Annotated in this window: 31 protein-coding genes; 5 read left to right on the forward strand and 26 right to left on the reverse strand. The window is 61.0% G+C overall.

Annotated elements, in window-relative coordinates:
* Positions 1–25: 25 nt before the first annotated feature.
* On the forward strand, positions 26–265 hold the full coding sequence (locus tag GX444_16235; protein NLH50128.1) for a hypothetical protein: 240 nt from the start codon (positions 26–28) through the stop codon (positions 263–265).
* A 190-nt stretch (positions 266–455) separates the two neighbouring features.
* Here GX444_16235 and GX444_16240 read toward each other — a convergent pair whose 3' ends face one another.
* The 7 genes from GX444_16240 to GX444_16270 form a co-directional block, all read right to left on the reverse strand.
* Positions 456–1346 carry an alpha/beta hydrolase gene (locus tag GX444_16240; GenBank protein NLH50129.1) on the reverse strand — a complete coding sequence of 297 codons (891 nt, stop codon included), beginning with the start codon at positions 1344–1346 and terminating at the stop codon, positions 456–458.
* A 55-nt stretch (positions 1347–1401) separates the two neighbouring features.
* Positions 1402–2337, reverse strand: coding sequence for an AAA family ATPase (locus GX444_16245; protein NLH50130.1), 936 nt, complete (start codon positions 2335–2337; stop codon positions 1402–1404).
* A complete protein-coding gene (locus GX444_16250; protein ID NLH50131.1) occupies positions 2337–10445 on the reverse strand; it encodes a tetratricopeptide repeat protein in 8109 nt (2702 codons plus the stop codon). The genes GX444_16245 and GX444_16250 overlap by 1 nt, the downstream gene beginning before the upstream one ends.
* 185 nt (positions 10446–10630) lie before the next feature.
* Positions 10631–11707, reverse strand: a complete 1077-nt coding sequence (locus GX444_16255; GenBank protein NLH50132.1) for an aminopeptidase P family protein — start codon at positions 11705–11707, stop codon at positions 10631–10633.
* Positions 11697–12143: a type II 3-dehydroquinate dehydratase gene (gene aroQ / locus GX444_16260; GenBank protein ID NLH50133.1), complete on the reverse strand. Its 447-nt coding sequence runs from the start codon at positions 12141–12143 to the stop codon at positions 11697–11699. Before aroQ ends, GX444_16255 begins: the two co-directional genes overlap by 11 nt.
* The gene (locus GX444_16265; protein NLH50134.1) at positions 12143–13195 is read right to left on the reverse strand and encodes a hypothetical protein; all 1053 of its coding nucleotides are present in this window, start codon (positions 13193–13195) and stop codon (positions 12143–12145) included. The genes aroQ and GX444_16265 overlap by 1 nt, the downstream gene beginning before the upstream one ends.
* A 186-nt stretch (positions 13196–13381) precedes the next feature.
* Entirely contained in the window at positions 13382–14770 is a 1389-nt protein-coding gene (locus tag GX444_16270) for a hypothetical protein (GenBank protein NLH50135.1), read from the reverse strand.
* A 64-nt stretch (positions 14771–14834) separates the two neighbouring features.
* Here GX444_16270 and GX444_16275 point away from each other — a divergent pair, with 64 nt between their 5' ends.
* A complete protein-coding gene (locus tag GX444_16275; GenBank protein NLH50136.1) occupies positions 14835–16304 on the forward strand; it encodes a radical SAM protein in 1470 nt (489 codons plus the stop codon).
* Here the strand turns inward: GX444_16275 and GX444_16280 are convergent.
* The 17 genes from GX444_16280 to GX444_16360 all read right to left on the reverse strand — a co-directional run bounded on the left by GX444_16280 (position 16279) and on the right by GX444_16360 (position 37561).
* Positions 16279–16815, reverse strand: coding sequence for a hypothetical protein (locus GX444_16280; protein NLH50137.1), 537 nt, complete (start codon positions 16813–16815; stop codon positions 16279–16281). The genes GX444_16275 and GX444_16280 overlap by 26 nt on opposite strands.
* Positions 16812–17480 carry a hypothetical protein gene (locus GX444_16285; GenBank protein NLH50138.1) on the reverse strand — a complete coding sequence of 223 codons (669 nt, stop codon included), beginning with the start codon at positions 17478–17480 and terminating at the stop codon, positions 16812–16814. The genes GX444_16280 and GX444_16285 overlap by 4 nt, the downstream gene beginning before the upstream one ends.
* A complete protein-coding gene (locus GX444_16290) occupies positions 17477–18523 on the reverse strand; it encodes a PQQ-binding-like beta-propeller repeat protein (GenBank protein NLH50139.1) in 1047 nt (348 codons plus the stop codon). The genes GX444_16285 and GX444_16290 overlap by 4 nt, the downstream gene beginning before the upstream one ends.
* 85 nt (positions 18524–18608) lie before the next feature.
* On the reverse strand, positions 18609–19439 hold the full coding sequence (locus tag GX444_16295) for a hypothetical protein (protein ID NLH50140.1): 831 nt from the start codon (positions 19437–19439) through the stop codon (positions 18609–18611).
* Positions 19440–19499: 60 nt separating this feature from the next.
* Positions 19500–20903, reverse strand: a complete 1404-nt coding sequence (gene pilQ / locus GX444_16300; GenBank protein NLH50141.1) for a type IV pilus secretin PilQ — start codon at positions 20901–20903, stop codon at positions 19500–19502.
* A 111-nt stretch (positions 20904–21014) separates the two neighbouring features.
* Positions 21015–21560, reverse strand: coding sequence for a pilus assembly protein PilP (locus GX444_16305; protein ID NLH50142.1), 546 nt, complete (start codon positions 21558–21560; stop codon positions 21015–21017).
* A gap of 58 nt (positions 21561–21618) precedes the next feature.
* On the reverse strand, positions 21619–22272 hold the full coding sequence (gene pilO, locus GX444_16310) for a type 4a pilus biogenesis protein PilO (GenBank protein ID NLH50143.1): 654 nt from the start codon (positions 22270–22272) through the stop codon (positions 21619–21621).
* A gap of 58 nt (positions 22273–22330) precedes the next feature.
* Positions 22331–22924, reverse strand: coding sequence for a PilN domain-containing protein (locus tag GX444_16315; protein NLH50144.1), 594 nt, complete (start codon positions 22922–22924; stop codon positions 22331–22333).
* Positions 22921–23973: a type IV pilus assembly protein PilM gene (gene pilM / locus GX444_16320; GenBank protein ID NLH50145.1), complete on the reverse strand. Its 1053-nt coding sequence runs from the start codon at positions 23971–23973 to the stop codon at positions 22921–22923. The genes GX444_16315 and pilM overlap by 4 nt, the downstream gene beginning before the upstream one ends.
* Before the next feature lie 342 nt (positions 23974–24315).
* Complete coding sequence (locus GX444_16325; GenBank protein ID NLH50146.1) at positions 24316–28026, reverse strand: hypothetical protein; 3711 nt, start codon at positions 28024–28026, stop codon at positions 24316–24318.
* Positions 28027–28035: 9 nt separating this feature from the next.
* A complete protein-coding gene (locus tag GX444_16330) occupies positions 28036–30579 on the reverse strand; it encodes a hypothetical protein (protein ID NLH50147.1) in 2544 nt (847 codons plus the stop codon).
* Positions 30580–30588: 9 nt separating this feature from the next.
* Positions 30589–31206, reverse strand: a complete 618-nt coding sequence (locus tag GX444_16335; GenBank protein NLH50148.1) for a prepilin-type N-terminal cleavage/methylation domain-containing protein — start codon at positions 31204–31206, stop codon at positions 30589–30591.
* 81 nt (positions 31207–31287) lie between these two features.
* Positions 31288–31914: a prepilin-type N-terminal cleavage/methylation domain-containing protein gene (locus GX444_16340; GenBank protein NLH50149.1), complete on the reverse strand. Its 627-nt coding sequence runs from the start codon at positions 31912–31914 to the stop codon at positions 31288–31290.
* Positions 31915–32086: 172 nt separating this feature from the next.
* Entirely contained in the window at positions 32087–33472 is a 1386-nt protein-coding gene (locus GX444_16345; GenBank protein NLH50150.1) for a sigma-54-dependent Fis family transcriptional regulator, read from the reverse strand.
* Positions 33465–35138, reverse strand: a complete 1674-nt coding sequence (locus tag GX444_16350) for a HAMP domain-containing protein (GenBank protein NLH50151.1) — start codon at positions 35136–35138, stop codon at positions 33465–33467. The genes GX444_16345 and GX444_16350 overlap by 8 nt, the downstream gene beginning before the upstream one ends.
* Positions 35128–35889, reverse strand: coding sequence for a prepilin peptidase (locus GX444_16355; protein ID NLH50152.1), 762 nt, complete (start codon positions 35887–35889; stop codon positions 35128–35130). Before GX444_16355 ends, GX444_16350 begins: the two co-directional genes overlap by 11 nt.
* A gap of 55 nt (positions 35890–35944) precedes the next feature.
* A complete protein-coding gene (locus GX444_16360) occupies positions 35945–37561 on the reverse strand; it encodes a hypothetical protein (protein NLH50153.1) in 1617 nt (538 codons plus the stop codon).
* Between the two features lie 56 nt (positions 37562–37617).
* Between GX444_16360 and GX444_16365 the strand changes: the two genes are divergently transcribed.
* Positions 37618–39375 (forward strand): tetratricopeptide repeat protein, encoded by a 1758-nt coding sequence (locus tag GX444_16365; protein NLH50154.1) that lies wholly within the window; start codon positions 37618–37620, stop codon positions 39373–39375.
* A 114-nt stretch (positions 39376–39489) separates the two neighbouring features.
* Complete coding sequence (locus GX444_16370; protein ID NLH50155.1) at positions 39490–40689, forward strand: hypothetical protein; 1200 nt, start codon at positions 39490–39492, stop codon at positions 40687–40689.
* 22 nt (positions 40690–40711) lie between these two features.
* Here the strand turns inward: GX444_16370 and GX444_16375 are convergent, their stop codons facing one another.
* Both GX444_16375 and GX444_16380 read right to left on the reverse strand, forming a co-directional pair.
* Positions 40712–41116 carry a hypothetical protein gene (locus tag GX444_16375; protein ID NLH50156.1) on the reverse strand — a complete coding sequence of 135 codons (405 nt, stop codon included), beginning with the start codon at positions 41114–41116 and terminating at the stop codon, positions 40712–40714.
* Complete coding sequence (locus GX444_16380) at positions 41113–41553, reverse strand: MaoC family dehydratase (protein NLH50157.1); 441 nt, start codon at positions 41551–41553, stop codon at positions 41113–41115. Before GX444_16380 ends, GX444_16375 begins: the two co-directional genes overlap by 4 nt.
* Positions 41554–41749: 196 nt before the next feature.
* Here GX444_16380 and GX444_16385 point away from each other — a divergent pair, with 196 nt between their 5' ends.
* The gene (locus GX444_16385; protein ID NLH50158.1) at positions 41750–42232 is read left to right on the forward strand and encodes a DUF2505 family protein; all 483 of its coding nucleotides are present in this window, start codon (positions 41750–41752) and stop codon (positions 42230–42232) included.
* The last annotated feature ends 294 nt before the right edge of the window (positions 42233–42526 follow it).

Below are 42526 nucleotides of genomic sequence, written 5' to 3' on the forward strand. Positions count from 1 at the left end.
CGGAGGGCGGGCCGGAAGAAGTGGCTTGGTGATCTACTCCGACGAATACGGCCCCAATCCCGAACTTACCGGAACAAGCCCAATCGACGGCAGTTTCTGGATTCTCGGCTATCCCGTATCAAGTTCTCCGACCAGCGCCACTGTCACCCTGACGGACGGCATCACTTCTCCGTGGAGAGGAATGACCGTTTACGCCAACGCGGTCAATATCCTCTATACAGAGCCGTTCGGAGGCCCGACAAACCCCGGCTGTTCCGAGGAATAATTTATACCGGCTGAACCGAATCGAGCGGCCGGGGGGCCAGCGCCTCTCGGCCGCTTTGATAGCGCTTGAATAGCCTCATTCAGCCGGCAATCGTTAAAATTGGGAAATGACGAATGATGACCATGCGTCAAGAAGCATTATCTCTTCGGAAGACCTTGCCATTATCGGCATAAAAACCAGTGAACGCCGCTCAATCCAGTTTGAATTTGGGTAGGTGGTCGCGGAAGAAGCGCTCCAGGCGGAGGTTGATGATTTCGGGATACTCGACCACGGTGTAGTGCGTGCCGTTGGGAACCACGAACAATTCGGCGTCCTTGATGCGATCCGTCATGAGTTGGGCGGTAGCCAGTGGCGTCATCAGATCCTTGGTGCCGGCCGTGATCAGCGTCGGCACGGCGACCTCCGGCAGATAGGGCGTGGCGTCGTGCTCGTTGACCAGCAGCATCATCCGCCAGTAAACCGGGAAATCCAGCGAGGCGAACCCCGCCACCATCTCGCCGAAGAAGTCGTCGTTGGCGGTAAAGATCTGCATTTTACGCATGACCGGAAGCGTCCAGGATTGTTGGAGGAGCCAGGCGAAAAGTTCCGCCGGCGCCTGCCCCAGCAGCGAAGCGAACTTCAACACCGAAACCGCCAGCTTTTCGAAGCCCGGGACGCCGTAGGCGGTCGACAGCAGGTGCCCCGGCGCGCCGTTGATGAGGACTAGCAATTTCACGCGGTCGGGACGTTGGTGATAGGCTTCGAGCGAAATCTGTACGCCCATCGACCAGCCGCCCAGCACGAAACGTTTCATGCCGAAGTGATCGGCCAGCGCGAACAGGTCGGCGGCGTGGTCCTCGATCCGCAGCTTGTCCCAATCGGCCGGCGTCCCCGAGGAATAATTGCCGCGCGCTTCCCAGGTCAAAATCCGGCAGGCCCGGCCGAAGCGTTCGGCGACGTATTTCCAGGTGATCAGCGGCGTGCCCAGGCCCGGCGCGATGATCCAGTCGACGGGTCCGTCGCCGTAAAGGCAGGCGGTCAGCGGCGTGCCGTCGTGTCCCGGCACGACGACTTTTTGCACGGGGGCGTATATCTCGGCCATGTGTCACTCGCGTTCGCTGGTCGCCGGGGACGCCGCGCGGCCGTCCCGCGGCGCCTCATTTTTTATCGAGAAAGCCCAGCAGTTTGTTCAGATCGACTTCCTGCCACTCGTCCTTGCTCTTCCGGCCGGGCTTGACCGGCCGGTGGCCGAGGATGTCGGCGAGCGGATCGGGCTGGCTTTCCTGAAGATTCAGCTCCGCGGCGACCTTGTCGAGCATCGCCACGGTCAGAGTCCGGGTCTTTTGCAGAAAGCCCTCGAGCAGGAGGTTGTCGGCCAGCGCGTTGAGCACCCGCGGCGATCCCTGGCCGTGAAAATGCAGCCGCGCCGCCACGTCGGGCGGGATGAGGCCTTTCTTGCCGCCGGCGACGTTGACGCGGTGAGCCAGGTAAGCCAGGGTATCGGCCTCGTCGTACCGTTGCAGGTTGACCCGCAAGGCGACGCGCTGGCGCAGCGGTTCGTCCAGTTGCAGATTTTCCTCGACCTCGGGCAGGCCGAAGAACACGAAATTGATCAGCTTGCGGCCCTGCGCCTCGATGTTGAGCAGGCCGCGGAATTCCTCCATCAACTCGCGCGTGCCGAACATTTGCGCTTCGTCGATGAGCAGCGCGACGATCTGCCCCTTTTCGTCGATGATCCGCAGGCGGTCGTAGATCTGGCCGAGGACCTCCAGCTTGTTGTGCTTGGGGTGTTCGACGCCGAGCAGTTGGGCAAAGCGATGCAGCAGCCAGTCGGCGGTCACCTCGGAATGGATGACGATCAGCAGCGCTTTGTGGAAGCGCGTTTCGTCGAGGCTTTCGAACAGGCGGCGGGAGAGCGTCGTTTTGCCCGCGCCGATTTCGCCGATGACCAGACTCAGGCCCCGGCGCTGTTCGAGGGCGAAGCGCAGCTTGTTCAGGGCGGTTTCGTGCGAACGGCCGTTCCAGAAGAAGATCGGGTCCGGCACGTTGGAAAACGGCTCGCGCTGCAAGCCGTAGAAATCAAGATAGCTCATCAAACATACCCGATATTGTCGTCGCCGCCCTTTTTGCCGCGGCCTTTCGAGCACTCGGCGATTTCCGCCTTGGCGCCGCGGTAATTGCTGGATTTCTTGTCGACCTCGACGAACAGCGCCTTGGCTTCCTTGAAGTTCCCTTGCTTCTTGAGCGCCACCGCCAATTCGAAGGTCAAATCCAGTTGCACTTGCTCGTCCTCGCCGCCGGATTGCCTGGCGGTTTCGAGGTATTCGACGGCCATGTCGTATTTGCCCAGGCTGGAATAGCACTGGCCGAGTTCGTAATTGACCTCGAAGGTCAACGAGCCGTCGTCCTTGGTCAGCGCCTTTTCGAATTCGGCGATGGCCTCCTCGATTTGGTCCATTTCGCGGAACGCGATGCCCAATTCGTAATGCGTCTGCGCCGAGCTGGAGGACCGCATGTCGTCCGGCAGGCTGGACACGAAGGATTTGAACACGTCGCCGTTGGTGTCCGCCGCGGCGGCTTCCTTTTCGCCCGTGCCCAGGTCGTCGATCAGGTCGGCGAGCATGTCGCCGCCGGCCGGCGCTTCCTTCGCCTTGCCGGTTTCGGCAAAGCCGAAAATTTCATCGAGCAGATCGGGCGCCGCGGCCGATTTCACCGCCGGCTCCGCCGGCATCGCGCCGCCTTCGAGTTCGTTGATCAGCTCGGCCATCAAATCGTCGCCGGTTTCGGCGAACACTTCGCGCACGGGTTCGGCCTTGGCTTCGGCCAACCGGTCCGCGGCGCTCTCCGCCGCCACGCTCTCGCCTTCCACCTCGGCGATCGCCTCGGCCCTGGCCTCGGCGAGCGGCAAGGTTTCGTCCGGCGTGCTTTCGGTGAACGGCCGGAACTCTTCCAGAATGCGGCTGGGCGTCTCCGCGGCTTTCGCCTGGCTCGCGCTGGTGGTCATGAACTCGTCAGGCGAAATTTCCGCGGTGGTGAACAGCGTTTCCTTGGCGGCCTTTTCCTGCGCCGCTTTTTTCTCGGCGAAGATGTCGGAGGTGCCGTAGACGATCCCTTCGACCAGATCAACCTTTTCCCGTTGGGCCGGTTCCGCTTTCTCCACCGGTTCGGCGACGCCGGTGCTGCTCAACAAGCCATCGAGCGCCTCGACGAATTCTTCCTCGGCCGGCTTGCTCTCGAACAGTTCGGCTTCGAGATCCGCCGCCTCGGCGGCCAGGGCGGCGTCGACTTCCTTGGCGCCTTCCTCGGGGAACAAATCTTCTTCCGCCGGGACGGGTTCGGTCGCTTCTTCCAGCAGGGCTTCCACCTTTTCCTCGGGAGCGACCACCACCGGTTCGGCCGGCGGTTCGGGAATCCGGAACTCCTCTTTGGCGGAGGGTGCGCCGGTTTCGCCGACATCGCCGAAGACATCGATATCGTCGACCTCGGCAGCGGGGGCTTCGGCGAAGACGTCCTCTTCGACCGCATCGGCGACGTCGGCGGTTTTTTCCGCCTCGGACTGGATTTGTTCGGCTTCGCCCCAATTGATGTCGATCTCTTCGTCGCTGGCCACGGAGGTTTCATCCAACTGCTGCAGCGTGAAGACATCGTCGGCGATCGGTTCTTCCATGCCTTCGGCCGGCGCCACGGCGGGCGCGGTCTCGACGTGCAGGGACGCGAGGCGGGATTTCGCTTCCGGATCGTCGGGCCGGATGACCAGGATCTGCTTGAGCGATTGAACGGCGCCGTTGTGATCGCCCATCGCCAGCGCTTCCTCGGAGCGGGCCAACAGGTCGGCGACTTTTTCCTCGTCGGTGACGCCGGCCTTGAAGAGGTCGAAGACCTTTTCCTTGGCGACGGCGTTGGTCGGATCCAACTCGAGGATTTCGCGCAGATGCTTTTCCGCGGCGCGGCGCTTTTTCGCGGCGAGTTCGATGCTATACAGGGTGAAGAGCGTTTCGATGGCGCGGTCGCGTTGTCCGACCTCGAGGTATGCGTCCTTCAGGCGGCGCTGCACCGGTTCGTTGTCGGCCTGGAGCCCGGCGGCTTCGCGGAGGATATCGATCGCCTCGGCGGTCCGACCTTCGGCGATGCCTTGATCGGCCAATTCGAGCAGTTGAATGATCGCCTTGCCCGGTTGGCCGGAGGCTTCGTAAAGCGTGATCAGTTCCCGCCGCAGGGCGCCGTCTTCCGGCTGCAACTGCAGCATTTCGTTGAGCGCGTCTTCCACGTCGTCGGTTCCGCCGGCGGCCTTGGCGGCCTCGGCCAGGAAGCGCAACTGTTCGACGGCTTCGGCGGGCCGGTTCGCCTCGATATAGAGGTTCTTCAGACGGCGGCGCGCCTTGGCGTTTTGCGCGTCGAAGGACAACACTTGCCCGTAACGCCGGATTGCCTCGTCGACCTCGCCGTCCTTGCGGGCCGCGTCGGCCAGAATCATCGCCTGCGTGGCGGCGTCGCCGGTCCGCTCATGGGCGGCAAACAGGTCGATCAAGGCATCGCGAGTTTCGCGATCCTCGGCGTTCGCGGCCAGGATATCGTTGTAATACCCGATCGCCCGGTTCAGATCGCCGCGCTCGGCGGCCAGTTGCGCCTGTTCGAGTTGCACCGCCCGGCGCGGTTCGCTGCGGCCGAACGCCGCATAAAGCGACAGCAATTCGTCGAGGGCTTTTTCGCGGTATTTTTCGAGCCCGGCGGCCTGGCGCAGAATCCGTTCGGCTTCGCCCTCCTGACCGGCGGTCTGGAGCAATTTGCCGATGGCGAACAATTCGGCCGCATAGGCCTCGTTGTCACCGCGCCGCTGATGAATATCGGCGATCCGCTGGTGCACCGCGAGACTGGCCGGATTGAGCGACAACGCTTCCTGCAAGGTCTTCTGGGCTGGTTCCCACTCGGCGGCATCGATCGCCAGGTCCGCCAACCGCAGCAACACTTCTTCGGCGCGCTCCGGCTGCCGGCTTTCTTTGTACAGATCGGCGGTGCGGCGCAGCGCCTGGCGGTTGGTCGGATCGATCTCCACGATCTCCGCCAGATTCGCCAACCGGCGCGGGCCGTCCCACGCGGTCATTTTCTGATCGGCGACGAACAGCAGCGCGATGGCCTGTTCCGCCTGACCGGCCGCCAGGTAGCGTTCCTTCAGATCGCGCCTAGCCTCTTCGTTGATCTCGTCCAGATCGAGGATTTCCACGAGCGCGGCGATCGCCTTCTGCGGCTCTTCGCGCTGGTCGGCGGCGACCACCATCCGGAACAGCACTTCCACCGCCTCGGCCAGATCGGCGGTGAAGAGGTAGGAATCCTTCAGCTTCCGCAACGCGTCCGGGTGGCCGTCCCGCAGTTCCAGCACGCGTTCGTAACTGTCGCGCGCCACTTCCACGTTGCCGGCGTCGCCCTGGGCGTCGCCGAAGGACAGCAGCGTGCGGATCGCCTCTTCGGACCGGTTGGAATCCAGGTAGAGGCGGGTGATTTCGTCGACCGCCAGTTCGTTGGTCTGGTCGAGCGCCAGGATTTCCCGGAGCAGGGTTTCGGCTTCGCCGACGCGTTGCCCGGCCATCGCCAGATCGACCAGTGCGAACAGTTCGCCGACGGCTTGCTGCGAATCGCCCGCCGCCTTGTACGCGTCGACCAGCATGCGGTGAGCCGTTTCGTGGCTCGGATCGAGTTCGAGAATCCGCTGCGCCACGCTGAGGACGACTTCGTGATCGCCGGCCGCGATGGCCGCGGCGTGGAAGCGCAAGAGTTCCTCGATCAGCGGCTGGGTTTCGCCGGTCCGCGCCAGCAGATCGACGAGTCGGTCGTGAATGGTTTCGGAGAACGGCGCGAGTTTCTGCGCCTGCCGCAAGGACCGCAGGGCGTCGCTGAGCAATTCGCGGGCGACTTGGACGCCGGCCAACTGCTCCAACGTGATCACCGCGGCCTCGGGCTGTTCGAGCATTTCCTCCAGGACGGCCCGGCTGGACAAGGCCGAAAGGTTTTCGCCGTCGAGTTCGAGGATTTGCTGGATCGACGACAGGGCGGCGGCGTAATCGTCTTTCTTCTCGGCGGCTTCGGCCAGTTGGAACAGTTCGCGGATCGCCTGGCCGGTATCGCCGGAGGAGATGTGCACCTGGCTGAGCAGTTCGAGCGCCCGACCGTTCTCGCTTTCCAGGTCGAGGATCTGGCGCAGGTATTTTTCGGCGCGCGGGTAATCGTTTTTGCCCTGCGCCATTTCGGCCAACTGGAACATTTCGTCGATCGCCGCGGCGCCTTCGCCACCGGCGACCAACAAATCGACCAGTTGTTCCAGCGCCTGTTCGTTGCGCGAATCGATCGCCAGCACTTCCCGGCAAAACGCCTTGGCGTCCTCGGTATCGCCCTGCCGGGTCGCGATTTCCACCAGCGCGAACAGTTGTTGAACGGCGCCGCTCTTTTCGCCGCCGGCCAGCAACAAGGCCTTCAGATCGGACCGCGCCTCGCGATGATCCGGATTCAGCCCGATGACCTTGCGCAGGTAGTTCTCGGCCAGATCGCCGCGGTTTTCATCCTGAGACAAGGTCGCCAGATACAGGTAACGGACCACGGCGGCGTCGGTATCGCCCGCTTGCACGGCCATTTCGGCCAGGGCCAGCAAGGCGCGCCGATCTTCCGCGGCGAGCGACAACATTTCCTCGGCGTACTTCGCCGACTCGGCCAGATCGCCGGCCTGGCGGAAACGGACGACGAGGCCGTAAAGCAGATCCAGCGCCGGCTCGAGGCGGCCCAAGTCGAGGTAATAATCTTTGAGCGCCAGCACGGCCGGCAGGTGGTCGGGAGAAAGCTGGAGAATCTGGCGGTACGCTTCCTCGACCCGCCCGACTTCCTCGGCTTGCCGGTACAGACCGGCGAGGGCCGTCAATTCGTCGATCGCGAATTCCGGCCGGTTCAATTCGAGGTACAGGTCGCGCAGCCGTTCATGGGCGACCACGTGAGCGGCGTTCACCTCGACGATCCGGCGATAATATTCGAGCGCCTTCATGAAGCGATTGGCTTCGCGCGCCTGATCGCCGACCAGCAACAGCGATTGCACGGCGCGTTCCGGCTGCTTGGTCTCGAAATACAATTCGATCAGCCGCAACGCCGCGACTTCGTTCTCCGGATCACTGGCCAAAGCCTGATTGAGCGTGTCGATGGCGCCCGTGCGGTCGCCGCGGCGCTCCTGCAATTCGGCAACCGCCAGCAGTTCGGCGACGGCCTTGCCGACATCGCCGCGCGCCACGTAGACCCGGGCGATGCCCTGGCGCGATTCGAGGTTTTCGGGATCCAACCCGGCGATTTCGCCCCAATAGGTCAGCGATTCGTCGAGCCGATCGGCGGCCTCGGCGGCCGCGGCCAACGCGCCGAGTTCGGCGACGGCTTTTTGCGATTGTCCCGCGTCGAGATACAAATCCTTGAGCGCGACATGCGCCTGGCGGGCTTCCGGATCGAAGGTCAGCACCTCGCGCAGGGCGTTTTCGGCTTTATCCATTTCGCCGGCGCGCCGCATGTCGTCGGCGATGTCGAAGAGGATGTCGATCGCTTCGGCCGTGCGGTCGAGGTCATGCAGAATGCTGATCTTGCGCCGCTTGGCCTGCTCGTAGCGCGGTTCCAAATCGAGCACACGGTCGAGTTGCGCCAGCGCCGCCGGCAGATCCTCCCGATCCAGCGAAGCCTTGGCGAGCAACATCATTTCGCTGATCGCCTGTTCGCGATCGCCGGTCACCAGGTAAAGCGCGCACAATTCCTCGTGCGTTTCCAGGCCGGCCGGTTCGAGGGCGAGGATTTCCTGCCAGGCCTCGATGGCCTTGGCGTGCAGGCCGCCGTCGGCCGCCTGGCGGGCGATGATCTGCAATTCCGCGATCGCCTTCTCGGTATCGCCGGCTTCGAGATACAAGTCTTTCAGATGATGATGCGCCGCCGCGTTTTCGGGCTCGAGATCCAACAGCCGCAGGAAATAAGCGATGGCCTGATCGCCCTTGCCGGCGGCCGCGAACCGATCGGCCAACCGCCGCAGCAAGTCGGCCTGCTTGTCGTTCTGATCGGTCAGGTCGTACAACTCGAGCAGGGATTCCTGGGCCTTGTCTTCGAGCGGACGCAATTCGAGGATGCGCCGCAGATAGCCTTCGGCGCTGGCCGTATCGTCGGCGGTCATGGCCCGGTCGTAGAGGAAATACAATTTTTCGACCGCGCGATCGATCTGCTCGGTCTGCTCGTACAACCCGAGCAATTCCTGGTGCGCCCCTTCGTTTTCCGGATCGAGCTCCAGGATGCGGGCGAATACTTTTTCGGCTTCGTCGAATTGTTCCAGATCGCGGTAGCGGCCGGCCAATTCGAACAGATGAATCACCGCCCGTTCGGGCTCGCGGTCGACGAAATAATCGGCCAGTTGGCGCGCCGCGTCGAGGTTGTCGGGCGCGTACTCGACCATCAGGGTCAGATATTGTTCCAGCTTGGCGGCCCGATCCTGCGCCCGGGCCAGCTCGATCAACCGCTCGAGAATTTCGGTCGCCTTCTCGTTGTTGCCGCCGTCCCGGTGAACGGCCATGACTTTTTCGAGAATCGGCAGCGATTCCGGATTGCGGGCCAACGCGAGATTCAGGTATTCGATGGCCTTGTCGCGCAAATTGTATTTGAGGTAAATGTCGATGGCTTCCTCGATCCGCGAGGTCGCCTCGTCTTCGCTCATGCCGCTCAGGTCGATCTGCTCGGGGCCTTCCTCTTCCGGTTCGGCCGCCGCTTCTTCCGGCGCCGCGACTTCCGCCGCCGGTTCTTCCACCTCGAAGGTCACGGCCTCTTCCTCGACGACGATGTCCTCGTCCAGGGCCGGTTCCTCGGGCAGTTCCTCGATGGCGATTTCCTCGATCGGCAGCTCTTCCATCCGCCGGTTCACTTCCGCCGCGATATCGTCGGCGACCGGCGTTTCCTCCTCGAGCGAGATTTCCTCGACCTCCGGCTCCAACTTCGTTTCCCGGACCGGCTCTTCCTCCTCGATCGGCAATTCCTCGATGACGATTTCTTCCTCGGCCGCCGGAGCCGCCGCGACGGGGATTTCTTCCTCGAGTTGAACTTCCTCGATGGCGACCTCTTCCTCGCCGGCGGTCTCGATCGGAATCTCTTCCTCGATCGGCAATTCCTCGATCGCCGCTTCCGTGGGCGCGGCTTCCTCGATTTCGATTTCCAGTTCGTCGAGCGCCGGTTCCGCGGCCGGTTCGGCGACGGCCTCGATGACCGGTTCTTCCTCGACGGGCGCGACCGGCTCGGGCTCGGGTTCCGGGCCGATTTCGTTCAATTTCTGTTGCGCGTATTCGTCGCCCGGCGCCAGGCGCAGAATGTGGTGACAAACCTCGCGCACTTTGTCGAGCCGGTTGATTTGCTGATAGAGCGCGCCGGCGCGTTCCAGCGCCTTGACGGCCACCGCCGGCTTGCCGAGTTCCTCGGCCAGTTCGGCGGTCAATTCGAGGGTGCTGCTGCTGCCGGCCAATTCGCCGGAAAGCTTGGCCAGCCGGGCCAATGCCAGGGCGGGCTTTCCCTGATGGCGATAAATTTCCACCAGGCGATACAGGATGTCGAAATTTTCCACACCGCGATCGAGAATGCCTTCGAGCAATTTCTGCAACTCGGCGTGCTTGCCCTGCTGTTCGAAAATATTCGCCGCCCGCAGGAATTCCGCCACCGCTTCGGCCGTGAATCCTTTTTCGAGGTAGCGCTGCCCCAGCTTGAGCCGGCCGATGACGTTGGTCGGGTCGAGATCGAGCATCATGCGGCGGATGTCGAGCGCTTCGCGTTCCTTGCCTTGTTCCTCGTAAATCGCCGCGGCCTTCTGGTATTGCTCGACGACCTCGGGCATGAGCCCGAGCTTGTGATAAAGGCTGGCCAGCTTGAGGTAGACCTCGATCATGCTGGGTTTGATTTGCAGCGCTTGTTTGTAAACGGCGATGGCTTTGGGATAAAAGCCCTTTTCCGCGTAGGTTTCGGCGACGGTCAGATATTGATCGAGTGCCCGAACGCTTTCGCCTTGCTTCAGATAGTAGTCGGCCACCTTGAGCCGAATGCGCATGTTGTTGGGATCCGCCTGCATTTCCTGGAGCAGCGATTGCAGCTCCGGATCGCTCTTCTGTTGTTTGGCGCCCCGCAGCTTCTGCAGCAAGCCATCTTTTTTCTTCCGCTCCTTGGCCAAGGCAACTCTCCCGTCGTGTCAGATAAGGACGCTATCCGCTCGTTAAATGAGTAAAAACCCCTCTCCTTTTCGGGGGAGGCGTAACGTGCCGCGCTGGATACTTTTATTCTATCTTATTACCCAGCAAAAAACTAATGGATTCCTCCCCGGCAATCAAGCCGTAAGCGAAGAAAAAAACCCGGAAATCAGACCATGGATCGCCACTCTTTGGGAAGGGTGGTCAACTTTTCCAGGCCCGTTTCGGTGACCAGAACGATATCCTCGAGGCGGACGCCGAAACGCCCCGGCAAATAGATGCCGGGCTCGATGGTAAAGACCATGCCGACTTCCGCCGCGCCGCTGCCGAGCGGGCTGACGCGCGGTTCCTCGTGAATTTCCAAGCCCAGGGCATGTCCGGTGCCGTGACCGAACATCGCGCCGAATCCCGCCTGCTCGATAATCTCCCGGGGCACGCGGTCCAGAGCCGGGAATTCGTAACCCGGCTTGCCCGCGGCCAGACAGGCCTGCTGGGCTTCATAGACCACCTGGTAGACTTTTTTCGCGTCCGGGTCGAGCGGCTCGCCGACGGCCAAGGTCACCGTCTGGTCGGAGCAGTAACCGTCCACGATGCAGCCCCAGTCGATCACGATCAATTCACCGGCGGCGATCACTTTATCGGAGGCCGTACCGTGCGGCATCGCGCCGCGCGGGCCGGAGGCGACGATCGTCGCGAAGCTAACGTCGGACGCGCCCAGCCGGCGCATTTCGGTGTCCAGCGCAAAGGCGATGCCCCGTTCCGTCACCCCGGGCTGGATCAGCGGTAGGATCGTTCTCAAGGCCGCTTCCTGAACCTGGACCGCCTTGCGAATCGCCGCGATCTCGCTCGCGTCCTTGATTTCCCGCAGGCGGGTGATCAGCCTTCCCAACGGCCGCAGGGTCACCGGCCCGGCGTCTTCCGCCAGTTGACGATGCTGTGAAACGGTCATCGTTTCGTCTTCGACGCCCAATTCGGCGACGCCCAATTCGCGCAGTTTTCCGGCGATTTCCTTGAATTTTTGCCGGAAAGTGACCACCGAAAAACCGTGCGGGGTCACCTGGTCTCCGGCCTGCTCGGTGTAGCGGGAGTCGGTAAGAAACCAGGCGTCCCGTTCGGTCACCAGGAGCGTGCCTTCCGTTCCCGTGAACCCGCTGAGATAGCGGACGTTCGCCGGATTCCAGACCAGTGCCGCTTGGCAAGCGGCTTCTTTCAAGGCGGCGCGCAGACGCGACAATCTAGATGTCATGACCGACCAACCTTTCCAGGCAGTAACGCAACGCCAAACGATAACCGTCCGGGCCGAGGCCCTCGATCCGGCCCACCACCACGCTGGAGATCGTGCTTTGCCGACGGAACGGTTCGCGCGAGGAGAGATTCGACAAGTGGACTTCGATGACCGGCACCTGGGAGAAAATCACCGCGTCGTACAGGGCGACGCTGGTGTGCGAATAGGCCGCCGGATTGATGATCAGGAAATTGTACTTGCCGCGGCAGTCGGCGATTTCCCGCACCAACTCGCCTTCCAGATCCGACTGAAAAGTATCGACCTCCACGCCGACGGAATTACCCATCGCCTGGAGCGAGGCGTCGATTTCGTCCAGCGGTTCGGTGCCGTAGAGGTCCGTTTCCCGCTCCCCGAGCCGGTTCAGCAAAGGGCCATGGATCACTTTGATGCGAGCCATCAGTTTTTCTCCTTTCGCGACCGCCAAGTTTTCCAGAATTTCTTGCGATTTTTCTCCCCGTTAGCTTCGGACTGTCGCTCCTCTTGTCCAAAACCGACCAGCGGTTCGGCTTCTTCCGGGGACGGCGGTTCGACCGCGGGAATCAATTTCTGATGGGGCTCTTTCTTTTCGGCCGGTTCGCGGGATTGCAGATCGCCGAAGACATCGATCTCGTTGATCACCAACTCTTCATCCATGCCGTCGGTCGGATCGTATTCGACGCCCTGATCAACCCCGTCTGCCTCCGGCCCCGTCGGGGCCTCTGTTTCTTCACTCTTTTCCGCCGGCTCGTCCGCGGCGGCTTCGCTTTCCGCCGGTTGCGCCGGCGGCTCGTAGATTTCTTCCTTGTCGTCCGCCTGCGGTGCGGCGACGGGCGCGCCGTTTCCGTTATCGCCGGCGACCAGCGGCGCCTCACCCGTCGTCAACAGCGGATCGAAGAAATCGCTGACCAGCCGATCGGCTTCCTTGGCCGCCAAGCCCGCCAGGGCCGCGTTATGGGCGGCGCTTTCGGTCCCTTCGCTTTGGGTCACGTCCGCCAACGATTCCCGCGGCAGTTCGGGTTCGACGGGCTTCTCCGGTTCGGGCGCGGCGGCGACCGGAACGACCGCTTCGGCCTCGGCCGTTTGCGAAGCGGCTTCGTCCGGCCATGGCCGGTCCGCGGTGATCGGATTCGGCAAGGCGTGCCGGCCCTCGGCCAGCAACCGGCGAAGCTCGGCGTGAAACGGATTTTGTTTCAGCAGTTCGTCGCCAAGCCGGCGGGCCTCGTCCTCCCGCGACACGCCGAACAACGCCTGGGTCAAATGCAATTTGGCTTCGAAGGAACCGACCCGCTTCACCACATCGGAAAGTACTTCGACGGCTTCCGGCCAGCGGCCGAGGGTGATGAGCACGACGCCTTTGATGTCCAGGTAGGACAAGTTTCCGGGATGAACGGTCAGTCCGGTTTCGAGAACTTCCAAGGCTTCATGCGGCCGCCCGGCGGCCGTCAGAACTTCCGCGATTCGATGATGCAACCGTTTATTGGGAAATCTCTGCAACTCTTGTCGCCAAGCGGTAATTTGTCGAAGTTGATTGTCTTGCATAGCCGTCACTTTCCACGACATCCGGTCAAAAATTTCTCACCGCGGAGAGCTATAAAGAAGCACGGCGGCGCGCGATCGTCAAGCGATGGCAGCGGAAAGCGCAAAGAATTAACGGGCTCATTCGCCCGCCGTCAGGTCGCGCCCGGCGATGGTCCGTACGCCGCAGCCGACGGCCACGAAAAGCCGGTCCCGCGGCTGATCGAAATACAGGCCGCGGAACAATTCGCCGACGAACAGGCGCTGGAGTCGCCGGCCGTCCGCCAGACTCACCACGTCGAGCGTGCCGTGGTAATAATTGCCGATCAGCAGCAGTCGCCGTCCCGGATCGAAATCCAGATCCCGCGGCCCGTAACCGGCGGCGATCGTGCGGACGATGTTCAACGTGCGCGGGTCGAGCACCTGGACGCGCCGATGAAACATCTGGGCGATGTAAAGCAGCCCGTCCGGGCCCAGCGCGATGCCGTAGGACGAAAAACCGACCCACTTTTTTCGCGCCACGGTGAAGCGATCGAGGTCGACCTCCATCACCCACGGCGCCGCCCAATCGGTGACGTAGGCCACCCGGCGCGCCGGGTCGACGGCCAGGTCGTAGGCGTCCAGGCTGGGCAGCTTCAGCGAGCGGCGCAAGGTAAAAGGCGGTTCGGCGTCGGATTCGTGCAGCGAGTGCGTTACCTCGCAAAGGGAATACATCTTGTCGCCCAGAAATTCGACCTCCAACAGATTCCGGCAGCCGGGGACGGAAGCTTCCGCAACGGTTTCATCGATTTTTTGGCCGGTTTCGGCATCGACGAAATAGACGCGGCCGTCCGGATCGTGCTGTTCCCACAGCGGCAGCGCCAGCCAGAGATGCGCCGGGTGCGGCGTGACGCGCTGAATGCCGCGCGTTAAAAGCGCCGTCTCGCGACCGGCAAGAGCCTCTTTATCCAGAAGGAAAAATTTTTCATTTTGACCGCAGGCCACGCCCAACTGGCGATCCGCCGGTTTGCCGCCGAAATCGTAAGGATGCAACGGCAGACCGGCGACCGGACGCACCGCGGCCGGCAACCGCGCCGCATCGCTCCGGCAACGTTCCTGGCGATCGAGAAACGAATACGTGCGCAGCACCAATAAAAGAATCACGCCGAGAAAAAGAGCGGCGTTCAATCCGTTGAGCGCCCGCCAGAGGCGATCGCGCCGGCGAAAAACCAAGTATACGGCGCCGGCCAGAGCGGCGAACGCCGGCAACGCCCACCAACCCCAATAGGCGTAACCGCCCAACGCCATATGAACATTGTAAAGGCTGAGAAAAAAAAGCAGGAAAGTGATTTCATGTCCGGCGCGCGGCCGGCGAATTCGATAAATCAGCGCGACCAGCACGGCAACGCCGAGCGCGAGATACCGTCCCCATTCGGGAAACAGATAAAGATTGACGGCCAGAACCCACTGAATGCCCACCAGCAACAATCCCAACAGGGCGCCGAGCACCGTCACCAGGCGCGAAGGGCGCTTCGCCGCCGGCTCCGGCAAGGCCGGTTTTTCCCTGCGATGATCCTTGCTTGCGTCATTCATACTGCGCCAATATATTGGCTCGATGCAAAAAACGCTAGTCGTGCTGGTTTATACGCGCACGGGTTGGGACATTAAAAATGTCACCGCTTTGCTGCCTTTGTCGGTGCTGTACCTGGCTCGGCCGCTCAGCCGCGCCGGTTTTCAGCCGGTGATCATCGATCAGCGCATCCAACCCGATTGGGCGGCCCGATTGGCGGAACTGGCGCCACAAGCCCTGCTGGTGGGCATCAGCGCGATGACCGGCACGCAAATCGCCTGGGGACTGAAAGCGGCCGCGGTGGCGCGCCAGGCCGCGCCCGCGACCCGAATCGTCTGGGGCGGCATTCACCCCTCGCTGCTGCCGGAACAGACCGCCCGCCATCCCCTGGTCGATTTCGTCGTCCGCGGCGAAGGCGAAATCACCCTGCCGGAACTGGCCGCCGCCCTGGCCGCGAACGAAGCGCCGCGCCACGTCGCCGGCCTGACCTGGTTCGACGGCGAAACGCTCGTGCAGACGCCCGACCGCCCGCGCCTCGCCGATCTGAGCGAAGCGTTGATCCCCGATTACGGCGCGCTGCGCGTCGAGGATTACCTCACCACGCAAACGCTCGGCCTGCGCGACCTGGCCATCACCACCAGCCGCGGCTGCCCGAACGGCTGCCGCTATTGCTACAACCTGCCGTACAACGGTCGCCGGTGGCGCGCCCAACCGGCCGAGCAGGTGGTCGAACACATCGCGCAAATAGTGCGGCGCTTCGGCGTGCAGGGCATCTTGATCAAGGACGACAACTTTTACGCCGACCGCCGCCGGGTCGAAGCGATCGCCGCCGGGCTGAAGAGCCGGAATCTGGCGGTGACGATCCGCGGCGAGTGCCGCGCCGATTACATTGCTCGGCATTGGGACGAACCGTTTCTGGACTACTTGCGAAACAACGGTTTTCGCGAAATGACCGTCGGCGCCGAAAGCGGCGACGACAAAACGCTGGCGCGGCTGGGCAAGGACATCACGGTAGCGGATATTCGCGAGGCCAATCGGCGCCTGGGCCGGGCCGGCATCCCGACCAAATTCACCTTCATGACCGGGTTCCCGGAAGAAAGCGAAGCCGCGCGGCGCCGCACCATCGACCTGATGCTGGAGTTGACCGACGCCAATCCGACGGCCCGCCTGACGCCGCTGCACCTCTATACCCCCTACCCGGGCACGCCGCTTTTCGCCGAGGCGGTCGCCGCCGGCTACCGGCCGCCCGCCGATCTCGCCGAGTGGGCCGCGGTCAGTTTTCACAATCTCGATCTGCCGTGGATCGATCGGCGGCTCAGCCGGAAGCTGGAAAAACTCAGCGTGGCGACGTATTTTCTCGACCGGCAGACGGTGGCGGAATACTTCACCGGCCGGCCGCTGATTCAGTGGGCGGCGCGGCTTTACAGTCGGATCATCCGCTGGCGCGCCCGCCGGATGTTTTTATCCTGCATGCCCGAAACCGCGCTGATCAATTTTTACCGGCAACGCCATTAACGCCGGCCGGCTTGGGCGTTTCGACCTTCGCCCGCCCGGCTTCGGCGCGGGCCCGCAAACGCAGCGTCCACCAGATCCAACCGAAAGCGGCGGCTAAAAGCAGAGCGGACAGCAGGTGCGAGGGCAACCCGTGCCATCCCGCCGCGGGGTAGATGACCACCTCGGTCGGATGCACGGGAAAGCCCTTCGGATCGAACAGGCTGTAAAAAATCTCGTTTTGAAAAATCAGCGAAGCGCTCCAGGCGACCACGGCCGTCGCGGCGAAACCGACCAGCGGCCCCCATTCCGCTTTCGCGTCGCCGATCCGCCCCAGGCGCGAGCCCGACAAGGCGCAACCGATCGAAGCGGCGACCAGGGCGAGGAAGCGGCAAAGCGGCACGGTCACTTCATGGTGCTGACCGTAATCGCCGGCGCTGCGGGCGAAGAAAATCGTCAGCCAAAGCGCCTCGCCGGCCAGGTAAATACCGGCCGCCACCAAAACGGCGCCGCCGATCAAACGCACCAGTTTCAACGCGACTCCTTGCCCCGGCGCCACCAGGCGGCCATCGCCGCCAGGATCGCCGCCACCAATAAAACCGCGCCGAAGGGATCGGCCTTCGGCAAGGTATCCCGCGCAAAAAAACGATCCAACTGTTCCGGCTGCACCAGCAGGCTGTAGAAAAGCAGTTTGATCGCTTCCAGGCCGACGGCGAAGGCGAGCAATCCGGCCAGTTTGCGAGCCAGATCCACGACATCGCGCACCGCCAGGCCGAACCGGTCCAACTGTTTCACCGGACCGAAGACGATTTGAAAGCCGCCGACCGCCAGCAAAAAGGCCGTCAGCGACAAGAGCAGCATTTGCAGCGGATAAATCAGGTGAACCACGACGTTGCCCGCCGTCTTCGGGAGGCTGTCGAGCAATTGAAACCACTCGCCGTGCAAGAGGGCGAATACGTACATCAACGCCACGCCGGCAACGAAAACCAGCAGTACCAGCAATAACAGAAACAAGGCGGCCCAAACGAAAAGCGGCACGGCCAACAACTTACTGAATCCGCCTTCGCTCCGCCGTACGTACTGTAACAATTCACTGCGAGCGACGGCGCGCGGCATCAGCATCACCCGCAGCGCCGCGATCGCGGCCGCGGCCGCGATCAAGGCGAGCAGGATCAGAATGACGATCATCAACCAATTCATCGCCCCTCCCCGTCGGACAAACGAATGCGGTTCGTTTCCCGCCATTGCGCATCCCAACCGACCAGGCAGTTCGCCGCCTCCAGACCGATCCAGAGCCGATCCCGGTCGGCCCACAAAACCCGCGGCGCGCCGCCCAGACCGGTTTCGCGGACGATTTTTCCTCCGGCCGGCTCCAGCGCCACGATGCGGTCGCCGGCCCAATCGGCCGCCACCACGAGGTCTTGAAACAACACCACATCGGTCAGGCCGCGGCCGACATCGGTTTGCCAGGCTTTGGCGCCATCGGCCAGCCTAAACCCCTCGATCACGCCGTCCTGCCCGCTGGCCACGATTACCAGATCGCCGTCTAACAAAGCGGCGACCGGCCGTTTGGCGGTGACGGACCGCCATTGCAACTCGCCGTCGGCTCGCCGCAAGCTGGCGACGCTTTCCGCCTGATCGTTCACCAGGATGAGCGAATCCCCGGCCGGAAGCAGCGACCAACCGCCGCCGGATTCCTCGTGCCAGGTTTCATTGCGAAACAACCGCACTTTGTCGTCGACCGCGAGACGCGCCGGCAGAGGTGGCTTTTCGTGCAATATAAACCACTCGAAGGTTCCGTATTCAGGCAGGTAAAAATGACGCTTTTTCTCGTCATCAACCCGGCCTTTTAAGAAACCGGCGATCCAGGCGCCGTCCGGCTCCACGGCCATTCCCTGCACATAGCAACTGGGAGAAAAGGCGATTTCACGCGTCGATAAATCAGCCGCCCGCAACCAGGTGACGACGCCGCGCAACAGACTCAGTACGTAGAAATCGTTCCGTCCGTCGGGGATCAACCGAAGGGGCCGGGGAACGGTGATCGGCTGCGAGCGCGAAGCAGTGATGGACCAGACTTGATTGCTCTGCATTCGGGCCAGAAAAAGCCGCCCGTCACCGCCGATCAAATCGTTCATGCCGCCGGTTTTCATCGCCCGCGACCAGACGGCGGAATCGGTGGCGGCAAAACGGAGCATTCCGCCGGCCAGCAACGCCACGGCGCCGATAAAAAGAAGGCGCCCCATCAAGGGGCGCCTTCCGGAATCGCTGACTGATTTGTTCATCGCGGTCGAAGTCCCGCGCACGACACCGTCGAGAATGCCAAACACCTTACTTCGTTGCGGTGTCGTCGTCGGCCGACTCGGTGTCGTCATCCGTGGAGGTGCTTTCACCGGCGGTGACGGTGAACTTGACGCCCGCAACCGCGGTGCCGACATCGGCGGACAGTTGGTAAGTCATCTCGGCGCCGCAGACATTCGGGTTCGGGATGCGATATTTCACTTCGCTGATGCCGCGATCGTCGGTCCGGTCGTAATAGGGATTGGCCAACGGGGCGACCGCGCCGGGCACGTCTTCCGGTTTGTACAAATCGCCGCCGGTGGTAACCCAACGGACCTCGATGTCGTTCATCGGCACGGAACCGCTGGAGGCCGACGAAGAGCCACCCGTCGCCGCCGAGGAAGTCGAAGTGGAAGTGGCCGCCTGGACCAAGGCGCTGACCAGCCAGTATTGATAGCCGCAACTGCCTTCCTTAGCCCGGAGGGTATTCTGCGCCTGAAGCTTGTTTTTCCGGATTTCACAATAGGTCAGCCAATAGCTGAGCGTGTCGCAGACATAGGCGGAGCAATCGCCCTCGGAACCGACCCCCGTGGTTTCCACGCAGGACTGGTAAGTAGAAAGAGCGATCTCGCTGCCTTCTCCATCTTGAAGCGAGAGCGCGCAGTTGTCGATGCAAGCCTCACGGAAGGAATTGTAGCAGGAGTTCGGCACATTCCAGGTATCGTCGCAGGCAAACGTGACCGTCTCTTCGGCATCGTAGCCGACCAAAGTGATCGTTGACCCGGCCGGCGCCATCGCCGGATCGGTTTCGCCACAGCCGAAAATATAGGCGCCAATTGACGCGAGCAAAACGCCAACTGTGACAACCAACAACCGTTTCATCAATGCCTCCTCATTAGCTCCGCTTGCGCGGATCCTTGACACCGGGTTCCGTTGGCCCGATCACACCGCCGGGCGATCGCGCACGATGCGCGGGGTGATAAAGATCAACAGCTCGCTACGCTTTTTAATCTGCTCCCGATCCCGGAAGAAAATGCCCAGCACGGGGATCCGGGCCAGCCATGGCACCGCCAATTCGGTGCGCGATTCCTCTTCCGAGAAAATGCCGCCGATCACCGAGGTTTCGCCGTTGCGAACCAGGACTTCGGTAACCGCTTCTTTTTTGTCGATCGCCGGGTCGCCGGTCGAGGTCGGAATGGAGGTGTTCGGAGCGTTCTTGGCGATTTCGATCTTCATGATGATGGATTCGTCAGCCGTGACGTGCGGCGTGACGGTCATGTTCAAGTTGGCTTCGATGAACGACAGCGCCGTTTCGCCCTGTTGCCGGATTTGGAACGGGATGCTCACGCCTTGGGTGATGCTGGCTTCTTTGTTGTCCAGGGTGGTCACTTCCGGACGCGAGATCACGCGGCCTTCGCCGCGGCTTTCCAAGGCGGAGAGCTGCAGGTCCAGGGCGATCGTATCGTTGACGCTGCCCAGGGTGATGCCGACGCCGCCGCCGCTGCCCAGGCCGATCGCGGCCGGCAGGTTAACCAGATAGTTGGCGTTGCTGATGCTGGTGATCGAACCGCCCGCGCCGCTAGTGCCGACGGCGGATTGCGACGAGGCGTTGGTTTGCTGGCCGGAGACTTCCGGACCGGTCACGCGCACGGAATTGGGGAAAGCCATGCCCGTCGGATTGCCGTGAGCCGCGTCAGCGGTGTACCGACCGCCCCATTTGATACCCATTTCGCGAGTGAAGTCGGTGCTGGCTTCCACGATACGCGATTGGATGTAGACCTGGGGGGTCTGGCTGTCGAGGCTGGCGATCAGTTGCTTGGCCTTTTTAATGTTCTTTTCGATATCCTGGATGACGATGATGTTCGTGCGCTTGTCCACGTTGGCGACGCCGCGGTTGGACAGAATCGAACGAATCTGAACCAACAGATCATCGGCGCTGGCGTAGCTCACCGGCACCAACGACATGACCAGCGGCTCCAACTGCAAACCGACCTGTTGGCGCGCCAGTTCTTCCTGCCGTTCGGAGGTCAACGTCGAAATCGGCGCCACGCGCAGAATGTTGCCCTCACGCTCGATCGCCAGTTTCTTCGTCCGCAGGATGATTTCCAACGCTTGGTCCCAGGGGACGTTGTGCAACTTGATGGTGAGTTTGCCCTGCACGTCGTCGCCCGCCACGATATTCAGGCCGCTGACTTCGCTGATAATGCGCAAAACGGACTTGATATCGGCGTCTTGGAAATCCAAGGTAATTTTTTTGCCGAAATATTGCTCTTCGGTGAAGGTGGTGTTTTCCGGGCTGATGAACCCACCTTGCTGCGCAAAGGCTGGAAGGGCGACCAGGAGCATAAAGAGGGACGCCGCAAACAGACCGGGCAACCGGTTTGCGCGCCCAATGCTTCCGCTTCGCGTCGTGGCCATATGGAGCCTCCTCAGAAGAATCGTTGTCTCTGATTCCATCTATTTCACGTTTTCGTCCGACCGAAGTCGGATTTTCATCTCGATCGTTTCCGTGCCGTCCGTCCGCCAGCTGATCCGGGTTTCGGTAACGACGACCGAATCGTCGAAAATGGCGCGGATGATGCCGCCGTTTTTACCGATCACGTCGCCGACGTGCACGGTATAGGACTTGCCGCTCGGATCTTCGAAGATCGCCAGCGGATTTTCGGTATCGCGCACAACCCCCACCAGTTTGAAGTAGCGCACTTCATACTTCAGCAAGGGGTTGTCCGACGCGCCGCTCATGATCGCCGAGGTCGGTTGATACGGACGGAAGGGATCGGGCTTGTTGATCGGATCGTATTGGTGAACCAGACCCACTTCATCCAGCACTTCCTGGGCGGTGGTCATTTTAATTTCCGTGGTCGCCGCCGGTGATTGCTGGGGAGTGGCGTTTTTCAACTGCGCCAGCTTCTCTTCCGCCGCTTTTTTGGCGTCTTCGGCGCCTTTCTTGCCGCCGCCGCCACCGAGCAGGCCGCATGCGGTCAAGGCAAACGCCAAGAGCACCAAAACAACTCCGAATTTTAATCCGCGCAAACGCATGGTGTTTTACTCCACCGCGCTGTTACAGTTTCTTCTTCTTCGCTTCTTGCTTCTCTAACATATCATCGCCCGGCGACGGCGTTTTCGGCTTCGCCGCCTGGGGCGGTGGCGCCGCCGGAGCGGCCACCGCGGTTTCGCCGGGGGCCAGGAAACGGAACGTGGTGGCGATGCAATTCGCGGAGATCTGAATCTCGCCGTTGTTGTCGACGGGGCTCGAGAGCTTCAGATTGCTGATGTTCACCACGCGTTTCAGCTTACTGATTTTATCGAAAAAGATGGCGATATTGTGGTAACCGCCCTTGATTTCCAGTTCGATCGGGATTTCGGCGTAAAAATCGCGAGGCACTTCCGCATTGGGAGTGACCTTGTTGATTTCCAGGCCGGAAGCCGAGGCCAGGTCATCCAAGCTGATCAAGAGCGCCTCAATCTGCTTTTTCTCGGGCAACTGTGCGAGTGATTGACCGAGTTGCTGATTGAGGGTCTCGATTTCCCGCTCGATGGGCTGCAAGACCTGGGCCACCGCTTTGACCTGGTTAAGTTGCGCCGTCAATTCGGCAAGCTGCTTGTCGGCCTGATCGATCTCGTTTTGCTTGACGCGGAATCCGAAGATGAAATACGCCAGAAAAACCAGAACGACCAATGCCAGAATTATGACGATCTTGACCGTATTACTCATCGAGCACCCTCATTTTTCAAAACCGTCAGGCTGACGACTCATTCCCGTCTATGCGCGACTACATCTCTTTCAAGACGTTCAACTGACAATTCAACTGGAACGATTTCACCGGCATGCTCGCGGCGCCCTTGGTCTTGCCGGCTTGCGCCTCCGCGGTCGAGGAAACCAACTCGACGTTGGAGAAGATCGGCGACTTTTCCAGATTTTCCATGAACAGGGCGATTTGCTTGTGATCCAGCGAGTAGCCGGAAAGCGACATCGAGGAGGTCGTCTCATTCATTTCGGTGACCCACAACTTGGCGGGAATCGCCCCGGCCAATTCGTCGAGCAACCGCACCGGCCCCGTTTGCCGCTTCTTCAACGTGCTGATGATTTCCAGCTTTTGCGCCAGGGCGTTGCGCTGTTTGCGCGCTTGTTCCACGAGGCCCTGATGCACTTTGTACTGCTTGATGTCTTCTTGAATTTGCGCCATCTGCTGTTGCCGTTTGTGCAGTTCGTCCACCATGCGCAAATGGATGAATAGCGACGCCGCTCCGGCGAGGATCACCGCGATCAAGGCGGAAATGATCCAGGTGAACGGAATCTGCCGGGCTACTTTGACCCGTTTCGGCGCTTTTCGCTTAACCTCGGGGAGTAGGTTTATTCTGATCATTTATCGCCGGGCCTCCGTAAGGCTAATCCGACCACCACGCCGCACAGCGGCGCATTTTCCTTGATGTACTCCAGGTCGAAGCTCTTGGCGGGAATCTCGATATTGTTGAAGGGGTTGATCATCTCCACCGGAATGCCGACCTGCTGTTCGATGGCCTGCTGCAGGCCGGCCGTTTTCGCGGCGCCGCCCGACAGGTAGATTTTGGTGATGTGGCCGAAATTGCTGGTCGCGGTGAAGAAATCGAGCGAACGCTGGATTTCCAGGGCGATGCTGCCGCTGATGGAATCCAGGATGGGTTGGATGTTTTGGGGCGAGCTTTGCTTGCCTTTTTTGATCTGCTCGGCTTCGTCGAAGCTGACCGAAAGCTGTTTTTGCAACTCTTCGGTGTAGTGATGGCCGCCGATCGAAATATCGCGCGTGAAGACCGAGTTGCCGTTATGCACGATATTGATGTTGATGACGCTGGCGCCGATGTTCACCAGGGTGATGACCTTGCCGCGTTCCATCTCGTAGTTGATCTCGTACATGTTCTGGCAGGAAAACGCGTCTACGTCCATCACCACCGGGTTCATCCCGGCCTCGGTGATCACGGCCACGTAATCGTTGACCATCTCTTTTTTCACCGCCACCAACAGCACGTCCTGGCTTTCCTGATCCGCCGCTTCCATTTCGAGCCGTTGGTAGTCGATGTTCACTTCGTTGATGTCGAAGGGGATGTATTGCTCGGCTTCCCATTGGATGTTGCCGGCGATTTCCTCTTCGGTCATCAGCGGCAAGGTGATCTTGCGGATGATCACCGAGTGCCCGCTGACGCTGGTGGCGATGTCGCGCGGAGCCTTGATGTTGTTGTCGGCGATCAGTTTGCGGATCGCATTCACCACGGCCGGCGCGTTCATGATCGTGGAATCCACGATCGTCTCGTGCGGCAGCGGCTCGATCCCGAAGTTAATCAACTGATAGCCGTTCTTCGTCTCCGCCAGTTCAAGGATTTTGATGGAACTGGAGCCGATATCCAGGCCCAAAATGTCCTTCTTCCTCGAAAACACCATGTGCGTGCCTCAACGAATTACGTGTTTCGCTTCCTGGCTTTATATCCTGTATGCATCGTATACAAAACACCATCCCCATGTGTCAAGTGTCATTTCGCGTTTGATATCAAGAGTGATTTTATAGATTTTGAGAGGATTTGCAAGAAAAACTTTAGGGGTTGCCTGAATAGGCCTCGCGGAAGGCGCCAAATGTCGCCGAAATCCCCGCCGATTGGGTGATTTTTAGGGAAATTAATGCGGGCCGGACGACCGCCGCCGCCCGGCCCGCGATTTATCAAACAAACTTGATCGTCCCGCTTTCGGACTGAGGCCGGCCGCCTCCCGCCCGAAACAACCTTCCGGCTAATACGCGCAACCGGACGGGATGATTCCTTCAAACCTGATTTCCGCCGCCGGCGTGATTTCCATACCGCTGCAGGCCGCGTTCGGATTTCTCGTCGTGTCATTGAGCCAGCAATCCCGCGGCGGGGTGCCGCCGGCCGCCGAGGTATCGATGCGCGTTTCAATGGTGTAGCAGTAATACCGCTGGCGAGCCGATCCGCCGATACTCTGGAATTTACGAGGCACGTAATCCCAGAATTGCCCGCCGAGGTAATCGCCCCAATCCTGCACCTGGAAGCGAGTCAGGTAATCGTAATTGGTGGTCAACATGGCCGGGTTGGTACGCGTCGCATAAGTCAGCCACCAGGGAGTGTTTGTTGCCCAGGCGCCGAGGCCGGTCCAATAAATCGGATAGTACCGCGGATCCAATTTCCCGACGACCGGACCCGTGTAGTAATTCCAGTAGGTGGAAACGTCGGTGTCCGCGTAATACACGCCCGGCGAGGTGGTATCGGCTCGCACCAGCCATTCTTTGGTCGGCCACTGAGGATAGCCGGAACAATAGATCGTCAACCCCCCGGATTCACCATTCCATTTCTCGTAGCGCGCGATGCGATACCACAGCCGGTCTTTTTGCGTCTGGTTCAGCAAGGGCCGAGGATAGGTGGTGCCGGACGTCGGGGCCGGTTTGGCCAGGTTATCGTTCCAGGCGAAGTAATTTTCATAGTAGCAGGCATTCATGATGTTGCCTGGAGTGTTGGTTTTGTTGTACGCGGAAGAGGAGCTCCGAATCGTCACCGGGCCCGGCTCCAGACCGATGATATCGGCGCCCAACATGACCCGGTGGGAGCAACCGTTGCTGCAGGTCAGATTCAGGCTGTAGCGATAGAACTGGCCGGAGGTCTGTAGCGAACGCGGATGCTCCATATAGTAGCGGGTTCCGGTCGCCCACGTGCCCGGCGACAAGGTAGTCGCCGTGTACCAAACGCAATTGTTGGAAGAGGGGGCCGTACAATAATCCAGCGTCACCGACGAGCTATCCGGCGGTTTGACATCCCAATACCAACTGACGTAGATGCTGTCGTTGGCCGGCGTGTAGGCGGAGTAGGCATCGCCGTAATAGGATGCCTGGAACGAGAAGATGGAGGCCGCATTGGGAAGCGCGACGCAAGAGTCGTTGCAGGTAAAGCCGCCTGAGCTCGGCAAGCTATGGCCGAAAACCCAGGGGCTCGCCGGTGCACCCGTGGAGATATTGGCGTTAACCGCCGCGACGATATAAGAATAAAGGTCTTCGGTCTGGTTGCCTAAGGTGGGATAAATGATCGGGTAATACCCGGCGCTTGTCGGAAAACCGGAAGGCTGACCATTCGCGGTCATTGTAGCGCCCAAATGGGTGTTGTCACCCGATGTGTTCTGATCGTAAAGCGTCGCGGTATCGCTGAAGGTATAAGTCCGTGGACTCCCAGTGCCACTGCTCGTAATGGGAACGCCCGCGAAAACCAGAAGCAAACCCGCATCAACAAAAACGCCATCGTTGTTCGCGGTATCAAGCACATTGCTGGGCCAGGCAGAGGCCTTTCTGCGATAAATGTAGTAATAGTTCGGCCGATTCGCCGCGGTCGGGCAAAATTGATCGAGACTGGCGTTGAAGGTGACGCCCAGGCCCGCATTGGTTGCTACCCCAGGAATCCAATCCAGTTGGGTGATATCGGAGACCGCCGTGATCGTCGGCGGCGAGAACCTGGCGCGGGAAACACTGCCGCCCAAACCCGTGGAGGCCGGATCGAAACTCTGCGATTCGATCAACGGGTAATAAGGATTTCCGGCCTTTTGGGTAGTCGGCGTGGATAAGCACTTGGTGCTTGGGTTGTAGGTGGCGACTTCATAATAGTAATAATTTCGTTCGGAACCCGACCATTGGTTGCCTTGCCGCGGCGGTTGCACGCCGCCCACCCGGCCGACATTACCGTACTCGTCCCGATAGACGTAATAACCGTTCCAGGTAAACAATGTCGGGTTGGGATCGGTTTCCGCGGCGGTCGCCAGGGCGTTGAACAACGTGCTGGTAGTGGGCACCGAGCTGGTTGGGAAGCTGCTGATCGGCACCTGGGCGATCGGGAAAGTGCGCGCGTTCACCATCGTACCGTTGTCAGCTCCCAGATCAGCGCGATAGATCCAATATTCGCCGTTGGCCGGTTCGGTGGCCGGTTTATACCAAACGAGGGTGATGCTGCCCATCGAGGAATTGGTGTAACAGGGCGAATCGAAGGCGTAGAGGCTGCCATCGAGCGGCGCCAATACCGCGGTCTGGGTCTGCGTGGCGGACAGCGTACCGGAAGCCGTGCGGCCGTCACCGCAATCCACCGCGACGATCTGGTAATAAAAAGTCGATAATTCGGTAGATTTCGTCGCCATATCGAAGTCGGTATAGGCGTAGGCCGAGCTTCCCGTCGCCGGAATCAGGCCCAGGAATTTACCGACCGCCGAGCCGCCACTCGGGTTCGAAGAGTAGCGCATGACTTCGTACCATTGCACGTCGTTGGATCCGGCGCCGTCGTCGGAACTGGCGGACCAGGCCAATTTGATCTGGGCACCGCACTGATCCACCGCCGCCGTATTCAAGGTCGGTGCGGTCGGCGGGCCGCCGCAATCGGATTTATTCTTAAAATTTAGATTGCGCGGCTCCACCGCGGTGCGGACCCAGGCTTCCCGGTAATGGAAGTTGTATTCGCGTTTGTGGTGATACGAAGGATCGGGCTTGCTGGCCATGGTGGTGATGTTCAATTCGACCCGGTGAATCACCGAATCCAGAATATTGCGATCGATCCGGCCGTTGCGGTTGATGTCCAGTGTGGTTTCTCTATTGGTGCTCGTCCCCACCAGATAAATGGCTCCGCCATTGGAAGCGGTCACGGTTTGGGTGGTGCCGTCAGGTTTGGTGTAGGAAAAGGAATAGGAGCCACCCAGCAAAGCGGCGATTTCCGCGTCGCTCAGATGACCATCAGCATTGGAATCGCCCCACAAAGTATCGGGAGTGCTGGGATTGAAATCGAAATCGCCCCAATAGGTGAACAGCGGCACCAGGTGTCGTAAGGGAGGATCGGAATTGGCGATGTTGTAATAACCCGAACTGCCGCTGTCATACCGTACCCCGAAAGCGATGATATCGTCGGTCACGGTGGTGCCGGTGGCATCGGCGGCATGGTAGGACTGACGCCGCAATACCCGGTCGAGCGTGGACCAACTGAAATCGCGCTCGTCGCTCAACGGCGAGGTTTGCGCGTCATGCAGGTAATAACGGATCGTTTCGGAGAGGTTCGGCCAATCGGCCGCGCCGCCGGAACCCGGCGCCGTCATGGGAGTATACGGCGTATCGGGACCGCCGAAGGCGACGGTGGTGGTGGGATGACTCAAGCCGCTATCGGTATCGGCATTGAACACAAATTCCCAGGGCGCCGCATAGATAATGGCTTCCTGTCCCCAATCGGTTTCCACGTTGCGGCCCATCATCATGATATCGCTTTGCATCTTGGCCAGGGCGCTACGACCCATCTGCTGGATTTCGACCAGGTCTTCCTGTTGCATAACGGCTTTATCGTAGGCGTTGAAAACCGTGAAAATCGCCAAAACCAACACCGCGGTCAGCAGCAGCGCCAGCATCAATTCGATGAGGGAAAAGCCGCCCTGCCCGGCGGAGGTCCGTTTCGCGAATCGCGTTTGCTTGGCTCGCATCGTCTCTCCCTACCAAACACTCGCCGAGATATCGGTCGAGTTGCTTAATTCTTCCCAGGACAGGATATCCCAGGCCGCGTAACCGTAAGGCACCCGGCCGTAGGTGGTGATCAGCCGCGGCATCGGCGGCAGCATGTAATCCAATCGCGGATCGCGAACGTAGTTGACGCCCGAGAACCCGATCCGGTTGCAGGCCGCGCCGGTTCCCTGACTGCATCCGGAAACGCCCGAACCGAATTGATAGTCGTAAGCCAGGCGACCGGGGATGTTCTGGATCACCGCGCCGACGATCGTCAACCGCCCGGAGCTGTTGCCGCCGTTCAGGGCATTATCGAAACTGCCGCCGGACGTGTAGGCCGAATCGTTGGTGGCCGATCGGGTTCGATAGGTATTGTAGGTGCGCGGCATGACGTACAAACCGGTTTGAAAATTTTGAATCTCGGAAGTGGTGACAACGGAGCAGGAAATGGAACCGCCGGACGCCGTGCACGTCTGGCCGTAGGACATCATCACCGCGTGGATATCCTCGTCGCCGATGTCGTCGTAGACCGGGACATAGTCGGTGCGACCGGTGGGCGGGAAAGCGGTGGCGCCGGTCGCCGACGGATTGTAAGTCGGGTCGGACCAATCATCCCGCCAGGGATGATTGCGCATGATCGCCGCATTCATTCCGGTCCGCATTTCCGGGTAGCTGTTGGGGATGATGATGTTGCCGCCGGCATACAAACCCAAAATATCGGCTTGTTTCGGATCCAATAAGGCGCCGGCATGAACGCGGGTCGGATTGTTTTCGTATTCGATTTCGTGGTCGATATAAATGTTGCCGCTGGCCACGATCGTCAACTGGCCGTCGAGGATGCCCGAAACGATCACGTCGCCTTCCACATAAATAATACCGCTGTAAGTGCCGCTGCCGGTGCAGCTCGCGCCGGTCATGCCGGATACCGCCATGCCGCGGCTCGGCACGTAAATGAATTCGTAGGTGCCGGTACCCGGCAAGCCATTGGTGGTAGAAAGAGTATTATCGATGTCCCCGCGCGGTATCGCATAGGCATCGTCCGGTTCGAAAGTCTTGGAACAGCGGCGATTGGGGGTGAAAGAAAAGCTGGCGTTGCTGCTGTACCACATCTGAGCGCCCTGATTCATCATGGCCAGGTGCCGCTTTTTCATGGTGTCGCCATAAAAAGCGGCGCGCATGTAACCTTCCTCGGTATCGGCGATCGCCTGGGAGCCCGGAGTGCCGTTGTAGCGCAGGGGCACCTTATAAAGCATCATCGTGCCCGGATCGTCGTTGGCGAAGGCGTTCATGTTCGGACCGGTTCCAGGGTTGATCGAAGGGGTAATCGCAGAGGCGACCCGGTACATGCCCGTCATGTCGGTACTGGAAGAAGGCACCACGTACGGATCGGTCGACGACCCGTCTGAATTGATGTCGTTGCGGAAGATGATGCGATACGCCCATTTGTAGGAACTGCCGCTCGGCGTCGGGTCGGGCAGAATCCAATCGTAGACTTGCGGCGAGGTGTTGTGGTAACCGCCGCTGGAATTGTCGGCGAGGATGCCGATCGGCGGCATCAAAACCGATTTGGCGTTCGGCCGCATGCTGCGGTCGGCGTCGGGCCATTTGTTGGTGGCCGAATTGATGCTGATGCCGCCCAGGGTCTGGTTTTTGGCGGTTTCGTAATAATTGGGCGCCCGCCAACGAACCTGGCCGCGGAAATCGGGCAAGCCCCGCATGAACAACCGGCCGGGATTGGTGAGGTCCGTGACATAGCCGGTCGCGCCGGAATAGGCGACGTTGCTGACATAGACGTCGCCTTCGAAACGATCCCTGGCCAGGGTGCTGTCGACCGGATCCGCGATGCCGGTGCCGTCCATCAACACCGTCTGGCAATTCCACCAGGTCGTGCTGTCGCCCGAACAGGATTCGCCCCAGCGAGCCGTTTTACGCGCGGACGGTTCGTTGTTCATGGCGTAGTAGGCAAAATCCCAGACCGACCGCGGTTTGGCCCGGATGCGGAACACTTTGGAAAACAAGGCGCTGCCGCCGGTGCCCGGATTGTAGGCGGTGACGCGGGCGGTAATGGCGATCGGCCGGGACACACCGCGATCCCACCAGCCCTCGAAATCCAGCGGATCGATATAGGCATCGACTTTGTACTGGGAGTTGGAGGCGATGTAGTCGTTGCTCGTGCCCATGATCAGGGCCGAGGCGCTGCTGAGAATTTGTTTGGGAGAAAGCGTGTTGGCGGCGTTGGGGTTGGTATAGACGGCGGTTGGCGGAGTCGGATCGTACCCCAGGCCGTAGGTGCTGGAACTCGCGACCGTGAACAAACCGCCGTCCAGATAATGCAGGTGCAACAGGATGCGGTCCATACTTTGTTCGGCGATCGCAAACAGGTATTGGTCTTCCGCCAGGTTGGTGGTCAGGTACTGCTCGCTGACGCTGCTGAACATCGACAAGACGCCCAGACCCGTCACCATGAGCAGAATCATCATCGCCGCGACGACCGCGTAACCCTTGTTCGCTCCGGCTTTACGGTAGTTGACCATGATCATCCTCTAAAATCCCGCGATATACTGAAAGCGATAAATCGTGTGAAGGCCGAAATTGTCGTTCCATTGCACCCGCACCCGGATGATCTTGAAATCCTCGCCGCGCGTGCCGGAACTGCAGTATTCACCGGTGGTGAAAGTGTTGAGCGACGTGCCGGAAGCAATGCCGGCGGATTCGTCGTAGCCCTTGCCGGTTGTCGGCGAGGTTTTAAACAGGTACGGAGCACAATCGCCGCCGCCGCTGAACAGCGTATCGTAGCCGTTCCGCAGGATCGTCGTGGTGATGTAATAGGTTTCAATGCCGTTATCGCTGAGAATCGCTTCCGTGGCGCCCGAAGGAAACAGCTTGGTATTGGCGATGCCGATGCCGGTGGTATCCGCGGTGGACAAGCCGCTGTTGCCGGCGTAGATCGGCCAACTGCGGATCTGCTCCAGCTTGCGGGTCGCCAGATAGTTGGCGTAGCCGAATTTCCCGCCGGAAGTATTGGCCTTGACGTTGAACGCCAACATCGGAACCGTCGCCAGGATACCGATCACCAGAATGCTGATGGCGACGATGACCTCGATTAATGAATATCCCGTCTGACTGCCGAACCCGGCTCGCCGTGCATTGGTTCGTTTCATTTTATCCGCCGATCCTCACATGGCCGCCCGGCGAGGCTTGCGCCGGCGGTTCGCCCCATCGTTTTACCGAAGTCCGGGACCTTAGTACCAGGATTGGGTCTGTCGCGACCACTTCCACAAGCGTATCCGTCCCGTCGGGCCTTCCCAGTCCACCGCCCGCTGGCGGTCGTCGCGTTTGCCGGTGCAGGCTGGGCAAACGTCTTCATAGGGCGCCAAATAAACCACGCCCTGGTAATTGGCCCCGCCATCGCGGCGGAAATACACGTACATCCGGGAGCAACTCTCGCTGGGATTGATATCGACTCCGCAAGCGGCATTGCGCCCGGGACTTTTATGCCCCGGAACGTTTTGCATGGTCGGGTAGTATCCGAAGACGATATTTTCTTCCAGTTTGTAGGTTTTACCCGAGGTGAAGCCGTTCGTCGGATTCTCGTCGTTATCCTTGGCGACCATGTAGGTATCGCCGCTGGAGCCGCCCGGATAGAAATAAACCAACGCCGGCGCGTCGTCGTGGATCGCCTGCGCCCGCGCCTGGCGAATCTGCCCGGCCAGATCGCGCGCGGACGAGTTGACTCGGATCACCATGCGGTAATGCAAAATGGAAAGAAAGGCGACAGCCGCCATGATGCCGATAATGGCGATCACGATGACCAGCTCGATTAACGTAAAACCTCTGCGTCCCTTGGTTTTGGCTGGGGTTTTCATCATTTTTCCCCCTTTTGATTGGGATCATTAAGCAATAATTATGCCTTATCCGGTGGTGGAATCTCGAATGTATTCTACAAATTTCCCAAGCGTTTGCAAGAAACTTCCGCCACCGGCCTTCCGTTAGGTGTGAAAACTTTTCACTATCTTGAAAAAAGTTTGCCGGCCGGTCTTTTCATTCCGCGGAGGCGCGGGAAACCGCTTCTAATTGATAGTCTTTGATTTTATACAGCAAGGCGCGGAGCGACAGATCCAGCATCTTGGCCGCCTTCGTCTTGTTTCCGTGGGCGCGCTGGAGGGCTTCCTCGATCAGGCGACGTTCGACTTCACGGATGTTTTGCTTGACCGACAAATTGCCGCTGTCGATCGGCAGGCGCTCGCTTTGTTCCCGCCGAACCCGCTCGGGCAAGTCGGCCGATTCGATCGCCCGCCCGCCCGCCAGCACCACCGCGCGTTCCATGGCGTTTTCCAGCTCGCGGACATTTCCCGGCCAGGAATAACCCTCGATCGTTCGCGCCGCTTCCGGCGACAATTCACAACTCGGCAAGGTGTGCTGTTTGGCGATTTTCTGGATGAAATGCCGCGTCAGCAGCGGCAGATCAGCCGGGCGTTCCCGCAGCGGCGGCACGCGCAGATGAAAGACGTTGAGGCGATAATAGAGATCCTCGCGAAAGCGACCTTCGGCCACCAGACGATCGAGATCGGCGGCCGTGGCGGCGACTACCCTTAGATCGACGGCGATTTCCTGGTTGGAACCGACGGGGCGCAGTTTTTCCTCCTGCAGCACCCGCAGCAATTTGACTTGCAGCAACAGCGGCAATTCGCCGACCTCATCCAGAAAAAGCGTGCCGCCGCCGGCGGCGGTGATCAAGCCGACCTTGCTGCCGACCGCATCGGTGAAGGCGCCCTTGGCATGGCCGAACAGCTCGCTTTCCAGCAAATGCTCGGGGATCGCGCCGCAGTTGATCGCGATGAACGGTCCGGCGCTCCGCGGGCTGTGGCGGTGGATCATCCGGGCGATCAATTCCTTGCCCGTTCCCGATTCGCCGGTAATCAGAACGGTCGTTTTGAAAGCGGCGATCTTGCGGACCAGGCCCAGCAGTTCCCGCATGCGCGGATCGTCGGTCAGGATTTCCCGATCCGCCGCCGCGAGCGCGTCCTGTCGCAACTGCCGGTTTTCGGCCCGCAGCATCTCCCGTTCGACCGCCCGGTCCAGGACCACCTGGATTTCATCTCGCTTAAAAGGCTTGCTGATGTAATCGAACGCGCCCAGGCGCATCGCCTCGACCGCTTCGTCGACCGTGCCGTAGGCGCTCATCATGATGATGGGTTTGTCGAAACCGCTCTGGATGGCCCGCCGCAGAAAATCCATGCCGTCGATTTCGGGCATGCGCAGATCGCACAGGATGAAATCGGGCGTCAGGCTGGCCAGCGCGTCGAGGGCGACCTTGCCGTTTTCGGCCGTGCTGACGCGAAAACCCCGTTTCTTCAGCAAAACGCTCAGGGTATAGCGCAGCCCTTCCTCATCGTCGACCACCAGCACGTGCTTCAAATCACTCATGCTCGCCGTCAGTCTCCACCGCGGGATAAATCAGGGTGACCCGCGTGCCCACGCCCGGCCGGCTTTCCACCCGGATGATGCCCCCCAGCGCCGAAACCAGGCGATGGCACACCGCCAGGCCCAATCCCGTCCCCTTGCCGGGCGGTTTGGTCGTAAAGAACGGCTGAAAAATCTGGCCGAGCACTTCCGGCGCCATTCCGGGACCGTCGTCGGTAATGGAAAAATGAACCGTCGGCGCGCCCGGACCCGGCCCGATGCCGTCGGAAAAAACAATACCCCGCGCCTGGAGGTCGGTAAAGGGGACTGCCTCTTCCGGCGGCGCTCCGGGCAGCCGGGCTTCCATCAATTCCGACTTGTCGAACGCCCGCCGTTCGGCGTCGATCCGGATCGCGCCTTGACCGTTCATCGCGTCGGCGGCGTTCAATAAAATATTGAGCAGGGTTTGTTTGAACTGCTGCGAGTTCAGTTCGACCGTCGGCGGCGCGGCGGCGGGTTCGATCGTCACCCGGACCTTGTCCAGGCCGCGCTGGCCGCGCATCAGTTCGACCGCTTCGCCGGCGGCCCGCAGCAGATCAACCTGATCGGGTTTCTCGTCGCGCAAGCGGGAAAAATCGAGCAGCTCCTTCATGATTTTATCGATGCGGGAGATTTCGGTTTCCAACCGGCGGATGATTTCCGACGATTCGCGGCCGCTTTCAGCATCGTGCAGAATTTCCAGATACCCGTAAATCGCGCCGAGCGGATTGCCGACTTCGTGCGCGACTCCAGCGGCCATGCGGCCGACGTACGCCAGGCGATCGGAATGCAACAATTGATCGTGCGCCTGTTGCAGCTCGAGATTCGTCTTGGCCAGCTTTTCCAGTTGCCGCCGATTGACGGCGTCGCGGTCTTGCAGGGTGGTCGCCAGCTTGTGCAACGCGCGGCTCAATCGGCCGATTTCGTCCTCGCCGCGGTGGCGCAGGGACACGCGGTAATCGCCCGCCACCATGCGTTCGGTCGCCGCCGACATCGCCTCGACCGGCCGGACCAGCGCCCACCAGAGAAACAGCGAGCCGAACAGCACGATCACCAGGGCGTCCATCAGGGCGTAGAGCATGAGAATGCGGCGGGTGCCGGCGAGCGCCGCGTAGAGGTCGTCGAGCGGCAGGCTGAACCGGACGCCGCCCAGAATCTTGCCGCGTTGATAGAGCGGCCCGTAAAAAAGCATTTCGGGCTTGTCGGTCTCGGCGCCGATCGTGCGGTGCAGCAATTTCCGTTCCTGAATGGCGCGCGCCAATTCCGGTTCGGACAGCACGAAGCCGAGCAACGCCGAACGGCTGTGGCCGATGACGTTTTGTTTTTCGTCGACGATGACCAGGCTGGACAATTCGAGGTTGTAGGCCATTTCCTGCACGAACATCGTCAGCGGCGGCAAGGTGGTCCGGCCGGCGCTATGTTCCCGGACATCTTCCCACAAATCGAAATGCGCCTGCATCGCCAGCAGGATCGACCGGCCCTGTGCGCGCTTCTGCTGAATCAGGTGATGTTCGAGCAGCCGAATGACGACGAAACCGAACAGGACGACCATCAAAGTGGTCAAGAGCGCCATCAGCAGGACGATCCGCGCGCGCAACCCGGTGATCGGGCCCAGGCTCATCGACCGCAATAGGCGCTGTTTAATACCCAAGATACCACCGCACCAACGGCGGGCCGACCCAGACGTAAAGCACCGCGCCCAACGACAGGAACGGCCCGAACGGAAATTCGAACCGGCGGTCCTTGCCGCCGAAACCGATCGCCAGGATGCCGACGATCGTGCCGACGACGCTGGCGACCAGCAGGGTGAACACGACGCCGGTCCAACCGACGAACGCCCCGATCATCGCCAGCAGCTTCGGATCGCCCATCCCCATCCCTTCGCGCTTGAAGATGGCGTAATAGCCCAGCGCGACCGCCAGCAGCAGCCCGCCGCCGAGCAAAATGCCGATGCCGCCGTCGATCAACCCGTTGCGCCAGTCCCGCGACAGCCAGAACATATTCAACAACAGGCCGAGCGGAATGCCGGGCAGACTGATGACGTTGGGGATGATCTTGTGATCCAGATCGATCATCGTCACGACCAGCAACGCCGCGAAAAACAGATACCAGACCAGCCCGACCTTCAGGCCGTACCGGTACAGCGAAGCCGCCAGAAACACCCCATTGGCCAGTTCGATCAGCGGATAGCGGATCGCGATCGGCTCGCCGCAGGCGCGGCATTTTCCGCCCAACAACAGGTAGGACAGCACCGGGATATTGTCGTACCAATGGATCGGCGTCTCGCACTTCGGGCAATGGCTGCCCGGAAACGCCAGCGATTCGCCCCGTGGTAGCCGCCAGATGACGACGTTCAGAAACGAACCGATCGTCAGACCGAACAACAGCCCCACCACCGCCATGAACAATGTCGGACTCACTCACCCTCCTCCGGTCACCCAGCCTCACGCCCCGCGGCTACGGCCCGCCGGGCTCCGCCGTCTTCAATCTAAGGATGATATATTCGCCCGTCGACGCGGCGCCGGGAAGCCGGTCGACCACCTCGAACGATTTCGTCCAATCGTCCCGGGAAATCGCCGCGTAGAAGGCCAACACCCGCTGATGATCCGCCAGCACGAAAATCCGGCGGTCGCGCAGATAACCAACCAGTTCACCCCGGCCCACCGCGCGCGCGGCTTCCGGATTGACGACCCCGTCCAGGTTGACCACCGGCAGACCGCTGAACGCCGAGACCATCCCGCTGTTGAACGCCCCGACCCGGCTGTCCGGGATTTCGCCGGCCAGGCGGCGCAGTTCCGGCGCGGCTTGCAGGTAATTGCGCTGCCAGGGATAAAAGCCGCCGCGCCACAATTGCGCCGTCACCCGGACAAAACCGGCGACGATCGCCAGACAGATCGCGAGCAGGACGATCCGCGCCGCGACTCGCCGCGCCAAAGCCGCATCCAGGTAACCGATCGCCAAGGCGCCGGCGAGGCCGATCCATAAGTACACGGGAAGGAAATACCACATTTTCTGGTGGTAGAAATAAAACAAATAGAACGCCCAGACGATGCCGCCCCAGGCCAGCAAGACCCACGCGGGCCGATTGGCGGCCGTCCAAAAAGGCAGGCCCGTCGCCAACCGCGTCACGAACACCCCGCCGGCCAGCAAGGCGCACAACGCCAGCGCCACGGCCGGGTTCGGTTGCGCCGCGAGGCGCAAGAAAAAATCGATCAGGCCTTTAAACGCCTGCCCCGAAAACTCCTGCCAAAAGGTTTCGTTGCCCGACGCCAGAATCAAACCCTTGGCCTGCAATAGCGCCCGCGCCGAATCCTGCACCACCGTGCCGAATCGCCATTCATTAAAAACGATCCACGGCGACACGACCGCCAAGGCCGCGCCCGCGGCGAGCCGGCCCGCGCGCCGGCGCGCCGATCGGCCGGCGGCGCCAGACCGCAAGGTCAGGCCGAAATCCAGGGCCAGCGGCACCGCGAAAAGGATCGCGTCGGTCCGCGCCAACAACGCCAGGCCAAGCAAAATCCCAATCGTCAGCCAGCGGCGGCGAGCGGGCGCCGTTTCGTCCCGCGCCGCCAGGTAGCGATCGAACGTCGCCAGAACCAGCAGCAGCATCAGCGGCGCTTCCACACCCATCAGTTCGGTGAAAAAAACGTACGGCGACAAGGCCCAGAAGCCCGCGGCGAACGTTCCGGCGACCGGCCCGGCCAACCGGCGGACCACCCGCCCGCCCAGCCAAATATTGCCCGCGCCGATGAAGGCCGACAGGATCAACAGCAGCCGCGCGCCGCCCGGCGAGCCGCCGCCGAAGAGCACCGCCGGCAGGCTGATCAGCATCCAGAGCGGGTGAAAACCGTTGGTGGCGGTGACGCCGTCGAAGGTGAGGCCATGACCGGTCAGCAGGTTTTCGGCGATGCGCAGGTAGTAGAACGCGTCATCCGCCAGGCAAACCCGCGCCAACCGGTCGAGCGGGCGCGTGGCGATCCACAGGCGGATGACCAGGCCGAGGCCGACCAAACCCCAGTCGATAAATTCCCGGCGAAGGCCCGGTTTTTGCGTTTCGTTGCGGCCCGCGTCCATCTCACGCTCGTGGTTGCCACCGATCGGTGTCGCATCCTATCATCCGGATCAAATCGATGTCTATCAACGATTCCCCAAATCGGCTCGGGCGACTGCTGCCCCTGCTATTACTGGCGGCGGTTTTCGCCGCTTACGCTCCCGCCATACCCGGGCCTTACGTCTGGGACGATCTTTCGTTGATCGCGCAAAATCCGACCCTCGACGACGACGGCAATCTGGCGCGGTATTTTTTCGAGGATCTCGGCCATTTCAACCAGCAACCGCGTGAAATGGGTTTCTATCGCCCGTTGCAGGCGCTGACCTTTCATCTGGAGGTGAAAATTTTCGGCCGGAACGCCGCGGCGCAACGAATCGACAATCTCCTTTTGCACGTGATCGCCGTTCTGGCGCTCTTCGGGCTGGCGCGCCGGCTGCTGCGGTCCGACGGTTGGGGTTTCTTCGCCGCCTTGCTTTACGCCTGGCACCCGCTCTGCACCGAGCAGGTCTGCTTGATCGCCAACCGCGGCGGCATGTTGACCGGCGCGTTTTCCCTGACGGCGCTTTATTGCCTGGCCCGCGCGGCCGAAAACCGGGTTGGCGCCGCCTGGCATTGGTATGTCCTGGCCGGAGCGTCGCAACTGGCCGCCTTGCTCGCCAAGCCCGAAGCGCTGGTTCTCGTCGCCCCCGCCCTCGCCTGGCTTTGGCTGCAACCGGAAAGGCCGCCGCGCTCCCGCGGGTTCGTTACGGGCATCCTGACCGGCGGGCTGGCCGCGCTTTTCGCGATCTGGCATTGGTTGGTGCTGGGCATATCCCACGCGCACAAAGCGGTGGCGGTTCCGTTGCCGACCCGGCTGCTGGCGGTTCCGTTTCTGACCTTGCACGCCCTGCAATTGAGCCTGCTGCCGGTTTCGTTGCGCGCGATCCGCAAAGTGGATCTGGCGGACTGGGCCGCGCCGTCGCGGCTGATTCCGGCGATGATCTGCTGGGCGTTGATTCTCCTGCTTGCCTGGCGGCTCCGGCGGCGTTCGCCGGCGTTCGCGTTCGCGACGTTGCTGTTTGCCGCGACCATGGCCCCCGGTTCCGGCGTCATCGCCCTGGTCCGGCCGGTCGCCGAACACTACTACTATCTGCCCGCAGCCGGCGCCTGCCTGATGCTGGCGGCGCTTTTCCACCTCGTCTCGCCATCCTTGGCGGGGCGCGGGCAATCCGGTCGGGCGAGCCTCATCCGCTGCCTGGCTTTCGTCCTGGCCGCTCTTTTTCTGCTCGGCACGTCCAACCGCGCGACGATCTGGGCCGACCCCGAACAGTTGTGGACCGACAACGTCGCCAAGGAACCACGCTCTTCCGAAGCGCTCAACAATTTGGGAACGGTCGCGATCGAAAAGGGGAACGCGACCACCGCGGTCGCCTGGTTCGAGAAAGCGGTCGCCGCCAATCCCGCCAATCAAAAAGCCCGGTTGAACCTCGCGCACGGTTTGATCCTGCTCGAGCGTCTGGCCGACGCGTTTGCCGCGTTGCAACCGGTTTTGCAGGCCGACCCTTGCCAGACGAAAGCGCTGTTGCTGTTGGGCCGACTGCTGGCGACAAGTGAACTGCCCGCCGCGCGGCAAACGGCCGAGGCGACGCAACCGGCCGAAACTTGCCGGGCCTGGATCGTCCTGGGCGAAGCGTTGGGGCTGGAAAACGCCGGAAACGCGATCGCGGCGCGGCTCCGTTACGAACATTTCCTGGCGCTGTCCCCCCGGCATCCGCTGGCGCCCGCCGTCCGGCAGCGTCTGGCGGCGGGAAACCGTCCCGCGTCCGATCCGTTACCCTCGCTTTCCGAACCTTTCTGATCGCCTCGTTCTTTCCGGGTTAACTTAAAGGAAAAGCAAAAAAGCCACCGTTTGACCGGCACTCTCCGATTAACTTATAATTTTTCTGATTTGCAACCGACGATCGAGGGATCCATGGCGATCAGCCGTTGGGGGATATTGTCGTTGCTGACGGTCGCGTGCCTTTGCGCGCTTCCGATCGCTTGCGAGGACAAGGACGATCCGGCCGCGGAAATCCCGGACGACGACGACACCTCGCCGGAATACACTCCTCCGCCCGACGACGACAACGATACACCCGATGAAAAATGGGGGCTCTGGCACGGCGTCTGGCTCGACGACGATCTGAAATTCGAGGATATTCCGACGCTGGGCACCCTCTCCCCGTCGACGGTTTTCACTCCCGGCGGCGACCTGGCCGTGATCAGCATGCGCAAAACCCAGGAGCAGGTCGGCGGCGAAACCGTCTATCGCCAGATTCTTTACCTGACGCGCCAACTGGCCGGCGGCGAATGGCGCGACCCGCTGGAGCTGGCCAACTTTTCCTGGGCGTCGCAAAACTCGGCGGTGATCGCCGATTCCCGGGACCGGTTGCACGTGGTTTATTCGCACCAGGGCCAGCCGACGCACCTGATCGTCGAGGGCAACAAAGTCACTTCCATCCCGATGCAGAACGGTCCGTCCTCGCCCGAATATTTCGCGCTGATCGAAGGCCCTTATCAATTGATTCATGCGGTATTCGGCTACTGGAGCTTGTCGCACCAGGTCTTCATCGGCGACGTGTGGTACGTCATCGACACCTTCAGCGACGGCAGCTACCCCGATTTGAGTTACAACCCCGCCATCGAAAACGGGTCCCGGCTGGTGTTTCTGCGTTACAAAGGGGTCGGCGACGCCTGCACTCTGATGCACTTCACCTGGACCGACAACGGTTGGATCGGCGACGAGGTGCTTCCCGAAGTCGATTTTTACCCGCGCCCGCACCTGGCCATTGACGACGAGGGGCAATCCAACATCCTCGTGCCCAGTTCGCAGGGGCTCATGTACCTGACGCAGAATCCAATGTGCATCGCCGGCGGCTGGTGCTCGGAGATCATCGCCGGCGACAGCCGCGACATGGGGCAGGAGCACGCGGATCTGACCATGTCGGCGGGAATGCCGGTCGTCGCCTACCGCGATGCCCGCACCTCGCGCGGCTACACCGCCTGCCGGATCGACGGACAGTGGATCACCGACGAACTCAGCGGGTTCAACGGCGGTTTTATCGGCTTGACGTTGACCGTCGACCAGGATCAGACGCCGCACCTGGTGTTCGCCGGTTCGGGGATGGAATAATCCGGGCCTGCCGCGACGCGCGTCACTCGGCCAGCTTGACCTCGGCCTTTGCCATCGAGATGACTTCGTCGCCCTTCTGATTGACCGCGTTGAATTCGGTGTGCGCCACGCCGTTTTCGACGCTCGTCACCGTGGCTTTGACGGTCACCGTATCGCCCGGCAGCACCGGCTTGGAGAACCGCACCTTGAGGCGCTTGAGGGCGTAGGGATCGCCGGCCCAGTTCGTGTGGGCGCGCGCCGTGAACGCCATGGTGCACAGGCCCTGCAGAATGTTGTTTTCCAGGCCGACCATTTTGGCGAATTCCGGGTCGATGTGGATCAGGTTGAAATCGCCGGAAGCCCCGGCGTAGAAGATCGGATCGTACTTGCCGATGTTCTGCTTCAGTTCGAAGGTCTGACCGGCGGCCACTTCGGAAAGCTTTTTCATAACGCGCCTCCCCGTACCAAGAAGGTGTAAATGCTGGTCGTGACCAGATCGCCGTCGACGCGGCTCTCGGCCTCGAACGTCACCACGAGGTTCTGCTTGCGCGCTTCGGCCGAAACCAGCTTGCCGGTGGTCAGGACCACGTCGCCGTGCTTCACCGGCCGGTGAAAAACAAATTCCTGCTCGCCGTGGACCAGCATCGGGATGTTGAGGTTCAGATCGGGATCGAACAGCATCTGGGCCGCGATATCCTTGGTATAAACGACGGCGAACGTCGGGGGCGCGACGATCTGGCCGTACGGGCCCTTGGCCGCGGCATTCTCGTCGCGGCACAGCGGGCTGGTTTCACCGATGGCGTTCACGTATTCCTTGATTTTCTCGATGCCGACGACGTACTTCGTCGGCGAATACGTTTTGCCGATGAATTTTGGATCGATCATGAGAGCCTCCGGAAAGATGTATTGAGACAGCGGGCATCTTGGCCCGCGGCCGGCGGCTTGTCAAATTGCGCGCCCGCCGCCGACGGCGTTTCGGCTGGCGCGGCGACGCGTTTGCCTAGACCCGCCTTTTTAATGTAAAACCATCCCGATTGCTGTTGAAATCGATCACGAATCCACCGGAGAGAGGCTACGACCGATGAAAATCGAACAGACTTTTACGATTGATGCGCCGCTGGACAAAGTGTTGACCGCCATGCGCGACCCGGCCCTGATCGAGGAAGACGCCAAATCGCGCAACTGCGTCTCGATGAAAATCATCGACGTCAAAAAGACCGCCGACACGCACGTGTTCGAAATGCACTCCGTCGACTACGCGGTCGGCCTGACCGGCATCGACAAGAAAAAGACGGAAAACAACACCAACTACGTGGAATGGGATCTGAAAAAAGGCGTGTCGACCTGGAAGTGGAAGGGCGGCAACGAAATGTCGAACAAGGCCAAGATCACCGGCGGCACCACCCTCGCGGCCCAGGGCAAAAGCACCGCGGTGACGATGTGGGTCGACATCGACGTGCCGATTCCCATCGTCGGCAAGAAAGTCTCCGAGATGGTCGGCAAGAACTTCAAGGCCGAGTGGCCGAAATACATGGAACGCCTGGCCCGGTGGGCGAAGAAGTAAATCAGCCGAGAAGTGCGAACAAAGCGCGGCCCCCGTGGGTCGCGCTTTTTTTATCGCAATGAACCTGTTCAGGCCGACAATCGGGTGCCATGGTCTTCGATCCGTCCGGATCACATTTTCCCCAGCTTTGAGGAGGCCCTTGGCCGTCTCATTTTAACCGCATCCCTTCTCGGAAAGGACAAGTGGTTGTCAAGATATAACTTTCCTCTAGTTCGACTGTCGGTCGAATTTTTCGGTTCACCGGATGATCTGGGCGATGCCACATCCCGAATCATTTTGGAAAGGGGACGAGCC

Source organism: Myxococcales bacterium (assembly GCA_012517325.1).
In the GTDB taxonomy this organism is placed as follows: Bacteria; Lernaellota; Lernaellaia; order Lernaellales; family Lernaellaceae; genus JAAYVF01.

Excerpts from the sequence above, each read along its gene's own strand:
- GX444_16375 (NLH50156.1), bottom strand. The coding sequence starts at position 41,116 with ATGAAAAAGCTTTCCGAAGTGGCCGCCGGTCAGACCTTCGAACTGAAG.
- GX444_16245 (NLH50130.1), bottom strand. The coding sequence starts at position 2,337 with ATGAGCTATCTTGATTTCTACGGCTTGCAGCGCGAGCCGTTTTCCAAC.
- pilO (NLH50143.1), bottom strand. The coding sequence starts at position 22,272 with ATGAGTAATACGGTCAAGATCGTCATAATTCTGGCATTGGTCGTTCTG.
- GX444_16365 (NLH50154.1), top strand. The coding sequence starts at position 37,618 with ATGTCTATCAACGATTCCCCAAATCGGCTCGGGCGACTGCTGCCCCTG.
- GX444_16370 (NLH50155.1), top strand. The coding sequence starts at position 39,490 with ATGGCGATCAGCCGTTGGGGGATATTGTCGTTGCTGACGGTCGCGTGC.
- GX444_16355 (NLH50152.1), bottom strand. The coding sequence starts at position 35,889 with ATGGCGGTGGTGGGGCTGTTGTTCGGTCTGACGATCGGTTCGTTTCTG.
- GX444_16335 (NLH50148.1), bottom strand. The coding sequence starts at position 31,206 with ATGAAACGAACCAATGCACGGCGAGCCGGGTTCGGCAGTCAGACGGGA.
- GX444_16290 (NLH50139.1), bottom strand. The coding sequence starts at position 18,523 with ATGGGGCGCCTTCTTTTTATCGGCGCCGTGGCGTTGCTGGCCGGCGGA.
- GX444_16380 (NLH50157.1), bottom strand. The coding sequence starts at position 41,553 with ATGATCGATCCAAAATTCATCGGCAAAACGTATTCGCCGACGAAGTAC.
- GX444_16330 (NLH50147.1), bottom strand. The coding sequence starts at position 30,579 with ATGGTCAACTACCGTAAAGCCGGAGCGAACAAGGGTTACGCGGTCGTC.
- GX444_16285 (NLH50138.1), bottom strand. The coding sequence starts at position 17,480 with ATGAATTGGTTGATGATCGTCATTCTGATCCTGCTCGCCTTGATCGCG.
- GX444_16255 (NLH50132.1), bottom strand. The coding sequence starts at position 11,707 with ATGACATCTAGATTGTCGCGTCTGCGCGCCGCCTTGAAAGAAGCCGCT.
- GX444_16360 (NLH50153.1), bottom strand. The coding sequence starts at position 37,561 with ATGGACGCGGGCCGCAACGAAACGCAAAAACCGGGCCTTCGCCGGGAA.
- GX444_16385 (NLH50158.1), top strand. The coding sequence starts at position 41,750 with ATGAAAATCGAACAGACTTTTACGATTGATGCGCCGCTGGACAAAGTG.
- GX444_16295 (NLH50140.1), bottom strand. The coding sequence starts at position 19,439 with ATGAAACGGTTGTTGGTTGTCACAGTTGGCGTTTTGCTCGCGTCAATT.
- GX444_16275 (NLH50136.1), top strand. The coding sequence starts at position 14,835 with ATGCAAAAAACGCTAGTCGTGCTGGTTTATACGCGCACGGGTTGGGAC.
- GX444_16345 (NLH50150.1), bottom strand. The coding sequence starts at position 33,472 with ATGAGTGATTTGAAGCACGTGCTGGTGGTCGACGATGAGGAAGGGCTG.
- GX444_16325 (NLH50146.1), bottom strand. The coding sequence starts at position 28,026 with ATGCGAGCCAAGCAAACGCGATTCGCGAAACGGACCTCCGCCGGGCAG.
- aroQ (NLH50133.1), bottom strand. The coding sequence starts at position 12,143 with ATGGCTCGCATCAAAGTGATCCATGGCCCTTTGCTGAACCGGCTCGGG.
- GX444_16240 (NLH50129.1), bottom strand. The coding sequence starts at position 1,346 with ATGGCCGAGATATACGCCCCCGTGCAAAAAGTCGTCGTGCCGGGACAC.
- GX444_16340 (NLH50149.1), bottom strand. The coding sequence starts at position 31,914 with ATGATGAAAACCCCAGCCAAAACCAAGGGACGCAGAGGTTTTACGTTA.
- pilM (NLH50145.1), bottom strand. The coding sequence starts at position 23,973 with ATGGTGTTTTCGAGGAAGAAGGACATTTTGGGCCTGGATATCGGCTCC.
- GX444_16315 (NLH50144.1), bottom strand. The coding sequence starts at position 22,924 with ATGATCAGAATAAACCTACTCCCCGAGGTTAAGCGAAAAGCGCCGAAA.
- pilQ (NLH50141.1), bottom strand. The coding sequence starts at position 20,903 with ATGCTCCTGGTCGCCCTTCCAGCCTTTGCGCAGCAAGGTGGGTTCATC.